The 43,580-nt window shown below is 59.0% G+C and carries 27 protein-coding genes and 10 pseudogenes; 30 read left to right on the top strand and 7 right to left on the bottom strand.

The genetic code is table 11. From position 1 onward, the window contains the following. Positions 1 to 79: 79 nt before the first annotated feature. A pseudogene (gene tnpC, locus ACWGS8_RS33530) lies at positions 80 to 822 on the top strand (IS66 family transposase); the annotation flags it as partial. A 27-nt stretch (positions 823 to 849) separates the two neighbouring features. Here tnpC and ACWGS8_RS33535 read toward each other — a convergent pair. Beyond that, positions 850 to 2,918 (bottom strand): annotated as a pseudogene (locus ACWGS8_RS33535) (recombinase family protein). Beyond that, positions 2,905 to 3,084 (bottom strand): hypothetical protein, encoded by a 180-nt coding sequence (locus ACWGS8_RS33540; RefSeq protein ID WP_454584945.1) that lies wholly within the window; start codon positions 3,082 to 3,084, stop codon positions 2,905 to 2,907. The pseudogene ACWGS8_RS33535 and the gene ACWGS8_RS33540 overlap by 14 nt, the downstream one beginning before the upstream one ends. A gap of 306 nt (positions 3,085 to 3,390) precedes the next feature. Between ACWGS8_RS33540 and ACWGS8_RS33545 the strand changes: the two are divergent. Further along, positions 3,391 to 3,624, top strand: a pseudogene (locus ACWGS8_RS33545) (transposase domain-containing protein); the annotation flags it as partial. Between the two features lie 490 nt (positions 3,625 to 4,114). Here ACWGS8_RS33545 and ACWGS8_RS33550 read toward each other — a convergent pair. After that, a pseudogene (locus tag ACWGS8_RS33550) lies at positions 4,115 to 5,026 on the bottom strand (IS110 family transposase); the annotation flags it as partial. A gap of 463 nt (positions 5,027 to 5,489) precedes the next feature. On the opposite strand from ACWGS8_RS33550, the gene ACWGS8_RS33555 reads away from it, so the two are divergent. The 8 genes and pseudogenes from ACWGS8_RS33555 (at position 5,490) to ACWGS8_RS33590 (ending at position 15,032) form a co-directional block, all read left to right on the top strand. Then, on the top strand, positions 5,490 to 6,944 hold the full coding sequence (locus ACWGS8_RS33555; protein WP_454584946.1) for an amidase: 1,455 nt from the start codon (positions 5,490 to 5,492) through the stop codon (positions 6,942 to 6,944). Positions 6,945 to 7,201: 257 nt separating this feature from the next. Beyond that, positions 7,202 to 8,806, top strand: coding sequence for an ABC transporter substrate-binding protein (locus ACWGS8_RS33560; protein WP_454584947.1), 1,605 nt, complete (start codon positions 7,202 to 7,204; stop codon positions 8,804 to 8,806). Positions 8,807 to 8,813: 7 nt separating this feature from the next. Next, positions 8,814 to 9,011: pseudogene (locus ACWGS8_RS33565) on the top strand (ABC transporter permease); the annotation flags it as partial. Between the two features lie 422 nt (positions 9,012 to 9,433). Then, positions 9,434 to 10,459 carry an IS110 family transposase gene (locus ACWGS8_RS33570; RefSeq protein ID WP_454584948.1) on the top strand — a complete coding sequence of 342 codons (1,026 nt, stop codon included), beginning with the start codon at positions 9,434 to 9,436 and terminating at the stop codon, positions 10,457 to 10,459. A 473-nt stretch (positions 10,460 to 10,932) separates the two neighbouring features. Beyond that, complete coding sequence (locus ACWGS8_RS33575; RefSeq protein WP_454584949.1) at positions 10,933 to 11,928, top strand: succinylglutamate desuccinylase/aspartoacylase family protein; 996 nt, start codon at positions 10,933 to 10,935, stop codon at positions 11,926 to 11,928. A 486-nt stretch (positions 11,929 to 12,414) separates the two neighbouring features. After that, the gene (locus ACWGS8_RS33580) at positions 12,415 to 12,666 is read left to right on the top strand and encodes a hypothetical protein (protein ID WP_454584950.1); all 252 of its coding nucleotides are present in this window, start codon (positions 12,415 to 12,417) and stop codon (positions 12,664 to 12,666) included. Between the two features lie 54 nt (positions 12,667 to 12,720). Then, positions 12,721 to 13,146, top strand: coding sequence for a recombinase family protein (locus ACWGS8_RS33585; protein WP_454584951.1), 426 nt, complete (start codon positions 12,721 to 12,723; stop codon positions 13,144 to 13,146). A gap of 632 nt (positions 13,147 to 13,778) precedes the next feature. Further along, positions 13,779 to 15,032 carry an ATP-grasp domain-containing protein gene (locus ACWGS8_RS33590; RefSeq protein ID WP_454584952.1) on the top strand — a complete coding sequence of 418 codons (1,254 nt, stop codon included), beginning with the start codon at positions 13,779 to 13,781 and terminating at the stop codon, positions 15,030 to 15,032. A gap of 402 nt (positions 15,033 to 15,434) precedes the next feature. Here the strand turns inward: ACWGS8_RS33590 and istB are convergent, their stop codons facing one another. Both istB and istA read right to left on the bottom strand, forming a co-directional pair. After that, positions 15,435 to 16,190, bottom strand: a complete 756-nt coding sequence (gene istB / locus ACWGS8_RS33595) for an IS21-like element helper ATPase IstB (RefSeq protein WP_454584953.1) — start codon at positions 16,188 to 16,190, stop codon at positions 15,435 to 15,437. Positions 16,191 to 16,204: 14 nt separating this feature from the next. After that, the gene (gene istA / locus ACWGS8_RS33600) at positions 16,205 to 17,650 is read right to left on the bottom strand and encodes an IS21 family transposase (RefSeq protein WP_454584954.1); all 1,446 of its coding nucleotides are present in this window, start codon (positions 17,648 to 17,650) and stop codon (positions 16,205 to 16,207) included. Between the two features lie 194 nt (positions 17,651 to 17,844). On the opposite strand from istA, the pseudogene ACWGS8_RS33605 reads away from it, so the two are divergent. The 19 genes and pseudogenes from ACWGS8_RS33605 to ACWGS8_RS33695 form a co-directional block, all read left to right on the top strand. After that, positions 17,845 to 18,206 (top strand): annotated as a pseudogene (locus ACWGS8_RS33605) (IS110 family transposase); the annotation flags it as partial. Between the two features lie 649 nt (positions 18,207 to 18,855). Continuing rightward, positions 18,856 to 20,085, top strand: a complete 1,230-nt coding sequence (locus tag ACWGS8_RS33610; protein WP_454584955.1) for an ATP-grasp domain-containing protein — start codon at positions 18,856 to 18,858, stop codon at positions 20,083 to 20,085. A 640-nt stretch (positions 20,086 to 20,725) separates the two neighbouring features. After that, complete coding sequence (locus ACWGS8_RS33615; RefSeq protein WP_454584970.1) at positions 20,726 to 20,899, top strand: M20/M25/M40 family metallo-hydrolase; 174 nt, start codon at positions 20,726 to 20,728, stop codon at positions 20,897 to 20,899. Between the two features lie 700 nt (positions 20,900 to 21,599). Next, positions 21,600 to 23,198: an ABC transporter substrate-binding protein gene (locus ACWGS8_RS33620; RefSeq protein WP_454584956.1), complete on the top strand. Its 1,599-nt coding sequence runs from the start codon at positions 21,600 to 21,602 to the stop codon at positions 23,196 to 23,198. Positions 23,199 to 23,204: 6 nt separating this feature from the next. Beyond that, positions 23,205 to 24,146 carry an ABC transporter permease gene (locus ACWGS8_RS33625; protein ID WP_454584957.1) on the top strand — a complete coding sequence of 314 codons (942 nt, stop codon included), beginning with the start codon at positions 23,205 to 23,207 and terminating at the stop codon, positions 24,144 to 24,146. A gap of 1 nt (position 24,147) precedes the next feature. Further along, positions 24,148 to 25,029, top strand: coding sequence for an ABC transporter permease (locus ACWGS8_RS33630; protein WP_454584958.1), 882 nt, complete (start codon positions 24,148 to 24,150; stop codon positions 25,027 to 25,029). A gap of 7 nt (positions 25,030 to 25,036) precedes the next feature. Continuing rightward, positions 25,037 to 26,038 (top strand): ABC transporter ATP-binding protein, encoded by a 1,002-nt coding sequence (locus ACWGS8_RS33635; RefSeq protein WP_454584971.1) that lies wholly within the window; start codon positions 25,037 to 25,039, stop codon positions 26,036 to 26,038. Continuing rightward, positions 26,035 to 27,054 (top strand): ABC transporter ATP-binding protein, encoded by a 1,020-nt coding sequence (locus ACWGS8_RS33640; protein WP_454584959.1) that lies wholly within the window; start codon positions 26,035 to 26,037, stop codon positions 27,052 to 27,054. The genes ACWGS8_RS33635 and ACWGS8_RS33640 overlap by 4 nt, the downstream gene beginning before the upstream one ends. Before the next feature lie 106 nt (positions 27,055 to 27,160). After that, positions 27,161 to 28,564, top strand: coding sequence for a CapA family protein (locus ACWGS8_RS33645; RefSeq protein ID WP_454584960.1), 1,404 nt, complete (start codon positions 27,161 to 27,163; stop codon positions 28,562 to 28,564). Positions 28,565 to 29,084: 520 nt separating this feature from the next. After that, a pseudogene (locus tag ACWGS8_RS33650) lies at positions 29,085 to 29,293 on the top strand (IS110 family transposase); the annotation flags it as partial. Positions 29,294 to 29,296: 3 nt separating this feature from the next. Then, positions 29,297 to 29,488: pseudogene (locus tag ACWGS8_RS33655) on the top strand (IS110 family transposase); the annotation flags it as partial. 719 nt (positions 29,489 to 30,207) lie between these two features. Further along, positions 30,208 to 31,461, top strand: coding sequence for a methylaspartate ammonia-lyase (locus ACWGS8_RS33660; protein WP_454584961.1), 1,254 nt, complete (start codon positions 30,208 to 30,210; stop codon positions 31,459 to 31,461). 18 nt (positions 31,462 to 31,479) lie between these two features. After that, on the top strand, positions 31,480 to 32,631 hold the full coding sequence (locus tag ACWGS8_RS33665) for a CaiB/BaiF CoA transferase family protein (RefSeq protein WP_454584962.1): 1,152 nt from the start codon (positions 31,480 to 31,482) through the stop codon (positions 32,629 to 32,631). A gap of 151 nt (positions 32,632 to 32,782) precedes the next feature. Continuing rightward, complete coding sequence (locus ACWGS8_RS33670) at positions 32,783 to 33,685, top strand: HpcH/HpaI aldolase/citrate lyase family protein (protein ID WP_454584963.1); 903 nt, start codon at positions 32,783 to 32,785, stop codon at positions 33,683 to 33,685. A gap of 166 nt (positions 33,686 to 33,851) precedes the next feature. Further along, a complete protein-coding gene (locus ACWGS8_RS33675) occupies positions 33,852 to 34,778 on the top strand; it encodes a LysR family transcriptional regulator (protein ID WP_454584964.1) in 927 nt (308 codons plus the stop codon). A gap of 189 nt (positions 34,779 to 34,967) precedes the next feature. After that, positions 34,968 to 36,401, top strand: a complete 1,434-nt coding sequence (locus ACWGS8_RS33680; protein ID WP_454584965.1) for an NAD-dependent succinate-semialdehyde dehydrogenase — start codon at positions 34,968 to 34,970, stop codon at positions 36,399 to 36,401. Positions 36,402 to 36,407: 6 nt separating this feature from the next. Then, positions 36,408 to 37,952 (top strand): fumarate hydratase, encoded by a 1,545-nt coding sequence (locus ACWGS8_RS33685; protein ID WP_454584966.1) that lies wholly within the window; start codon positions 36,408 to 36,410, stop codon positions 37,950 to 37,952. Positions 37,953 to 38,019: 67 nt separating this feature from the next. Further along, a complete protein-coding gene (locus ACWGS8_RS33690) occupies positions 38,020 to 38,517 on the top strand; it encodes an Lrp/AsnC family transcriptional regulator (RefSeq protein WP_454584967.1) in 498 nt (165 codons plus the stop codon). A gap of 156 nt (positions 38,518 to 38,673) precedes the next feature. Next, the gene (locus ACWGS8_RS33695) at positions 38,674 to 40,080 is read left to right on the top strand and encodes an aminotransferase (protein WP_454584968.1); all 1,407 of its coding nucleotides are present in this window, start codon (positions 38,674 to 38,676) and stop codon (positions 40,078 to 40,080) included. Positions 40,081 to 40,827: 747 nt separating this feature from the next. On the opposite strand, the pseudogene ACWGS8_RS33700 reads toward ACWGS8_RS33695, so the two are convergent. Further along, positions 40,828 to 41,198: pseudogene (locus ACWGS8_RS33700) on the bottom strand (transposase); the annotation flags it as partial. Between the two features lie 382 nt (positions 41,199 to 41,580). On the opposite strand from ACWGS8_RS33700, the gene ACWGS8_RS33705 reads away from it, so the two are divergent. Next, positions 41,581 to 42,741, top strand: a complete 1,161-nt coding sequence (locus tag ACWGS8_RS33705; protein WP_454584969.1) for a TlpA disulfide reductase family protein — start codon at positions 41,581 to 41,583, stop codon at positions 42,739 to 42,741. A 566-nt stretch (positions 42,742 to 43,307) separates the two neighbouring features. Here ACWGS8_RS33705 and ACWGS8_RS33710 read toward each other — a convergent pair. Then, positions 43,308 to 43,580: pseudogene (locus tag ACWGS8_RS33710) on the bottom strand (hypothetical protein); the annotation flags it as partial.

The following is a 43,580-nucleotide window of genomic DNA, read 5'->3' on the forward strand; positions in this document are numbered from 1 at the left end:
TGTTGCGGAGATTACCCAAGATCGCCTGAAACCTGGGACGAAATGGAGCCTCCGCAGCATAATCCTATGCGCAACATCTTATCGCCAGGCGCAGATCTACGCCCGGCAGGGCATCAATCTTGATCGCTCGACACTCGCCGACTGGGTTGGCCGCGCCGCCTGGCACCTACGTCCGATTCATGAACGGCTGCTGGCGAAGCTGAAGTCCTCGCCGAAGCTGTTCGCCGACGAGACCACCGCGCCGGTACTCGATCCCGGTCGCGGCAAGACCAAGACAGGCCAGCTCTGGGCCTATGCGCGTGATGATCGGCCATGGAACGGAAGCGACCCACCGGGCGTCGCCTATGTCTATGCGCCGGACCGAAAGGCGGAGCGACCGATTGCTCACCTCGCAGGCTTTGCCGGAATCCTGCAGGTCGACGGATATGGTGGCTATCGGGTGCTCGCCGACAAGAGCGACGCAACGCTCGCCTTCTGCTGGGCACACGTGCGCCGGCGCTTCTACGAGCTCGCCGCAGCCGGCCCTGCGCCGATCGCGAGCGAGGCGCTCAGGCGCATCGCAGAACTCTATCACGTCGAGGACGACATCCGCGGCCAGCCGGCAGACGCACGTCTGCCGTGCGCCAGGAAAGCAGTCGACCGATCCTGGCTGAGCTCGAGCCGTGGTTGCGCGAAAAGCTCGGCCTGATCAGCCAGAAGACCAAGCTCGCCGAGGCGATCCGCTACACGCTCTCCCGATGGGAAGGACTCTCGCGCTTCCTCGACGATGGCCGCATCGAGATCGATAGCAACACTGTTGAACGCTCGATCCGTCCTATCGCGAAGCATGTTTCATTATGCACTCCATATTCAAGTATCTGTAAACATTGGAAGGGTATCCGCGTCAGCGGCGCGACACGGGCGACCTTTTCGGGCCACCGCAGATTTGACGGCTTCGGTGGTCAGGTCATCCGCGCGGATTTGATACGGTGCACCCCGAACAACCTGCTCGGCGGGAAGCACGCCGGTTTTGACGAGGCGGCGTATCGCGTGGTTTGTAACGCCTAACGCTGCTGCAGCCTCGGTCATGGTCAGCCATTCGCCGCCTTTCTCTGCCGATCTGTAGGCGTGGATTCCGCGCAAGCGCCGAACAGATGAGACGCGGTGCGCCGTCCAGGTTTTGCCTTGGCCTGTGGGCAAGCCCATCCGATTGAGCGACGCCGCGATATGCTCGTCAGACCAGCGGCCGGCCATACTGCGCATCACTGCCAGAGCATCCTCTGCTGTCGCGCACCCGTGCTCGCCGGCTCGCGGCTTGCGAACACGCAATTCCGAATGCTGCCCGCCGCGCCAATGGATGGTGAGCACGACGTCACGCGCTACATCGTCGACGCCGACAACGATATCGGCGATCAACGTTCGAAGCAGTTGCTGACGGGCGCGCATCGTCACATCAGGAGCGTTCCAGGCCGCCGACAGGTTTTCCGCCATATTGGCGAAGGCACTTGGATCGACTTCAATGGTGGATGGGTTTTCTGCAGGCTGGCGCGCCTCCAGATCCCGCACACGGCGTAATGCGATTTCCCAGTTTTTCTCCAGCTGCGCCGCGATCAGACGATTGTCGGGATCACAGGCTGCATAGCGGCGCTCGGCAAGACTGGGCTCGTAGCGGGCCTGTTGAAGTTCCAGATCAAGGATCTGGCGTTGATCATCTTGTCGTTCTCGGTGCATCCGCTCCGCCTCGAACGCAGCTTCGATCACCAAGGGTTCTACTGCGCGCAATAGTTCACGCGCAGCAGCCGCATCAACCCGCGGACCGCCAAAGGTCATGCACCTGGGCAAGCCCATCATCAGGTTCGGCTTGTCACAGCGATACACCGGTCGGCTTTGCGGATTTCCGGTATAGGTGACCGTCAGCCGCCGTCCGCACCGGCGGCACGTCATGATGCCCGAGAGCAGCGCTCGGCCTCCTCGGCCGGATTTTGCACCGTCGGCGCGACCATAGTTGTTGAGCGCCAACTGCTTCTGGTTTCGCTCGTGCTCCTCCCAGCTGATGTACCCTTCGTGGTGATCCTTGATGAACACGTCCCAAGTCCCGATCGGGTTTCCGTGGCCGTAACTGCGCCGCGCACGCCCCTCGACGATAGAGGTCCGCTTCTCGCTTTTCCCGTAAACGTGAACACCTGCGTAGAAGGGGTTTTTGAGCACCGCTATCACGTTGCGATAGCGGATCGGCAGCCAGGCGAAGCTGGTCGCCCCTCATCCGAAGGTCGAGGGAAGTGGATCTGATCAGCCGTCATCGACAACAGCACCTGGCGCGCGCTGCCAAGTTCCCTGAAGCGGGCGAAGATGAGCCGGATTACCTCCTGTAAGCGCAAATCAGGATCAAGCCCCAGACCTGCCTCGCGATGCCAGATATAGCCGAACGGGACTGACAAGCGCAGCTCGCCCCGGCGCGCCTTCGATCTGGCGGCCTCGAGCATCCGCGTCCTGAGTACGCCGAGTTCGAATTCGCTGATACTGCCTTTCATCCCCAGGAGCAGGCGGTCGTTGGGCTGGCACGGATTGTAAACGCCATCGTGGTCGATGACGCGGGCTTCGACGAGCCCGCATAACTCCAGAAGATGGTGCCAGTCACGGCCATTTCGCGCGAGCCTCGAGGCATCGAGGCACAAAACGGCACCTACCTTACCCGCGCACAGCCATGCTACCAGGCGATCGAAGCCGGGGCGGGCCACCGTTCCGCTCGCGGATCGTCCGAGATCATCGTCTATGACCTCGATGTCGGCGAAGCCGCGCTGACGTGCAATGTCGACGAGATCGTATTGCCGCCGCTGGCTTTCCAGGTTGGTCATGACCTGGGACTGTGTCGATTGACGCACATAGACGACGGCCTTGCGCTTCAGGAGCTGCGCCGGGATCAGTTCAGCGCCGGTCATCGCCGAGCTCCTCGACGACGAGACCGGTGGCCTGCATCAGGATTTGGGCAAGCGTGATTATCGCATTCGTTCGTTCCGCCTCGCTCATCCCGTCCATCCTGCGGGGCTCGAATATCAGGCTTATCTGTCTGCCCGAGGTCAGCGCGGGCACGTCGTGCTTTTCCATCGACTTTCTCCCAAGCGATTCCATCATCGCGTTGGGAGTTTGGAGAAGCCGTGACCGGGGTGACCAGCCTCTTCAAATCTGACAGCGCCCCGATATCAACCTGCGGCCGGCCAAGGCTCATCTCGGCGCAGACGACGGGATCAACCATCCAGCCCGGCATCGAAACGACAATGCCAAAGGGGCCTTCCACTTTGAGGAACTGGCCGGTCGCCCGCTGCTCTACACGTCGCACACTGACTTTTCGGCCGAAATAGGGATGCCAGGGATAGTGAACCTCTCGCTCTTCCCCGACATGGGCAGAATGAACGGGCGATGGCCCTAAACCGCAAGAATGCACTCTTTGCCGGATCGGACGGCGGCGCCGAGCACTGGGCCTTCGTCGCTTCGCTGATCGAAACCTGCAAACTCAATGGTGTCGAGCCGCTCGGCTATCTCACCGACATCCTCACCAGGATCGTCAACGGCCAGCCAAACAGCCAGATCGACGATCTGCTGCCGTGGGCCTACATCGGCGCTCCTGAACTCAGCGCAGTGGCCTGAGAACATCGCTTACGATTGACTCGATGAAGCCCCGGGCTGTCGGCTTGCCCGGTCGAGAGAACTCGAGCACGGGCCGTCATATATGGTCACAGGCCAATTCCCTGGAAACGAACTCAGGCCCCTAGTCGACCCGGCATGCCCTCGGACGACCGATCTGGCAGCCGCGATCCAGCGAGATGACAAGGTCCCCACACGGTGCTGAAGCGAGGACAGTCCGCCGGGACGTGTGGACCCGGCTCTTTCGGCCGGTCGCTAGCTCTCATGTTCCCTGTCAAGGTTGAAGGCAAGAAGGCTCGCCCGCTTGGCAGGTTTGCCATGCAGTCGGATCGGCTGAAGCTGCACAGGGCTGGGGGTGGGAGCTCAGAGACGACGGTTGATCAGACTCTCATCCGCGGTTTGGGTACCGGCCTTCCGTGTCTTCGTCTCGGGCTGTCCTCGGTCTAGAGGGCGGGCGTCGGGCGCATCGGCCCGGCCACATAACTAGCGACGGGAGTTTGGCGGAGTAGCGGTAAGTCCATGCGGCTTCGACCAATTCGTGACGGACGCGTCGATTGCCGGCGAGCGTGAGGCTCGACCGGCGAACCGTGTCACCGGTCGAGCGCTCCCCGGGGACGAGGCCGAGAAAGGCCATCAACTGCGGCGGCGTTTCGAAGCGACGCACATCCCCAATTTCGGCCGCGAAGATTACTGCGACCAGGAACGAGGCGCCGCGCATCGCCTGATAGGCCTCGACGACCCGCGCCATGGACCAGGTTGGCACGACGGCGCGCAACTGCTCGTCCAGGCGGTGTAGTCGCTGAGCCGCGTCCTCGATCGCGTCGATCTTCTCCTGGAACACGATCTGCTAAGCGGTATGCTCGAAGCTCTGGTGGGCAAGCCAGCGCCGGTGCGCCAACGTCCAATGACCGCCGCTCTCGTAGATCCGCCCGTGGCGCAGGAGGAAGGAAAGCAGCTGCTGGCGTTTGCGGCGCAGGTCGTCGGCTGCGGCTTCCCGGGCTCGCACCAGATCGCGGACAGCCTCGTGGACCACGTCCGGCACCCACACCCCGGTCAGCTCGCCCGCCCGATGCTGTCGCGCCAGCGTGACCGCGTTCCGCCGGTTGGTCTTGACGCGCTCGCCCGGCCGCTTCGGGATTAGGGCCGGCGCAACCACCATGCAGTCGTGTCCAAGATCGCGGACCTGCCGGCACAACCCATAACCGGTCGGCCCAGCCTCGAAGCAGACGTGCAGTCGATCGTACTTTTTTCCCAGCTTCTTGATCGTCCGCTCTATCGCCGCCGGACTGTTCTCGACCTCGCCGACGAACCGGACCTCGCCAGTGCGACCGCCCTCCGCGATCGCAACCGCGTGCTTCTTCTTGGCTACATCAAACGCAACAAATGCTTCGCTATACTCTCCCATGGCTCGCCCTCCGTGCGTGAGGATCGGCTCGGCCCATCCGAGCAACCCTCGTCTTTTAATCGCACGAAAGGGCGGGCCACCGATCTCCGCCTCGGAACATGACGTCTAGATGATCGTGGACAACGTAGCTGCACGTGGATGCGCCGGTAGTCGTGGCGCACCCTAGTGTGAGCAGTTTCCTTGATCCTTGCCTTTGGGTTCGGCCTGCTGGCCGAGGTTCGACTTATAGTCGTAGAGCGAGCGTATTGATCAGCAGAGTCGCGCACGGCCGGCGGATCGAACCTTACGGTCCATCTCGTTGCTAGATGACGGAAATATACAAACAGAATTTGACGCAAGCCCCCCGGCAATTGATCCTCGGCGAAGCTGCGAACTGTTGGCGGTTTCGAATTCTGGCCCGGCACATACTCTTGGCTGAATCAAACCGTCCATAATCTCGGCCGAAAAATGATCAGGAGCAAGCATGAAACTGCATGAATATGCCAATTGTGACGCCACGGAGCTCGCGGGACTGGTGCGCAGACGCGAGGTTAGCGCCGTGGAACTGGTCCGGTTGGCGCGCGAAGCGCACGATCATCTGAACCCGGCAATCAATGCGGTGGTTGAATTTTACGATGACGCTGAGTCCGTGTACGCATCGGACGCGGGTCCTTTCGCCGGCGTGCCTTTTCTACGCAAGGATTCTGGATCAAGCGAGGCCGGTCGGCTGCAGGAAAGGGGTAGCCGGCTCTTCCAAGGCCATAGGCCTACTGTCGATAGCTTTTTCACTCAAAATGCACGAAGCGCGGGGCTAAGGATTGTGGGTCGCACCACTGTGCCCGAGATGTGCCTATCGGGGTTGAGCAGTGAATCTGCCGCTTGCGGAATAACGCGCAACCCATGGAATCTGGAACGGTCCACGGGCGGTTCGTCCTCAGGCTCAGCGGCGGCTGTAGCGGCCGGTATCGTTCCGATCGCTCACGCCAATGACGGCGGTGGCTCAACCCGCATTCCAGCAGCCTGGTGCGGCCTCGTCGGCATGAATCCCTCACGGGGCCGTATTTCCACTGGACCTGACAAGCCTGATGCCGGCGATGGGCGCACCCGTGACTTCGTAGTCTGCCGTTCCGTTCGCGATATGGCCGCGGCCCTCGATGTCTTCCAAGGTGGGTTTCCGGGGGATCCCTTCATTATCGCCCCGCCAGAGCGACCTTACGTAGAAGAGCTGGGGCTTCCGACAGGCCGCCTCAGGGTCGGCGTCGCAAGCTCGTTCCGAGAGACGGGCCAAGCAACGGTTGAGGCTGATGTACGCGCGGCGGTTGCTCAAACCGCTAGGCTTTTGGAGTCAATGGGCCATTTCATTGAAGAAGACATGCCGCTGCCATACGACTCGGCTAGCCTCCAACGGGCTGACCTCGCTAGCCATTTCATGAGTCTTGCGTCCCTAGATGTTGACGCCCGTGCTGTCGGTCGTACGCTTGATGAGCAGACCGTACAGCCCGTTACTCTCGATTTCTACCGGACAGGCGCGCGGCTGCCGCTCGGTTACGCCCGCCAGTTAACTGAGGGCGTTCGCAAGATCCGCGCGGAGGTGGGGGAAGCGATGAAGGGCTTCGACATCCTCCTGACGCCCACCACGCCGTTCACCGCGCTTCCCCACGGTACATTGACTTGCAATCCTAACGCCGAGCCCAAGCCCCTTACGGCCCAACGCTTCATGGCGGCTCATTTCGAGTTTGATCAGTATCTGACGATCTTCAATTTCACCGGCCACCCCTCCGTTTCCTTACCGCTCTTCCAAGGCGCGGATGGCATGCCGATCGGTATTCAGATCGTCGGCCAATTTGGTGCTGAGTCGACACTCGTTCGCGTCGCGCGTGATTTGGAAGGGGCGTTGCCTTGGGCAACGCGGCGACCGTCTCTCTTTGCGGGAGCGTAGAGTGAGACCCTGCTCTTAGCCGGAGGTAATCAGTCTTAGCCGGAGGTAATCAGTCAACGACCGCCTATAGCAAGGTGGAAGGCGTCGGCCACGATAGGTTCGCTGGCGACCATGCTTCATCGCGGCGTGCTCGACCGATCTGGTTCGAGTGGCCTGGATCCGTCGAACCTTGAACCTCAATGAATAAACTAGCACTCGCAGCTCTCACCAGCTTTGGCGCGGCAGGTCTAATATCAACTAGAAACGGGGAACTGAAAATGTTTATTTCTCGACGTGGCCTTATCAAAGCAGGCATGGCAGCCGGAGCGGCAGCATCTCTCCCTTCGGTTCTACGGGCTCAGACAGCGCCAACCGACGCCCGGACGGTGCGCATGGTGATGAACGGTGACCTCAGCGTCTTCGATCCGATCCTTACGCCGGCAGGCATAACCGCCAACCATGCGCTGGCGATTTACGACACGCTGTTCGCACAGAATTCCAAATTGGCGCCCCAGCCGCAAATGGTGAGGAAGTGGGACCTCTCCGAGGATAAGAAGACGTATACATTCGAGCTTAGGGACGGCCTGGGTTGGCACGACGGCACCCCCGTAACTGCGGCGGACTGCGTCGCCTCAATCCGGCGTTGGGCTCAGGTCGATGGCGGCGGACAACTTCTCTTGGAGCGGGCTAGCGATATCTCGAGGAAGGACGACAAGACCTTCACTATCGTGCTCAAGGAGCCACTGGGACTCCTGATCGACGTTTTAGCGAAAATGTCAGCGCCAATCCCTTTCATGATGCGCGAAAAGGACGCTAACCGCGCCGCGACGGAACAGGTGACCACGAATATCGGATCTGGACCGTTCAAGTTCAACGAGGCCCTTGCCAAGCCGGGCGCGAGCTTCGCTTATGATCGCAACGAACATTACGTACCCCGCAAGGAGCCATCCGACGGACGCGCCGGAGGGAAGGTCGTCAACGTTGATCGAGTCATCTGGGATAACATCGCAGATCAGCAGACTGCTTTGGCGGCTTTGCAGGCGGGTGAAATTGACTTCGTTGAAACTCCTCCTGCCGATTTTTATTCAACGATCGAGAGTGATCCGAACCTTGCTCTCCAGATTCTGGCCAAGTCTGGCGACGACATTATCCTACGCATGAACCATCTGCAAAAGCCGTTCGACAATGTCAAGGCGCGCAAAGCGATGCTCCACCTGGTCGACCAAGAGGCGTTCCTGCGCGTGATGGTCCCCTATCCAAAATTTGGTCACACCCTTACTTCAATATTTGGAAACACGACACTTTATTCGAATGACGAAAATACAGGCTGGTACAAGAAGGGGGGTGACCCGGAGAAGGCCAAACAGCTCTTCAAGGAGGCAGGATACGCAGGCGAGAAGGTCGTCATTCTACAGCCTACCAACTGGGCGCAGGTCAGCGACGCCGCGCAGCTTCTGGCAGCCTCGCTGCGGAAGATCGGCGTTAATGTCGAGCTTGCGCCAAGCGACTGGGGCGGCGTTGTCGCGCGCCGGGCGAACAAGGGCCCCGTAGAGAACGGCGGATGGAGCATCTTTATCACAACCGATACCGACTACGGCCAAGGCGATCCAATCACCGCGATCTTCCAGAGGGCGAGTGGTGACAAGGCTTCTTACGGCTGGCCTCAGAACGACGGATATGAGGCTCTTCGGGCCAGTTGGAAGGATGTTGACACGCTCGAAGAGCGCAAGGCACTGGCCCGCAAGATGCAACGGATCTGGTGGGACTTCGTCGGCGACATTAGGCCGGGGCAGCTTCTCTCGCCAATCGCGCGGCGCAAGACACTCACCGGCCTTATCGAGACCCCAGCGCACATCCTTATGTGGAACATGCAGAAGGTTTGATGGCGCCATGGCTACATACGTCCGTGGCAGGATGATTTCGACCGTCGCCCTCATGGCGATGGTCGGGATCTTCGTCTTCCTGTTTCTCAGACTGGCGCCCGGCGACCCGGCGGCCATGATCGCCGGCAGGTCAGCCACGGAGGAGATGATCGCCGGCATCCGCGAGCAGCTGGGCTTGAACGATCCCCTGCCGGTTCAGTTGCTGGCGTTGTTTATCGTTCTCGCACTCGCTGCCCCGAATTCCGCCGGCGATCCACTGAACATGGATCCATTCAAGCAGTCACCTTCCGCCGAGATCTGGTTTGGAAGCGATAATCTGGGCCGTGACGTGTTGCATGAACCGTATTAGGCACCCGGATCTCCGTAATTGTCGGATTGACTTCGGCGGCGGGCAGCTTGGCGATATCCAGGTAATCTTCTCCATGAACGGGTCTCCCTTTTGTGACTTTCGACAGCCACACTTCGGCACATTGCGATGCCGGCAGCGGAGGCCGCCCACATGGGGTAATCGCGGGAGCGACGCACCCTGGAACCAATCATAGCCTTGGAGGGTGGCTGTTCCCCGATAAGATGAAGGTACGGGCTCACGACTGGACGCCGGGCCCAGGCATCTAACGGAGAACAGCCATGGCAGAATATATCGGTCTCGACATGTCGATGAAAGAGACGGCAGTGTTGATCCGCCGTGAAGGCGAGCGGATCTGGCGCGGGAAGGGCGCATCTGATCCCAACATCATTGCCGAGCTTGTCCGCAAGCGGGCGCCAGCTATAAAGCGAGTGGTGTTCGAAACGGGGCCTCTCTCCGTATGGTTCTATCATGCGCTGCGCGCCGAGGGTTTGCCGGCAATCTGCATCGATGCCCGCCACGCCAAAGCTGCGCTCGATATGGCGGCGAATAAGACGGATGCGAATGACGCCGATGGTTTGGCGCAGCTTGCAGAGGTGGGCTTCTTCCGCGAGGTGCGGGTGAAAGGATACGACAGCATGCTGACCCGAACGCTCGTGGCGGCACGCACCCGGCTGGTCCGGATCACCACCGAGCTTTCCAACCAGATTCGTGGAATCATGAAAACGTTCGGCTTGCTCGTTCCTGCAGGTAAGGGAACCACGTTCGAGAACAACGTTCGGCGCCTCCTTATCGATAACAAGGAGCTTGCTCTTATCGTGCTGCCGATGTTGGAGGCCTGGCACGGCATTCGCATCCGCGCCGCCGAGCTCGGACGCCAGCTCGTCGCGGATGCCCGCCAAAGCCAGGCTTGCCGCATCCTCATGTCGATCCCCGGCATCGGCGCCATCACCGCGACCTCTTTCGCCACTGCCATTGAAGATCCGGGCAACTTCAAGAAGTCCCGATCTGTTGGCGCCTGGATCGGCCTGACGACGCGCCGCTACCAATCCGGAGAAGTCGATTATGACGGCCATATATCCCGACGCGGCGACCGCCATTTGCGAGGGCTTCTCTACGAAGCCGCGGCGGTCATTCTGACGCGTAGCTCAACTGACAGCACCCTGCGCACATGGGGACTTCAACTGCGGGAGAGGATCGGCTTCAAAAGAGCTGCTGTGGCCGTGGCGCGCAAACTGGCGGTGATAATGCATACGATGCTTAAAACCGGTGAGCTCTTTAATCCGAATGCGGGAGCCACAACGTAAAACCGGATAGCGTTCAGACTCTGAACGCCTGAGGCGTCCCTGCCGGGACGTGAGCCGAGCCATTCCGCTGATGGGGTTGCGCCGCTGTCTCAGCAAAGTGCGTCGTCCACATTGAAGGCTCGTCCCGCGAAGCTCCATCATGCGGCGACTAATGTCGACCGCGAAGACAACCATGCACCCGGCAGTGCCGCTTCAACAAACTCCACGCTTGACGCCCCAACTGCGATTAGACAACCCCATCAGTTCACCGCATCGAAGGGCGCGATGGTACAGCGCCAGGCGTGACGTGCCCGTGACAGCGCCGCTTGTGAACATCGAGCAGCGGTTAGTTTCACCAAGCCAAGCGGCGGCCATCTAAGAGCGCGATGGTACCGCTCGGAACATTATATTGGCGTTTTGAAGACAGTTCGACGCATACTCATAAAACGGAGACCGGCGCCTAGTCGCCTGAGTACTCGCAACAGGGATGAACAATGAGCGAACCCCCACATCTTACCGTTAATCTCGACGCCCCTGGCGTAAGCACGGGGCACCTTGTTGTTCCCAAAGGCGCGGACTGCGAAGCTCTTTCGCTCCCGGTCTTCAGCTGCAATAGAGGGGAGGGACCGAGCCTCCTTATCACTGGCGGAAACCATGGCAATGAACTTCAGGGGCCGATTCTTGCTCGGCGACTTGTTGAATGGCTTCCCGAAGCCCAGAGGTGCGGAAGGATCATTATCGTACCAGAGATCAATCCGCTTGCCGTGCAAGCATGGACCCGCAACACGCCAATTGATGGAAAGAATCTCAACCGAGTGTTTCCGGGCCGGTCGGATGGCTCGTTAAGCGAACGGATCGCAGATGCGATTTCTCGTCTATTGTTGCCTATGGTGGACAACGTACTCGATCTGCACAGTTTTGGGCCGACTTGGGATTGTGCTCCGTCGATTATCTCACACCCTATTGCTGATATCGATCAGATGACGAAGACGGTCAGCATTTCAGAGGCATTCAAGTTGCCGGTGATGTTGCTCTGGGAGCACAACGAAACTGATGGAATGTTCGATACTTTGGTGCATAGACAAGGCAAGACATTCATTTGCACTGAATTTGGTGGCGGCGTAGTCAGCGCCGAAGCTCTCACCATCTATGAAGCTGGGGTACGCAATGGCCTCATTGCGCTTGGCCTGGTCGAGGGCAAGGCCGAGTATCCAACGTTCCGTCAGCAGAAGTCCGGCCAAACATTAGAAACCACTTCCTCCGACCAGCTGAAATCGCCTTCAGCGGGCATCTTCGAACCGCGCTGCTCGGTGATGGATGAAGTGGAGCAGGGGGATATGATAGGCGTCCTACATCCGATGGGTTCGCTGTCCGCTGCTACCATCGATATTCGCGCGCAATCGAAATCTGTCGTGTTCGCCATCCGATCAGCAATGTATGTCCAAGACAACGAAGACGTGGCGGTACTTGCACGCCCCTTAGCTCACTGAGGTCGGATGTTCGTCGTCAACCAGCTGGGAGATTAAGAGGAAAACGGTAACATGCCGGGCGATGTCAGGCGCAGCAGACCGGGGTGTCGTTCCACCTCATGACGGGTCTTTGTTTCAAAGAGACTGGTACTAAGATCACCCGATCTTTAATCTTCGCGGAAAGGTACGAGCCACTCATCGAAAGCCCGCCCCGCGAGTTGATCTTTAAGGACTGACAATGCGCGACGTGATACTGCAGGACATCTCCGAAAGCTTTGCTAATACATGCACAAGACCATATGGTTTGCGTGGAATCGCCGTGGCCCCGATGAAGGTTGTGACCTTGACGTTGCCCCCAGTTTTTATCCAAGTTTCCGGCGTGGGTTGTGCCCTGCTGGGCGAGTGAAGCGACGGGCGCTGGCGCGGAGCCTTTGGCGTAGCGCAGCGCGAGCGACCGTCGCGGATTGAACGTGGCGGCAAACTCGGCCGGTGTCCGGGGAGAGGTCCATGCCGCGTAAGCCCACGACTCACCAGTTTGATCTGTTCCCCAGGTTGAACGACATCGACACGATGATGGAGGCGCCGCGATGGCAGGCGCTGGCTGTCGAGACGCGTCGGTCAGTGACCAAGCTGATGGTGCGTCTGATCCTCGACCACGTCGGCGGCGATCGCGCCGGGCGACAGGAGGCGCGGATCATGATGCATGAGAAGATCAGGCCGCACCATCTTGAGCGCAAGGCGATACTGTACGTGCGGTAGTCGTCGGCCCATCAGGTCCTGCACAACCGCGAGAGCAGCACGCTTCAATATGCGATGCGCGATCGCCTGACGGCGCTTGGGTGGTCTCGCGTCGAGACGGTCGATGACGATCTCGCCCGGTCCGCCGCCGGCGGCGTCGCACGCGCCGGTTTCGACCGAATGGTCGCGGAAGTCTGTCTCGGCAAGGTCGGTGCGGTCGCGGTGCGGGAAGTGTCGCGGTTTGCCCGCAACAGCCGCGACTGGCAGCAGCTCATCGAGATGTGTCGTGTCGTCGATACCGTGCTGATCGACCAGGAGACGGTCTATGCGCCGCGTCAGGGCAATGATCGACTGCTGCTGGGATTGAAGGGCAGTCTTAACGAGTATGAACTCGAACTTCTGCGCCAGCGTTCGCTGTCGGCCCGCTACGAGAAGGGCGCGCCGCGGCGAACTCGTCGTCGCAGCCCCTGTCGGCTTCGTGAAGGTCGGCGATCGGCTTGAGAAGGAACCTGATCGGCGTGTGCAAGAGGCGATCATCCTTGGCCGGCCGCGCCGGCGTGACTTCAGATCGCCATAAAGCCTCAAGTGATCACGCCTCAGGAAAAGCACTGACCACTGTCCCTGTCGGGACGATGGCGTCGGTGGGGGAGACAGCCCTATTTAAGGTACTGCGTCGATTAAGGCACCCACGTCCCGAACGCTAACATGCGGTGACCCAGTGTTAACCGCGAAGAGAACCACAGAGCCGGCAGGAACATGGATACACCGAAAAGGAGCATGCAATCAGCTCCGCGATCAGAGAACCCATCTCTTCCGCAATCCGCTTTCTCTTCATCAGTCCGTCCTTCAATCGAGGCCGGACTCTAATCTCAGATGGAAGGAATTACCCGTCGCAGGTGACCTCAGCACGACACTTGGGCACGTTCTGCAGTGCGGCATCACCACCTACAAAACCACGGCAGATCGAGGTGTCACACTGGCCCGCCAGGCATTCAAATTAGTTTATAGAACCTTAACGAATGCAAATCGCAGACTATGTTATGTTCACTGCAAAGTCTCAGGTCATCGACTGAAAAAGCTAATGTCGTTTATCTCGACCGTTCCATAGCACGCAACGTCGGAGTCAATAGCCAATGGCAAGAAGAGCGCTCATCCTAGTTGAAGGCAGATGGAGTAACGGTCCGTTATATGTCCAAGCGGCTCAGCGTCTTGGTCTTCATCCAATTATCCTATTGGCTGACCCAGCTAAGTACGACTCTCTTCCGGGGGAAAGCATTGAGGCAATCCGCGTTGATACAGACAATCTCGATGAGCTGATCCGCGAATGTTCTCAGCTGCGTGCGATCCATGACATTGCTGGCATTACCAGCGCCGAGGAGTCGTTCTATGCGACAGTTGGCAAACTCTGCCGGTATTTCGATCTACCGGGACCGAATCCGGTATCCATTGAACGATGCTGCGACAAATTCGTTCAACGTCAGCTCCTCGCGGAAGCCGGGGTTCCAACACCTGCTTATCGCTTGGCAGCGAATGCGATGGACGTAGAAAGCTCTACCGCCGAAATAGGCCTACCGGTGATTCTTAAGCCAGCCGTAGGCACCGGCAGTAGCGGTGTCCGATTGTGCCGCAACGTCGAAGAGGTAGCCGAACATACGACCAATCTGTTGGGCGGGAAGGACACATGGCTGTCTTCGCCAAAACAACGTAAATGGCAGTCGTCGCCGAGGATACTGGTCGAAGAATTCGCACAAGGCCCTCATTATTACGTTCATGTAATGGGGCATGAGGTGATTGGGGTCGACGCCGCTGACTTCGGGAGCCCGCCGTATTTCGTCTCTCGTGATATCACCTTCCCGGCCTCGCTGACCGATGTCGAATATAAGCGTATCGCCGATGTTTCGCTGAGCTGTTTGCAAGCCCTCGGCCTTGGCTGGGGGCCAACGAACATTGAACTCCGGTGGACGAAGCTTGGCCCAGTCGTCATTGAAGTCAATCCGCGTCTTGCAGGTTCGCCCGATCCTCAACTGGTTCAGCTGGCTTACGGTGTTGATCTCGTCACCGAGCACATCAAGCTTGTCATCGGCGACGAATGGAATTTGCGCAAAAGGCATTCGCACACTGCGGCCGCGAGGTACCTAATTCCCGATTGCGATGGCACTCTCGATTGGATCGATGGCGTCAGTCGGGCGGCTGCTATGTCAGGTGTTGCCGAGGTCAAATTGTATTTTGAACCCGAGACGGCGATCGTCAGGAAAGGCGATAACCGAGACCACATAGCACGTGTCATCGCCGCTTCACCCAGCCGTGCTCGGACCGAGGCGATAATTCAGCGTGCCGTAGACTCAATCGACTGGTCGATCACACCATTTCCGACCCTTGGCGAATAGCAACAATCTGGGAGCGTGCCGGCTTGCAGGGAGCTGATCTGTGAAGCATCGGAGGATTTGTGCGCTGCTGATCAGGCAGCGATCCCCGGAGAACTGCTAGGCTGGAAGGGATCGAATTGAAGGCGTACCTTGCCTTTCGCTTGCGCCGTGGATTATCTCGCTCTGGCCCCCGGCGCTCGTACCTGCTAGGCTCAACGCCTAGCAGGCTTCTCTGATTGGGGTCGTTGGGGGCAAGCTCCTCCTGATATTTTTCCGGATCATGTCGCCCCGCGGGTCACTTCGCTTCTCTTCGCGGTCGACGTGAGGCCGCCGCATGGTGTTGGACGCGATTCCGAGGCGAAGCCGGACGGCTTAGAGCGCCTCTGGGTCTTTTTCGATATTTGTCGACGAAGTCGTTTCCGGTCAAGCAGGAGTTGCGTCTGGGACTGGCAGGACCTTGTGTTTGCGCATGCTTTCACCGGAAAGTTCGATGCGGTAGGCGTTATGAACAAGGCGGTCGAGAACGGCGTCGGCGATGGTCGGATTGCCGATCATGTCGTACCAGTGATCCACGGGAATTTGACTTGTGACGATGGTGGAACGCTTCTCGTAGCGATCCTCGACGATTTCCAGGAGATCGCGGCGTTGTTCGTCGTTGAGCTTCTCAGGCCCCCAATCGTCTAAAATAGGCAAATCGATTTTGGCCAGGCTCTTGAGCAGCTTCGCGTAACGGCCGTCTCCGCGGGCAAGGGCGAGTGTAGCGAAGAGGCGCGGCACACGGTGGTATGCGACCGAAAGGTCCTCGCGGCATGCCTTGTGGCCGAGCGCGCAGGCCAGCCAGCTCTTTCCGAGGCCGGCCGGTCCGATCAGGAGCAGGCTATGGCGCTGTCTGATCCAGTCGCATGTCCCCAGCTTCATGAAGAGATTGCGATCGAGACCGCGAGTTGCACGGAAATCGGCGTTCTCGAGCTGGGCGTCATGACGTAGTCTGGCGGCTCGCGCTCTGGCCTCGAAGCGCTTCTGACGGCGCGTTGTCGCCTCCCGTTCGAGCAGGAGGGCAAGCCATTCGCCGTGCTCGAGGGCTCTTGCCTCCGGTTGCATCTCCAGTTCCCGGAACGCGCTGGCCATGTCGGAAAGACCGAGGTCGCGCAGCATGTCGATGGTAGGGTTGGTCAGCATCGTTGATTGTTTCCTTAGTGAAAGTAGCCGGGGCCACGAAGATTGGCGTGCGCGCCGACGGCGGCAGGTTCGGCGGTATGCCTGGACGCTTTGTAGGTTTTGATGAGGGCGCTGATGCTTTTGCTGTTCAGGCCGCCGATCTCGAGCGCACCCGCCGAAACGGCTTCGGCCTGCGCCGTGTCGATCACCTGGTAGAGCTTGAGAACGCCGAGGCATGAGCGCCGGAAGTGCTTCGGCGACCATTCCGCGTAGCGGCGGTGCGAACTGGGCATGTGGTCCGGATCGGTTCCGAAACGGTCCCCACCATAGCGGCGCTGATGGGCAGCGACGCGTTTGTCCTTGAAGAAGATCTCGATCGTTCGGCTCGTCGCTCGGACATCCACCTGCTCTCGAATGAGGCTGTGCGGCACGGAGTAGAAATAGCGCTCGAACTCGACATGATAGTCTGTCGATACACGCGCCAGCCGCCACTCGGCGAACTCGTATTCCTCGGCTGGCAGCACGGCGAGCGCTGGACGTTCCATCGTCTCGAACAGGTCGCGACGGCACTGGCCCAGTCGGCGCATGACGTGGGTGTTGATCCGCTCGACAGCCTCCCGGATTGCGGCATTAGCTTCGTCCAGGGAAAAGAAAGTATGGTTTCGCAGCCGGCCGAGAATGCAGCTTTGAGCGAAACGGACGCCGCTTTCGACCTTGGCTTTATCCTTCGGTCGCCTCGGCCGCGCCGGCAGAACCCGGACACCGTAGTGGGAAGCCATCATGCCGAAGCTGCGATTGATATCTGGATCGTAGAAGCTCGACCGGTTCACGCCAGACTTCAGGTTGTCGGGAACAATCAGGCGGGGCACGCCGCCAAAGAAGCGGAACATGCGTACATGCGAGCCAATCCAATCCGGCAAGGTCTGGCTCCAGGTCGCCTCGGCAAAGGCGTAGCTCGATGCGCCGAGCACCCCGAGAAAGATCTCGGCCTCGCGGATCTCGCCGGTCTTGCGGTCCACGATCGGCAGCTTCTTACCGGAATAGTCGACGAATACCTTGTCACCGGCGACATGCTTCTGGCGCATCGTTGGCGTCAGGCGCCGCTCGAAGCCTCTAAACAGGTCACAGAACCTGCTGTAAGCGTAACCTTCAGGATGAACGGCCCGATACTCCTCCCACAGGATCGACAGCGTCACGCCCGGCTTCTTCAGTTCGACCGTCAGCGCGCCCCAGTCGGGCTCGGCGCGTCGGCGTATCCCTTGTTTGACGCCCTGACGGGAGAAGAGCCGATGTTCGAGAACAGTCAGCTTCGCAGGCAATGGCCAGGAAAGCCCGGCGGCACTCGCTCGCTCTATGTTGTCCTGCACCGTACTGCGGGCGATTCCAAGCATGGTGGCAATGTCGCGAACGCTTATGCCGTCCGCGCTTAGTCGAAGCAGTTGTCTCAATTGTCTCATTGTCAGCCTTCTTCTCTTCGGCATGCATCGCTCCTCTACGGGCGAGGAGATGCATGCCCAGGTTGCTGACCCAAAGGCACTATCCAGGCTTCAAAACTGTCCGGTTTTTAATCGGAATGCCGTCCGGTAAATCGTCGGAATCTGCAGTGGACGGCCCCCGCACTGCATCGATGTGCCAGAATGAGGTCGTTGCAGATCTCAAGCAAAGGAGACCGTCCGTGGAACGAATTATTCGAATTGGCATCGACACGTCACAGCACGTCTTCCAACTCGATGGCGTAAACGCGGCTGAGGAGCCGGTGCTTCGCAAGAAGCTGCGGCGCGAGGAGGTGGCAGCGTTGTTCGAGAAGCTGTCGCTGACGGTGGTAGCGATCGAAGCGTGCGGCGGAGCGCACCACTGGGCGCGTCTCCTGCAGTCGTTCGGGCACGAAGTGAAGTTGATCCCTCCGCAATATGTCAAACGTACGTCAAGCGCGGCAAGAACGATGCGGCCGATGCCGAAGCGCTGTGCGAGGCGATGAGCCGGCCGACGATGCGCTTCGTACCGGTCAAGATAGCCGACACCCAGGCGGCATTGATGGCGACGCGACGATTCCGGAGCATGTGGGGACTCGAAGGACAATGAAGCGGCCCTCCCGAGCCGAGCAGCTCGGTTCGACATTCGAGAGAACTGATCCGGCGCTCCGCCGAAAAGACGAGCAGTGGACGATGGCGCTAGCCGGATTACTCATCGATGCGAGTGGCCTTGGGTGGATTGCCGAACTTGCACAGTCGTACGTTGCAGCACTGCGGCGGGGAGATGATCAGTGTTCATCGTCGTCACGCTACCCTTTACTAGAAGCTTCTCGGCTTTGATCGCAGGCCAAAATAGAGGGGGGTCATTCAGAACGTTGATGACACGATAGTCGCACGACAACGACTCAAGCTATCAAGGGCATCGGTCGACCAAGGGAAGACATGTTTGCAAATATCCTTGTTTGCAAACTAGCGCCCCAATCCATCCTCGCGTGATCAACAGGCGGTTGCTGTGCGGCAACGCCGCTTACAGAACGGCGGCAGATCCAGGTGTTCAACTCGCCAGCGAGGCATTCAACACAATTTACAGAAGTTTAACGACCGAAAATTGCTGACGATGCTATGTTCACTTCGAAGTCTCAGGTCATCGGCCGAGAAACTAATGCCGTTTACCCCCACCGCCCCACAGGGCGCAACGTCGGAGTCAATAGGCAGTGGCAAGAAGAGCGCTCATCCTGATCGAGGGCACAAGCAATATGCTGCTATACGTCCAAGCCGCCCAGCGTCTTGGTTTTGATCCAATTATGCTGTCGGCTGATCCAGCTCAGTACAACTCTCTTTGGGCGGAAAGCATTGAGGCGATCCGTGTCGATACAGACAATCTCGATGCGCTGATCCGCGAATGTTCTCGGCTGCGTGCTACCAATGACATTGCTGGCATTACGTCTTCCGCAGAGTCGTTCTATGCCACAGCTGGCAAGATCTGCCGATATTTCGATTTGCCGGGACCGAACCCCGCATCGATTGAACGATGCTGCGACAAATTCGTTCAACGTCAGCTCCTCGCGGGAGCCGGCGTCCCAATACCTGCTTATCGCTTGGCAGCGAATGCGACGGAGGTTGAACGCTCTGCCGCGGAGATCGGCCTGCCGGTGATCCTTAAACCAGCCGTCGGCATCGGCAGCAGCGGTGTCCGATTGTGCCGCAACGTCGAAGAGGCAGCCGAACATACGACCTATCTGTTGGGCGGGGAGCATAGATGGCGGTCCCCACCGCGGGTACTGGTCGAAGAATTCTCACAAGGCCCCCAGTATAACCTCGAAATAATGGGAAATGAGGTGATTGGCATCGCCGCCGCTGATTACGGCCCACCTAATTTCGTCTGTCGTGGGCACGTCTATCCGGCCCGGTTGACTGATAACGAGTATAAACGTATCGCCGATGTTTCGCTGAGCTGCTTGCCAGCTCTCGGCCTTGGCTGGGGGCCAACGAACATTGAACTCCGGTGGACGAAGCTTGGCCCAGTCGTGATTGAAGTCAATCCGCGTCTTGCGGGTTCGCCCGTTGCTGACATGGTTCAGCTGGCTTACGGTGTTGATCTCGTCACCGAGCACATCAAGCTTGTCATCGGCGACGAATGGAATTTGCGCAAAAGGCATTCGCACACTGCGGCCGCGAGGTACCTAATTCCCGATTGCGATGGCACTCTCGATTGGATCGATGGCGTCAGTCGGGCGGCTGCTATCTCAGGTGTCGCGGAGGTCAAATTCTATGTTGAACCCGAGACGGCGATCCGTAGGCACGGCGATTACCGAGATAAGATCGGACATGTCATAGCCGCTTCACCCAGCCTTGCTCGGACCGAGGCGATACTTCAGCGTGCCATCGACTCAATCGACTGGTCGATCACACCATTTTCGACCCTTGGGGAACGGGAACAGTAAGAAGCTCCTTGCCTCACGGACTGATAAAAGGAATATAGGAGAGTAGTTCATCGCGAGATCGCGTGAGCATGAGCCGGGTAAGTGCGGGTGATCTGGCTCGCAGGCGTTGGATCTCCGACTTGGCGAAGAGCGCCTCGCGCGGGCCGAGCTCCGCGATCCGCCCCCAAAGACATGACCGCAACCCGAACACGCCGATATACTCTATGACCCAAGGTCATGCGAGATGAACACGAAGGCGATGCCCATCTGTATGGAGATCCATGAGGGGATTCAGAATCCGCGCCTACACGGACCGGCCCCCGCCGAGCGTGCGAACCGTGCCGGCTTCTTGTGCAAAGCGCTCCGTCGGAGGCCACGCGGGTCGTGCCGTGCACACGCTGATCGGCGACCTCGGGCGTCCTGATGCGCCTCGAACGAATCAATTGTGAAGGGACGGGTCCATCCCTGCTGAAAACCGATACTGTCGCAGTGATCCAAGGGAAAGGTGGAGACGGGCAGACGATCGGATTTACGGGCGGGACATTGACGCCCTGCCGATTGTTGTACCGTCCAACAGAACTTGGTCATCGCAGGTGCCGGGGGCGGCATCCCCTTCACGGTGCCGCCCTCCAAGATGCATGCATGCCGCCATGACGGTCACATGGCATGCTGCACAGCGCCGCGAAGTACCTTGCCGCGGGAGTTCGAGGGTTCCGTGGCATTGATCTTTCAGCCCTCCGAAGAAAACGGACGTGGCGGCCAAAGGATGGTACAGGGAGGAATCATGGACCGTTTCGGTATTTCCCAGTTTTTGGCACGCACTCGCCAGACATGAAGGTCGGGAGTTTCACATTTGGACGGTCCTATCGCGACCGATGCCAAGTTCGCACGATTCTGATCGTCCTCATCGGGGTGCCGGGGGGCTACGCTGCCGATGGAAATACGAGAGGCCTGGCGTCACATTCACCGCTACATTCTCCTGGGATACTCCGATGGAATTACGCCTCCGCCGGTCTGAGTCCATCTCGGAACTAGATGGCCGCGATACACAGACTGAATTTGACGTAAGCTCTGCGGCACTTGAAAATCGACTAAACGATCAAATGGCAAAAAACAGAACGGGAGGATACATGAGCTTTTTTGGTAACTGTTGGCGCTTCATGCAGGGCGAATTCCGTTCGCTGTCACGGTCGGGTGCCATTTCGTCGCCGGCCGGGCTTCGTCGCGACTCTCGGACGAGGTGCGGCGCCCGAAAAGGTGCCCATTGAAGCTTATGATAACCATCCTACGCCGAGACTAGCGTAAAGGTAACGGCCGTCATCAATGAGATCACATAGATAGCACATAGATAGGTAGTGCTAGTCAGTGGACTCCAGGTCCGTCTACAGGGCCGAACCTGCCGCAAGACCGCAGGAACTGGTCCAAAGTCAGCGCGGCAGCAAGATCCTAGTCGCCGCGGACTGTCCGGTGCTCATCCATCATTGTAGGTACGTGGATCAACAGCGCCACTAAACCTAAGGAAGGGGAATTGGAACATGACAATCTCACGACGCGAAACGATCAAGGCAGGTTTGGCCGCCGCAGCGGCTATATCGATCCCGTCAGTCCTGCGAGCACAGGCAGCGCCATCCGCAGCGCGGACGGTCCGGATGGTGATGGGTGACCTCAGTGTGTTCGACCCGGTCGTCACGACGGCAACCATCACTGCCAACCATGGCCTGGTGGTTTACGATACGCTCTTTGCACTTGATTCCAAGTTGACCCCACAGCCGCAAATGATCGGGAGATGGGGGGGGTCCGACGACAAGAAGACCTATACGTTCGAGCTCCGCGATGGTCTAGGCTGGCACGACGGCACTCCCGTCACTGCGGCGGATTGCGTGGCCTCGATCCGTCGCTGGGCCCAAGTGGACCCCGGCGGAAAACTGATTATGGAGCGAGCCAGGGATGTCTCGAAGAAGGATGACAAGAACTTCACCATCGCGCTAAAGGAGCCGTTGGGGATTCTGATCGATATTCTGGCGAAAGTTGCTCCGCCGTGCCTATACATTATGCGCCAGAAAGACGCGAGCCGGCCTGCGACAGAGCAGGTAACCGCGAATATCGGATCTGGGCCCTTCAAATTCAACGAGGCTCTTGCCAAGCCGGGCTCGAACTTCACCTACGACCGCAATGAAAAATACGTTCCGCGCAACGAACCGGCCGACGGGCTGGCCGGCGGGAAGGTCGTCAACGTCGATCGTGTCATCTGGGACAATATTTCCGATCAGCAGACTGCTTTTGCGGCCTTGCAGTCGGGCGAGGTCGATTTCCTCTCAGCGCCGCCTGCCGATCTTTACTCAGCGATTGAGAGCGACGCCAACCTTGCACTGCAGGTTCTGAACAAGTCGGGCAGTGTTTACTTCATGCGCATGAACTGTCTGCAGAAGCCGTTCGACAACGTCAAGGCGCGCCAAGCGATGCTCCACCTGATCGATCAGGAGGCATTCATGCGTACCAGTTTTCCTCCGGAATACATTAGCGCCGTCACTTCGATATTTGGAAACCATACACCTTATTCCAACGACGAAAATACGGGGTGGTACAAGAAGGGTGGTGACCCGGAAAAAGCCAAGCAGCTCTTCAAGGAGGCCGGCTACGCCGGGGAGAAGGTCGTCATCCTCCAATCCACGGATTGGCCGGAGGCCAGCAATTGCTCGCAGCTTCTGGCGGCAACACTGCGAAAGATTGGGGTCAATGCCGAGCTTGCCCCTAGCGACTGGGGCGGCCTTGTCGCGCGCCGGGCAAACAACGGTCCCGTTGAGAACGGCGGCTGGAGCATATTCATCACGAACGAGTCCGATTATGAACGTAGCGATCCAGTCGGTAACCCTACTCTAAGCGCGAATGGCGAGAAGGGTTGGTTCGGCTGGCCGAAGAGCGATGAATATGAGGCTCTTCGCGCCAAATGGTCGAACGTCGATACGCTTGAAGAGCGCAAGGCACTGGCGCGCAAGATGCAACAAGAATATTGGAATTTCGCAGGCACCGTTCTGCTGGGTGAAGTTGTCTCGCCGATCGCGCGCCGCAAGGCACTCACCGGCCTGATCGGCATGCCGGCGATCCTCCCGATGTGGAACATGCAGAAGGCTTGAGGCGAAATGGCCGGCTACATCCTTCGCAGATCGATCTCGGCCATTGCCGTCATGGCGATGGTTGGGGTTTTCGTGTTCCTGCTTCTCAGACTGGCACCGGGCGATCCGGCGGCCATGATCGCCGGCAGGCAGGCCACGGCGGAGATGATCGCCGGCATCCGCGAGCAGCTGGGACTGAACGATCCTATGCCGGTTCAGTTCTTGCATTGGGTGCGCGACATGCTGGGCGGTGATTTCGGCACCTCGATCTTTGCTGGACGGCCGGTTCTTGAGCTCATCTCGCAGCGGCTTGAGCCGACCCTTTCGCTGTCGATCCTGACGATGATACTGTCGGTGTCGGTTGGGGTGTCTTTCGGGATTCTTGCCGCGTGGCGAACTGGCGGGCTCGTCGATCGCCTCCTCGCGGCCTTTTCGGCATTTGGCTATTCCGTCCCGGTCTTTGTCGTCGGCTATTTTCTCATATACTTCTTCGCCATCAGGACACACTGGCTTCCGGTCCAGGGATATGTGTCGATCGATGGTGGCCCCGGGCCTTGGTTTGTGCACCTGATCCTTCCCACCGTGGCTTTAAGTCTTGGCTTCATTGCATTCATCGCCCGGGTCACGCGAGCGAGCATGCTCGAGGTCCTGTCGGAAGACTATATGCGAACAGCCGCCGCCAAGGGCGCTTCATCCTATGCCATGCTTTTCCACCATGCCTTGAAGAATGCCGGCGTGCCGATCTTGACCGTCATCGGCATAAGCTTCGCCTATCTGATCGGTGGAGTCGTGCTCACGGAAACCGTGTTCAACATACCCGGTATCGGTCGTCTGGTCGTTGATGCGATCAACAATCGCGACTATCCCATAATCCAGAGCGCGCTCATCCTGACTTCGGGTCTGTACGTCCTTATCAATCTCGCAGTCGATCTGGCTTACACGCTGATCGATCCCCGCATCCAGTACTGATATGACCCTCCTCTCCGCACCAGTTGAAGCCGTGCCGATGGGTCAGCTGCATTTATCCGATCTTCCCCGACTCGCAAGACGGCACCCGCTGGTCTTGATCGGTGGTGGCCTCCTGGGGCTCCTAATCGTTCTGGCCTTGGCCGCCCCGCTTTACGCCGGCGATCCGGTGACCATGGATCCATTCAAGCGCCTTCAGCCGCTTTCCGCCGAGATGTGGTTCGGGAGCGACAATCTGGGGCGGGACGTGTTTGCGCGAACGATCTTTGGGGCCCGGATATCCCTGATGGTCGGATTGCTGTCGGCGGCATGTGCAGCTTTAGGCGGGCTCCTGATTGGCATCATCGCCGGCTACAACCGCGGCTTCGACAACGTCGTTATGCGGGTCATGGACGGCCTGATGTCTATCCCGACGATTCTGCTGGCCATTGCGCTTATTTCCTTGACCGGCCCTGGCATCGGCATTCTCATCGTTGCCATCGCGATTCCGGAAACGCCAGCCGTCGCGCGACTGGTTCGTTCAGTGGTTCTAAGTGTGCGTGGGCTTCCCTATGTGGAAGCCGCACTCTGCGGCGGCGCGCGGGTGCCAAAGGTGCTGTGGCGACATATCCTGCCGAGCACCATTCCGGCAGTCATGGTCCAGGGCGCCACTGTCTGCGCTAGCGCGATCCTGACGGAGGCAGGACTGAGTTTCCTCGGCGTGGGCGTGCCGCCCGAGATTCCGAGCTGGGGCAACATGATTGCCAGTTCGCGCCTGTATCTCGCCATCGCCCCATTGACGATCTTCGCCCCCGGTATCTGCCTTGCCGTCACAGTCCTTGCCGTCAACCTGCTTGGCGATGGCCTGCGCGACATGTTCGATCCCTGCTCAAAGCAGAGACGCTGACATGCTGATGCGAGAATCTGCGGAGGATGATGTGCTTCTCGATGTTCGCGACCTTGAGACGCACTTTTACGGCGAGGAAAGCGTCACCCGCGCCTTGGGCGGCATCAGCTTCCAGGTGAAGAAAGGCGAGACGCTCGGCGTCGTCGGCGAATCTGGGTGCGGAAAGAGCGTTACCGCTCTCTCCATCCTTCGCCTCCTCCCGAAGCTGTCCGCCAGGACGGTCGGCGGCGAGGTGCGCTTTCACGGGCGCGACCTGCTTGAGCTGTCCGATAGGGAGATGCGAAAGATCCGCGGTGACCAGATCGCCATGATCTTCCAAGAGCCGATGAACAGCCTGAATCCGGTCTATACGGTCGGCAGCCAGATCGCCGAAGCGGTGCAGATCCACACGAAAGCGTCCCGTTCCGTTGCCAGGGTGAAGGCCGAAGAGATGCTTCGCCTCGTGCGAATCGCGGACCCCGAGCGCCGCGTCAACAACTACCCCCACGAACTGTCGGGCGGCATGCGCCAGCGCGCTATGATTGCCATGGCTCTTGCCTGCTCACCGGAGCTGTTGATCGCTGACGAGCCGACGACGGCCCTCGACGTCACTATCCAGGCACAGATCTTGCGGCTCATCGTCGATCTGAAAGAGCGCACGGGAACAGCCGTCATGTTCATCACGCACGATCTGGGTGTTGTAGCCGAGACATGCCAACGCGTGATTGTCATGTATGCTGGCCGGATCGTAGAACAAGCGAACGTGTTAGATCTGTTTGCGCGTCCGGCGCACCCCTACACTCAGGGCCTCATGCGCTCAGTCCCTGACCGGCGGCGCGGCCGACAGCGCCGCCTTCCGGAAATCCCCGGGATCGTGCCAAGTCTGCGCGAGCCCATTGTGGGCTGCAGCTTCGCGCCTCGCTGCCCGTTCGCGATCGATATTTGCCGCGAGAACACGCCCGTCCTGCGGGATGTCGGGTCGAGCCACGCCGCGGCTTGCTGGCGCTCCGAAGAGGTGATGGGCGCATGAGTGGTCCTTTGCTGAAAGTCGAAAATCTGACCAAGCATTATCCTCTCGGCGCGGGAATCTTCAAGAAAAGCATTCCGGTGATCCGGGCGGTGGAGGATGTATCCTTTTCCATCGAGGTAGGCGAGACGCTCTGCATCGTTGGGGAATCCGGTTGTGGCAAGTCCACCGTCGCGCGGCTCTTGATGCGGCTCGTAGAGCCGACGGGCGGGCGGGTGCTGATAGATGGGACCGATATTGCGGGCCTCAAGAAGGACGCGCTTCGCGCCTGGCGCCGTCGGATGCAGATGGTCTTTCAGGATCCTTACTCGTCGCTAAATCCGCGCCTCACGGCTGGACAGATCATTACTGAGCCTGTCGAGAACTTTGAGCGACTCAGCCGGAGGCAGCGCCAGGCACTCGCCGCGGACCTTCTCCGAAAAGTCGGAATGGCGCCTGAGATGATGAACAGGCTCCCTTCCGAATTGTCGGGCGGTCAGCGCCAGCGGCTCGGCATTGCACGCGCGCTCTCGCTCAAGCCCTCACTCATCATCGCCGACGAGGCGGTGTCTGCCCTCGACGTCTCCGTGCAGGCGCAGATCTTAAATCTGCTTCTGGATCTACAGCAGCAGATGGGCATCGCCTTCGTTTTCATCTCGCATGACCTCGGCGTCGTGGAGCATATCGCGCATCGCGTTGCCGTCATGTACCTGGGGCGAATCGTGGAACTAGCCCCGAGCGAAGCGCTCTTCGCCAAGCCGATCCACCCCTATACCGAGGCGCTGATCGCGGCCGCTCCGGTGCCAGATCCCACGCGAGTTCGGCTAGAGGCGCCCGTCGAGGGTGAGGTACCAAGTCCCATCAATCCGCCGACTGGATGCGCGTTCCATCCGCGCTGCCCGCTCGCGGTCGAGCGCTGCCGCATCGAAGTGCCACCTTTGGTCCCGATGACAGACGGGCGCGTCGTGGCATGCCATGTGCGCGCTCCCGCCACAGACATCTCGGCCCACCCGGCTGTAGCGCGCGATTATCGGCTCTAACCTGAGTCTATGTCAGAAACTCTTTCCGCTCGAGCATCTCGAGTACACCGCTGACACTATTCCACAGAGCATATTCCAAATGCATCGAAAAGAAGAGAGAAGAACTATGGAAGAATATACACGCCAGATCGGTTCTCACCTGGGGCAGCAGGGAACCAACTATGATACGGTCGGTTCGATTGCCACGAACGTCGCGGACGGCTTCACGATGGTAGCAGTCGGCGATCTCATCGTATCGCGACCGGTAACAAGATACGAACATCCCGGCTTCGGCGACATTGTCAAGATTCTTTGTGATGCCGATGTCACGTTCGGTAACATGGAAACCCTCATCTTCGATATCCGATCGTTTAAAGGAAGTCCGGCGGCTGAGCACGGTGGTGCGTATCACATCAGCGTGCCGGAACTGGGACCTGATTTGAAGGCGATGGGGTTCAACCTCGTCGGGCGCGCGAACAACCACACGCTCGACTGGGGTCTTGAAGGCATGCGCGAGACGAGCCGGGTGCTGGATGAGAGTGGTATCGTCCATGCAGGTGCGGGCGAGAATCTCGGACAAGCTGGCGCCGCACGCTTTTTGGAAACCACACGCGGTCGCGCAGCATTGGTTTCATTGGCTACAACGTTTGCGCCTATGTCTCGAGCGTGCGAACCCGCTGGCGAGGCTCCAGGCAGACCAGGGCTCAATGCCCTTCGTTTGGCCCAAAGCATCGTCGTGCCGCCGGAGATGCTTGAGAGTTTGAGGCGGGTACGTGATGCGTTGCCAGGCTACAAGGCCTGTGAAACGGATCCGAGGCGGGTCATCGTCGGTGGGGCGACATATAAGACAGGCAACAAGGCCGGCTACAGTTACACAGCAGACTCGCGTGACGTCGCCGGCATTTTACGAAACGTTCGCCGCGGCAAGCAGTTTTCCGACTTCTGCATTGTGGCGAACCACGCTCACGAGCCCGGGGGCTGGAGCCAGCAGCCCGCTGACTACGAGCAGTCGTTTGCGCATCGAATGATTGATGCCGGTGCGGATGCATACGTCGGACACGGACCGCATCTGTTGCGAGGCATCGAGATCTACCAGGGCCGGCCCATATTTTACAGCTTGGGGAATTTCTTCTACGACGACCTCCGGACGCCCGCCGGCGCCGACATGTTCGAGGCTTACGGAAAGGACCCACGGGTCGACACGGATGCCGAGGTCACAGTTGACGAGGAGGCGAAAGGTTACCCGATCGGAGAAGGGCTGTTCTGTGGAGCGCTCTCCGCCCCGGTATACTATGAGAGCATCGTCACCGTCAGCCGCTTCGAACAGAACCAGCTTGCCGAATTGCGGCTATATCCGATCGAGCTCGGTTTCTCAAAAAGGTTTGCCAACCGGGGCATCCCGCAGCTCGCCCCAGCAGCTCAAGCCAAAGCTATTCTGGAGCGCCTACAGGAGCTCTCGGAGCCGTTTGGGACCGAGATCGCAATCGAGAACGATGTTGGACTGATCAGGTTGAGTCCAACGTCGTCGTGATCATTCGGCTGGGCTGCGGTATTCTAAACGCATCTTCGCTCGGCCGATGTCGTGGAAGGGGCGTGCCAGATGCCGGGCAGGTCTTCCCCCAGCCTTTGAAACGCTTGGCGGTCGGACTCCCTCAAGCCAGGGCTCGTCGGACCGTCATCGTTCGTAATCCCGTTCGATCGCCCCGGCAGCGCCCAGCTTCTCTTCCCAGCCGCGCTCCAGCGACCGTGCCACCAGACGATTCTCCGGCACCACCGGATGGTGGGATTGATCAGCATTGGTGTTGAGGCAAGATCTGCCGAAGATGCCGCGCTCGGGCTTCCTACGATTGGAGAAGTGCTCCTGGAAGCACTTCTGACAATCGCCTGCGCATTTCGATGTCCGTCGTTCGTGCGCCAGTCCTGAGACATGGGGTAATCGCGGAGCGAGTCGCCGAAGCGGTCACATATTGAAGAGCGGGTGGTTGTTCCCCGATAGGATGGAAGTACGGGCTCACGACTGGCCGGGCCCAAGCATCGAACGGAGAACAACCATGAGCGAATATATCGGTCTCGACGTGCCGTCGAAAGAGACGGCGATTTCTGCGCGGCGTGGCGGCAAAAGGATCTGGCGCGGCAAATGTCCTCTGATCCGAGTTTGGTCGCGGACGTTCTCCGCAAGCGGGTGCCGGCGGCCAAGCGGGTGGTGTTCGAGACCGGACCCTCGTCGGTGTGGTTCTATCATGCCTTGAGCGCCGAAGGACGGGATCCTCATCTGAGAGGGCTTCTCTATGAGGCCGCAGTCGTGATCCTGACGCGCAGCCGGGCTGACGGCAGTCTGCGCACATGGGGGCTGAAGCTGCGTGAGAACATCGGCTTCAAGCGGGCAGCTGTCGCTGTCGCCCGCAGGCTCGCTGTCATCATGAATGCGATGCTAAAATCCGGTGAGAACCCGCGGTTTCACAAGATCGGCGCTGGCGACACGGCCGCTCTCCTGTCCCACCTGTCATCATTGCAAACCGTGTCTTGGACCGGACAGGCGCTACGCCGGCGTGAGAGTTTCTGGCTCCATTGGTTCCTGCCCACGCACGGCATCGCCATTCATGTATCGAGCCAACCAGCATTCTCGTCAATCGGCGTGCCAGCCGGGGGCCTGCGCGCGGCAAGGGAGCAGCCATGGCGATGCCGTTTGCCGACTGCAGCTTCATCTTGACGAGGTCAGCCGCCATGTGGCGCGCGGGCGTGCACGCCGCGCTGCTGCTCGGCCGGGCAGGCTGGCACACGACCGCCAAGCTGAAGGTGCCGAAAAATATCACGCCAGTGTGCTCCTGCCATCGCGAGCCCCGTAACTCACGTGTCGAAAACGTATGGCAAGATCCTGGCGCCAACTGGCTCTCCAATCGCGTCTTCGATCGCACGACGCCATCATCGACACCGCCTGCGAGGCTTGGCAGAAGCTCATCGCCCAACCCGAAGCCATCACATCGATCATAATGAGAGAGTGGGCTCACGTCGGTCGAGCTTCATGATCCGTGGTTTCCGTCATCTCAAAACGCGATAGCACTGTCCGGAACATTATATTGGCGGACCTAATGCCAAGTGGCACATACTTGGCGGGTAGCGGATCGAACTGCATCCGCCCGTCAACGCCGTCCGACAGAAATCGAGCGAACTGAAGTGCAGATCAAAGACGTGCTCCTCGCGCCAGGAAACGGCGCGTTTTTCTACGATGATCAGTCAGCCATAAGAGGCGGTGCCTCGCAGGACGGTTTTGTCTATGTTGGCGAACCCGTCACGCCCAACTTCGAATCCATTCGCGTTCCGGCATCTTCGCTGAGTGTCGGGCTTGTCCTTGCCGACGACACTGTCGTTTGGGGCGACATGATGAACGTGCAGTACTCTGGTGCTGGCGGGCGCGATCCTGTGTTTGAGACCGCTCAAATCTCGGATTTTACGTCGCGGGTGGTGGTGCCGCGGCTTCTCGATGTCAATGCCTCTCGCTATCTTGACGCCTGCGCGAAGGTCTTCGAGCCCTTCGAGCACAGGCGATTACCTCTCGCGATTGAGTATGGCGTGAGCCAGGCGCTCCTTCGCGCCGCGGCTCATCTTCAACGTATGACGATGGCGGAGATCATATGCAGTGAATTTGATCTACCGCTGCCAACGCGCAGGGTCGCGATTTACTGCCAGAGCGGCGATGCCCGCGAAATCAATGTCGACAAGATGATCCTGAAGGCGGTGGATGTGCTTCCCCATGGCCTGATCAATTCACGGCAGAAATTCGGCCAAGGCGGCCAGACTTTCCTTGACTTCGTCAAGTGGGTTGCAACGCGCACGCGCCAACTCGGCCGCCCGGGGTATCATCCGGTTCTTCATTTCGATGTGTACGGCTGGATCGGCCAGGAAATCGGCCTGGAGCCGCAAAGCATTGCCGATTTTATCTGCAAGGTTGCAGATACCGTTCCGGGTTTTACGATCAACATCGAGTCCCCGGCGGACTTTGGTTCTACGCGAGCTCAAATTGAGAACTACGCCAAGATCGTGTCGATTTTGGACAACCGGGGTTCCAGCGCACGCATTGTCGTGGATGAGAGATGCAATACGCTTGAGGACATTCGGCTCTTTGTCGAAGCCAAAGCGACGCATTTGGTCCAGATCAAGACACCCGATGTCGGCTCAATTGCCGATACGGCGCGCGCCGTTCTCATCTGCAAGCAGAATGGGGTAGGGGCCTATGTCGGGGGAAGCTGTACCGAGACAGATCTCTCCGCCCAGGCTTCTGTCCACGTATCGGTGGCAACCCAGGCCGACATGATGCTTGCGAAGCCCGGAATGGGTGTCGACGAGGCATATTCCATCGTCGGGAACGAGCAGAACCGGTTGCTGGCGATGCTGAACCGTCGTCGGGCTCAAAACGAAAATGTTGAATGAATAGGGCGGTGTATTGCCATGCAGAACTGCCTTGAGGGAATCACCGTCGTTGCCGTGGAGCAGGCCGTTGCTGCACCGTATGCATCGTCTCGCCTTGCCGATGCAGGCGCCCGGGTGATCAAGATCGAACGGCCCGAAGGGGACTTTGCCCGAGGCTATGACAAGTTGGTCCGAGGGCAGAGTGCTTACTTCGTCTGGCTTAATCGGGGTAAGGAATCGGTGTGTCTGGACCTGAGGTTGGAGGCGGACCGCGAGGTCCTCGACACGCTCATTGCCGCTGCTGACGTCTTTATCCAGAATCTGAAGCCGGGCAGCATCGAAAAACTAGGCTTCGGGTCTGCTGACCTGCGTCGCCGATTTCCGCGCCTGATAACCTGTGACATCTCGGGTTTCGGCGACAAAGGGCCTTATTCACACTTGAAGGCCTATGATCTCATCGTCCAGGCCGAAACAGGTCTATGTGCGATCACCGGCAACCAACTAGGGCCCGCGCGTGTCGGGGTCTCGGTCTGTGACATCTCAGCGGGCATGACAGCGCACAGCGCCATTCTTCAGGCGATGTATCACCGCGAGGTCACCGGCGAAGGGACCAGCATTCAGGTATCACTGTTCGATGCTGTCGCTGACTGGATGAATGTTCCGGTTCTGCAAAACGACTATAGCGACTACCACACGGAACGCGCCGGTGTGAAACACCCGTCTCTGGCGCCATATGGCGCCTATCGTTGTGCCGATGGGAAGGACGTCATCTTTTCGGTTCAGAATGACCGCGAATGGGTGAGTTTTTGCGAGAAGTTCCTCAAGCAGCCGGAACTTACACGCGCACTTGGTTTTGCCGATAATATGGAGCGCCTGAGTCACCGTGCGCAACTTGATAAGATCATTGAACGGCGGTTCTCTGAACTATCCTGCCAGGTAGCAATGCAGGAGCTTGAGGCGGCCGGACTGGCATATGGCCGACTGAGCGAAGTGGCGGATGTTTCAAAACATCCACATGTCCGTAGAGTCGAGATTGGCACGCCTGAAGGAAGCGTCGAGACGATCGCGCCGGCGGCAATTTTCAATTATGAGCAGCCCTCGCTCCGCCCAGTTCCGGCTCTTGGCGCTCATACTGAGGCTGTCCGCGAGGAGGTTCTGGGGCTTTTGCGCGACAGAGCCGCGTCAGCGTGAGCGCGCGTCTGAGTATGGCGAGTGCGCTTGCGTTTGCGAAAAGCCTGTGTACCTCGGATCATCTCAGCGCGTCGGCCATCCAACCAGCCCACCGCCGTCCAACAAGCCCACCGCCGTCAGGCTCGCTAAGATTGATTGCAGAGGTGACTCCATGATCGCGGACCCCCTTCCGTCAGTTGAAACCGCGATGTCTGTACCACGTTGGAGATCCCTGCTCTTCGTACCCACTCACGTACCGCGCTTTGTGGAGACGGCCCATGAGCGGGGTGCGGATGGCGTCATACTCGACCTCGAGGATTCCGTTCCCCAGGATCAGAAGGGAGAAGCACGGCGGCAGCTTCCTGAATGCGTGGCCAAGGTGAGCCGGAAAGGCGCATCTGTTTTGGTCCGCGTTAATCATGGTTTGCGCGCTTTGGCGGCCGATCTTGATGCAGCAGTGATAGCGGGTGTTGACGCGCTTGTTCTTCCGAAGACGGATTCGGCAGAGTGGGTACTAGAGATCGCCAATGCAGTTTCAGAACTTGAACGGGAAAGAAGTCTTCCGCTGGGACGCATCCGGTTCCTTGCCCAGATCGAGACCCCGGGCGCCTTGCAAAGGCTCCCGGCGATTGCGTTGGCACATCCCAGGATGGTCGCAATGGCGCTTGGTCCCGAAGACTTCAGTGCCGCGGTTGGCGGGGTCCCGGAGTTCGACCTTCTCCTGGCGCCGAACCTTTCCGTTCTGTTTGCGGCCCGCGCGGCCGGTTTGCTCCCGCTGGGCTTCATAGGAAGTATGGGCGAGTTCTCGGACGCCCGTAAGCTTCATGAAGCCGCGGTGCATGCGCGGCGGCTTGGCTTTGCCGGAGCCTTGGCGATCCATCCTACACAGGTTTCCATATTCAATGAGGCCTTTTCGCCAAGCGCACAGGAACTAGAGTGGGCCCATCGTGTCGTCGCGGCAGAAAACGATGCCGCCGCGCAGGGCACAGGTGCTTTCGCCTTGGACGGCAAGATGATCGATGCACCGGTCGTTCGAAGGGCCCTTGAAATCATCGCCATAGGCCAGAAAGCCTAGCTGGGCGTGTGTGTCCTTAGCAACTCAGGAGCCCGGACGGGATGACACGAGACCACGCGGTCCAATTGCCCGCCCGAGGGTCTCTGCAGTGGCACAATTATTGCTGTCGCGCCATCGCATTTCGAGATAGATTACATAGTTGGAGTCCACCCTCGGATGAGTACCCGTGGAAATCAGGCAGTTGAGATACTTCGTCGGCGTGGTTGAAGCAGGCAGTTTTACGAAGGCCGCCGGCTTCCTCAATGTCGCCCAGAGTGCGCTGAGCCTGCATGTGCGCCAACTGGAGGAAGGTTTCGGCACCCAGTTGCTGATACGCGATAGGACCGGCGTGAGTGTCACGGCGTCGGGAGCCAAACTCCTCGATCGGGCGCGGGCGATTCTCAGGGAAATTCGACTTACCGAAGTGGAATTGACAAACTCAGTTGCTTCCCCGGCGGGGGAGGTGACTATTGGCATTCCGTCTGGAGCTGCTCGAGTCCTAAGCGGCCCCCTGCTTGAGTCGGTAAGAAACGAACTGCCCAAAGTTTCCCTTAAGATGGTCGAGGGCATGACTGGACCGCTAGAGGAGTGGATGGCTGCTGGACGCTTCAATCTGGCAGTTCTCTACCGCACCGCGGACAGTGTGGGGCGAATGACAGTCTTGGCGCGCGAAGACCTCTGTCTGGTGGTGCCGTCAGGTGAGCCGCCTTTCAAGGAGTCGATATGTCTGGCGGACCTGCATGCGTTCCCGTTGGCGGTTCCCATGCGCAATAACAACGTCAGGCGCTCGGTGGCTGACGTCGTCGCACAACACGGCTGCGCCTTGGATGTCAAGTTTGAAGTGGACTCGCTCTCAACGATCATCAACATGGTCGTAGAGGGAAAAGCCCATTCTATTCTCGCCCCGTCTGCCGTTCAGAAAGAAGCCTCTCAAGGGCTGGTGCGGACTGTCAAGATCGTCGATCCGGTGATTACCCGGTCGGTTGTGCTTGCTGTAAATCCTAAAGATGAGCGTTCCGCGGCCGTCTCCGCCGTCCGCAAGCTCATCCCCAAGGTCGCCAGAGAATTAATTGAGAGCCGGGGCTGGGCAGCCGTGGCTCCTGACGCGGCCTGACAGCCGTCGATCTATAAAACACGCCCTTTTTTGCCATCGGATTAGATCGATCTGGATTCCAGATGGATTTCGGCACTAATCGATATTTGACCCACCGCGACCGTCGCGATGACACTGGCTCGAGCGAGTTGCCGGTTTCAACGTCGAACGGCACTCGCATGGCTGGAATTCACACAAGTGGAGCACGCGATGTTCGACGCCAGGAGCCACGAGCTCTTCATCAACGGCAAATGGCGGGCCGGTGGTAGCAGAGCCACATTGCCGGTGATTAATCCGGCAACGGAGAAGGTATTTGCCTCGGTGGCCTCGGCGACGGTGTCGGATCTGGATGAGGCCCTGGCTTCGGCAGAACGCGCCAGCAAGGCGTGGTCTTCACGGCCTGCAAAAGAACGTGGCGAGATCCTGGTAGCAGCCGCAAGAACCTTGGCAACGAAGATTGAATCAGCAGCCAGGGACCTGACGGCCGAACAAGGAAAGACGATTGCCGAAGCGAGAGGTGAGTACACGCGTGCCGTCGAAACGCTGGAATGGAACGGCAGGCATGCCGAAGAGCTGCAGGCCCCTATTCCGATGGGGCCGAACCGGATGATCGTCCCGGAGCCGCTCGGCGTCGTCGCTGCCTTTACGCCCTGGAACTATCCGGCCGTTCTCATCGCCCGCAAGCTCGCCCCCGCGCTGGCGGCAGGCTGCCCGGTGATCCTCAAAGGGGCTGAAGAGACACCGAGCGTGGCTGTCTATATCGTTGAAGCATTGTGCCAAGCGGGCATCCCCCACGGCGTGGTGAGTCTTGTCTTCGGTGTTCCGGTGCACATATCGCGGCATCTGCTCGGTTCGCCAATCGTGAAGCTGTTGACTTTCACGGGCTCCACGGCGGTTGGAAAACAGCTGGCCGCACTAGCGGCGAATAACTTGCAGCGCTGCATCCTTGAACTAGGTGGACACTCTCCGGTTATTGTGTGCGAGGACGCCGATCTGGAAAAGGCCGTGCCGGCAATTTCGGAATACAAGTTCGAGTGCGCGGGCCAGAGCTGCAATGCGCCGAGCAGGATTCTAGTCGCCCGATCCCGCTATGAGGAATTCTTGTCGCGCATGACAGAAACGGCTCGCAACATCAGGATCGGTCTACCAGACGATCCTGCAACGGACATGGGTCCGATGGCGAACGCGAGGCGAATCGAGGCCATGCAGCGCCTGACCAAGGATGCGGTCGAACGCGGCGCCAGCATCGAGACCGGTGGCGCCCGCCTCGACCGACCGGGCTTTTTCTGGCCGCCAACCATCCTGACGGGTGTACCGAAGGAAGCGAGCGTGCTGCACGAAGAGCCGTTCGGGCCAATTCTCACCGTCGCGCCGTTCGACACACTCGAGGAGGCGATCCAGGAAGCCAACGCCACTGAGTATGGCTTGGCAGCTTACTTCTTCACGAACACTGCTGATGCCCAACGCAAGCTGACCAACAGTCTTTCGGCAGGGGCTGTCAGCGTGAATTACCTGAAAGGGGTTTCCGCGGACGCGCCTTACGGGGGTATCAAGCAAAGCGGCTATGGATATGAAGGCGGCGAGCAGGGGGTGCGAAGCTTTCAAATCCTGAAAATGGTCAACGGCCTCGGCGCATTTGGATGAGATCCTGTGGGAAATAGAACACGGACCATCGCCGGCAAGGACATCGCAAGGAGCGTGGCAGACGCCCTTCAGTACATCTCGTACTACCATCCTCCAGATTATATCCGGTCTCTTTCGCAGGCGTATGCGCGCGAACAGAGCCCGGCGGCGAAGAATGCCATCGGGCAGATTCTGCTGAACTCCCGCATGGCGGCCTTCGGGCGGCGGCCGATCTGCCAGGACACCGGACTTGTAGTGGTCTTCGCAAAAGTCGGCATGGACGCCCGCATCAGGTCAACAGTCGGTTTCGCAGACCTCGTGAATGAGGGCGTCCGTCAGGCCTATCTCGACCCGGACAATCCCCTTCGGGCATCGATCGTTGCCGATCCGCTGGCCGGACGGGTCAACACCCGTGACAACACGCCGGCGGTCGTCCACGTCGACCTTGTACAAGGGAACAAGATTGAGATCACCATCGCCGCAAAAGGCGGCGGATCGGAGAATAAGGCACGCTTTACCACCTTGAACCCCAGCGGGTCTGTTTCCGACTGGGTGGTCAATACCGTTTCGACGCTTGGCAGTGGGTGGTGTCCGCCCGGCCTGATCTCCGTTGGCATCGGTGGTAGCGCTGAAAAGGCGATGCTGCTTGCCAAGGAAGCAATGAACGAGCCCGTCGATATAGCGGAACTGATCGCCAGGGGGGCGTCGAGCGCGGAGGAGGCACTGCGGATTGAACTTTATGAACGGATTAACGCGCTGGGCATCGGCGCTCAGGGCCTTGGTGGCTTGACGACAGTCGTCGATGTCAAGGTTGCGACCTATCCTACCCATGCGGCGTCCAAGCCCGTGGCGCTCATTCCGCAATGCGCTGCCAACCGGCACCTGAAGTTTACCTTGGATGGCTCTGGACCAGTCAGGCTGGAGCCGCCCGACTTGCGCGAATGGCCCGACATTGGAATCGACGAATTGATTCCAGGCGGCGTTCGTCGTGTTGATCTCGATGCGCTGACGAAGGAAGAGACCGCATCGTGGCGCTGTGGTGAAACGCTCCTTCTGTCCGGAAAGATGCTGACAGGCCGTGACGCCGCCCACATGCGAATGGTCGAGTTGATCGACGCCGGCAAGCCGCTTCCGTTCGATCTGCAGGGACGCGTTATCTACTACGTTGGACCCGTCCGCGCGGTGAGAGATGAGGTCGTCGGGCCGGCTGGCCCAACAACCTCCAGCCGCTTGGACGATTTTACGGACAAGGTGCTCACGAAAACCGGGCTTTTCGCAATGGTGGGCAAAGCGGAGAGGGGGCGGACGGCGATCGAGTCGATTGTGAGACACAAAACCCCCTATCTCATAGCAGTAGGGGGGGCTGCCTACCTGATATCAAAATCGATCAAGTCAGCGCGGCTAATTGGCTTTGAAGACCTGGGCATGGAAGCAGTCTATGAATTCGAGGTGCAGGATATGCCTGTCATCATGGCTGTCGATGTTGAGGGAAACTCCATTCACAATTCCGGGCCTTCTGAGTGGCGCAAGCGCATGGCGGCGGACAGCATCGCACGCAACATTGGCGTTTGAGCCCTCCGACCAAGCTCGGTTGGTTGGCGTCAATTCCATTGTCGACAACGGCTAAGAGCAGAAGGTCATGAAGTCGAAACCCAATCCTGCGCGCCTGGACGCTTGGGACTTCCGCATTCTCTCAGAGATTCAGTCAGACGGCCGAATTTCAAAAAGCGAGCTTGCAAAACGCGTTCATCTTTCGGCGTCGGCCTGCTCGGAGCGGCTCCGTGCACTTGAGGTCGCAGGGATTATTGAGGGATTTCACGCGCGACTGAGTCCGGCCCTCATCGGCGGCATGGTCTTCGTCATGGTTGAGGTCGTATTGGAAAGGCATCGCCTCGAGGACCAAAGACACTTCGAGACTGCGATCCAAGAATATCCGGAAATCCTGGACTGCTGGGCTATCGGCGGGCGGATAGATTATCTAATGCGCATCGCATCTCTTTCCATGGCTGCGTATCAAGGTTTCATGGAGGGATTGCTGCAGGCAGGCTTGGGAATCGATCAATATTATAGTCTTGTCGTGACCAAACCGGTGAAATCCAATTCGCCGATCCCCTTGTCCGCACTGAGGCCGCGGTGAACGCCGCAGCCTTTCCACGGCGTTTTACCTCAATTCCGCGAAATCGTCGGCTACAGACGTGCCTTCCCGCGAAACTCGAGCGACGTTTGCGGTATGCTATTTCTAGAGAGGCGGCTGGCCGAGTGCCGTCCGCCAACTTTGGCGAGGAGAGGGACCATGCGCTTAAGCAATCTGGGAACCGAGCAACTCAGAGAGAAGGATCGAAGCTTCGTCTTTCATCCGTCTACGCATCTGGCCAAGCACAGCCGCGGCGAGACCCCAAATCGGATCATGGCCGGTGCGGAAGGCGTCTACATCTGGGATACCGAAGGCCGAAAGAGCCTCGACGGTTTCGGTGGGCTCTACTGCGTCAATATGGGATATGGCTGCACGGAAATTGCCGAGGCCATTGCCAGGCAAGCACACGAATTGCCGTTCGCCCATGTCTATGCAAGTCAAGGAACAGAGCCAGTCGCCCTCTTGGCAGAGGCCGTGGTCGAGTATTTTGGTCAGAACATGCGCAGGGTCTTTTTCGGCCTTTCGGGCTCCGACGCCAACGAAACCAACATCAAGCTGGTCTGGTACTACAACAACATTCTAGGCCGCCCTGAAAAGAAGAAGATCATCTCGCGACACCGCGGTTATCACGGGTCTGGGCTGGTCACTGGGAGCCTGACAGGCCTTGCCTTCTTTCATAATTTCTTCGACCTGCCGCTGGACTTGGTACGCCATACCACGACGCCGCACCACTATCGCCAGGCGCATGACGGCGAAAGTGAGCAAGCGTTCTCGAAACGCTGCGCGGATGAACTTGAAACCCTTATCCTCGCTGAAGGCCCGGAGACCGTTGCAGCTTTTATCGGAGAGCCGGTGCTTGGGACAGGCGGCATCGTTCCGCCCCCAAAAGGATATTGGACTGCTATCCAAGGCGTGCTCAACAAGTATGATATCCTTCTGATCGCCGACGAAGTGGTCTGCGGGTTTGGACGAACCGGTGAGAAATTCGGTTCCCACCTCTATGGCATGCGGCCGGACTTCGTGACCATCGCCAAGGGTTTGAGTTCCGCCTACCTGCCCATCTCCGGGTCAATTATTGGTGACCGCGTCTGGTCGGTCTTGGAACAAGGAACAGAGAAGCACGGCGCCCTCGGCCATGGCTGGACATATTCGGGTCACACCCTTTGCGCTGCGGCCGCGCTCGCGAATATTCGGCTCCTAAAGGAAAAAAATATCTTGGAGCATGTCCGCGATGTCGGACCGTATTGGCATGCCCGGATGAATGCCGAACTGGCGGGACACCCCATCGTCGGCGAGGTTCGTGGTGTCGGAGTCCTCTCCGCGGTAGAGCTGATGCGAGATCCAAAGCAGAGGATACCGTTTGAATCCGATCTTCAAGTCGGCGTTCGCGCCGCCGCTGCTCTGTTCGAGAACGGCGTCATCGGCCGCGCCATGCCGCAGGGCGATATCCTCGGCTTTGCCCCGCCTTTGATCATCACCAAAAAGGAGATCGACATAATCGTTGACGCAACCGCGAAATCGATCGAGACGACCTATCACGCGCTGAAGGCCGAGAATGCGATATGAACAGAGCGCCAACGGAAGAGAGCCCCGGATTCGACGCCGTCCCGGGTAATCAACGTGATAGGCCCTGGGATGAACTTTCCCCACGGAGCAAACATTCGAAGTCAGCCTGGCATTGGGACTGGTCGCCCATTGATGTCCCATTGGTGAACACGAGTTGACAGCGCATTTCGCGCCGAGCCGACCGAAAACTGCTAAACTTGAAGCCGTCAAATTCTAAGCATGCTTTAGACTTCGATCGCAAGCGGTAACCAAATCAGTTCTGCCGCCGCTGTCCTGTTGCCCAACGACCGGGGCGTTTGTGCGGCGCGGCCCTGCCGGTGTACCTCCTCGCCGGCAGGGCAGCTTTTTTGACCCGCTGGATCGGGTTGATTGTAGCGCGTCCGCAATCGAGGGTGAAGGAGGTCATCTGCATAAGGGATGGCACATCGAGCATTTCTGTTATGCCATTGCAACCACCCAAAATCGCATATGTGGAACGGCCCGCTTGGCAAGATCTTCCTCGTGCATTTACCAAATAAGGACGGTGCAGTCATATGTCCGGCCCGTTTTCTGGCCTTTCAGCCATGGCCACGATGAGTTCCGCGGAGCAAATCGCCTAATCAGCTTCTCGCGCTGTAACGCGCTTGCGATTTTGCGGTCTGATTTGCTTCGGGATGTCGTCCCGTCGGGTCATCCCAATTGGCACCTTCCCTGCCTCGCCGACTGGTCGGCCGGAAAGCTCGTATGCCTGGTCGATCATCTTCGCCCCCGATAGGTATCGCCTCGAACGAGAAGAGCCCAGATGATGTGCACGATCTTGTTTGCGAGCGCGACTGCGATAACTTTGAACGGGCGGCGTAACATCATGCTATCCATGGTGATGGCTCGAGGCCACGACGAGCGAGCTTGAGGATCGACGTCGCTCCAGCGACAAGCAGCGGTTGCTGGTTTCCGCGCTTTGAGATCGAACCTATCCGTTCCTTTCCTCCGCTGGAATGCGCGCGTGGAGTCAACCCAATCCAGGCAGCGAAATCTCGACCGGTTCGGAAGCCAGCGGGATCCGGTACAACTGCTCGAACGGTCGAAGCAATGAATGGCCCAACGCCGGGAATCGCCGTCAAACGTCGAGCGCTCACGTCTTACAAATCGGCCGTTCCTGCGCGGGGCAGACAGGGCGTGGAGATCGCGCGCGTGCTTCCGACCAGCGCCGAAGTGCTGCGGCTCGACGAGCCGACCATCGATCTTGACCGCCGGCGAGTGGCTATACACGTGTCCGTCCAAAATCCGACAGCGACAGACGCCATGTCGGTTTTGCCACAAAGGGTGATCTTGGCCGATGAGACGGCCTTAGCAAAGTCGTAGGCTTACTGGCGCTGAGCGAGGTGGCACGGCCTTTGCTTGACTTAAATAGCGGCAATACTGAGGGAGGGCTGCCCACGCGCTTCGTTTGCGTGTTCCGTTTCCCGGGAAAAACAAGCTCGCACAAAAAGTTGCGCATGTGGCAATAGTTTGGAGAGTGACATGGTGCTACGTATGGAGTCCCCGGCCCCTGCCATCAAGGTGCAGAGCTGGCTGCGTGGCGAGCCGCTGACCGCCTTCCAGCCTGGAAAACTGTACATCGTCGAATTTTGGGCGACGTGGTGTGGCCCATGCGTGGCGGCAATGCCCCATCTGGCGGAGCTGCAGGAGAAATACAAGGATCGCGGGCTTGAGGTTGTCGGAGTCGCAACTTCTGAAGACGCTCCGACCGCGGACGAAGCGCGTACCAAGCTGGACGCGTGGTTGACCGGAAACTGCTCGTATCTGAACTATCGGATAGCGTTCGACTTCTCAGGGGAAATGGACAAGCTTTGGATGGAACCCAGCTTCTCCCTCGAAATTCCGACCTCTTTCGTTGTCGATCGTGACGGCGCCATCGCTTTTATCGGTCATCCGATAAAACTCGCTGAGGTCTTGCCCAAAGTGATCGACGGCACCTGGCGCACCAGCAAGCAAGCGAAAGCCGGTGATGCCAAGCGGATTACCGGAGAGGGAGCCAGAATGCGCGAACGAGCGGTGAAAATGCCGATTTTGGAGAAATATTATGCGGCGTTCAAGAAACAGGAGTGGCACACCGCGCTCTCGGCCATCGAAGAGGGTATCGCCTTGTTCCCGGACGATCCCAACATCCGCACTTGTCATGCGAATCTACTGCTTCACGAAATGCGCGACATGCGGGCGGGCTTGCCGGTCATGCAGCTCTTCGTTCGCGACGCGATCAACACAAACTCCGTGAATTGGTTGTCTCAGGCGCTGGAACAACTCTTCCATCCGGAGGAGGATTATTCAAACATTCCGTCTGCCGAGCGCTTCGCGATGGGCAAGCAGCTATCCGAACACATCCTGGCTCTGGATCCCCCGGCAGGCGGCGGCGCCTTCAAGTTCCTATATTATCCGGCAGCCGGTCAGTACTTTTACGAAAGCGGCGACAAGGATCGCGCGATCGAGTTGATCGAAGTGGCACTGAAGTCGCTTGCCGATTGGCAGAATGGCTCGCCAAAAACGAAGCGGCGGATTGGACAGCGATTGCTGCAGGCCCTGGCCAACTACAAGGGTGAGCAGGTTTGCTCAGAAGATTGGCTCCACAACAAGTTTTTCGCGAAGCCAAACCGCACCCGGAAGACGAAATATGAACTGGGATGATACGTCAGCTTGACTGGGCGAATTCTGGCGACTGCACGCGCCTCGCAAGGACGGCGTAAACGCGAATGAAGTCTGGGTCTATGCGCCGTAGCCATCCTGGGTTGGATGGGATGCTATCCCGCCCGCCTTGTAGGCAGCAGCAAAGGCATGCCTTCGCGGAGCTCAGGCGGGACGTCCTTAATGATGGCCGGTCGCCCGACAACCGGTGAGTAAAAGTCGCGGCATCGGTTCTCGAAAACGGAGCGTCGTCGGCGCGAATCTTGTTGGGAGCGGTATTCCTCGCGCTGTCCCGCTGGCTGCGTACCCAAGATGCAGGACTTCGCCTGCATCCGAAAACCAGCTCTCCAGCCGCCGCTCGGTTCAGCGTCTCCATGAATGATCCTGAGACATGGTTCCCATAGTCTGGACGCCACAAAATCTTCGGCCGTCAAGCCGGCCGCAAGCAGATCCGGCCAGATGTAGCTGCGCCCATGTTGTCTCCGTTCATGGCCACGGATCCAGCGGCCGCTTGGGTCCGCCGCGACATCAAAGACAGCGCATTTCGCGCGCGGAACCATGATGGAGCATCAGAGCTCGGAATGATGCTTGCGTAGAAACGCGAGCAAGTTGGGATCTTTGCCCAAGGAGGCAACAACAGCACTGAGAAGCCCGCAATGGCAAGGCAGTCTGTCCGATCCGATCGACAGCGGCTGGCTATCGCCGTGGCCCGCTGATTCAAGCCCCTGAAGCGTGTCGTCCAGATCTTTCAGAATGCGTCGTATTTTGGTCAGGAAACAGTCGCCGGCGGCCGTCACCCTGACCCCGCCCGGATAGCGGTGGAACAAAGTCACGCCCAGTCT

It is taken from the genome of Mesorhizobium sp. 43Arga (genome assembly GCF_053714255.1).

What these genes read in the sequence shown, in the direction of transcription:
- ACWGS8_RS33540 (WP_454584945.1), bottom strand. Translation starts at nt 3,084, where the DNA reads ATGGAAAAGCACGACGTGCCCGCGCTGACCTCGGGCAGACAGATAAGC.
- ACWGS8_RS33555 (WP_454584946.1), top strand. Translation starts at nt 5,490, where the DNA reads ATGAAACTGCATGAATATGCCAATTGTGACGCCACGGAGCTCGCGGGA.
- ACWGS8_RS33560 (WP_454584947.1), top strand. Translation starts at nt 7,202, where the DNA reads ATGTTTATTTCTCGACGTGGCCTTATCAAAGCAGGCATGGCAGCCGGA.
- ACWGS8_RS33570 (WP_454584948.1), top strand. Translation starts at nt 9,434, where the DNA reads ATGGCAGAATATATCGGTCTCGACATGTCGATGAAAGAGACGGCAGTG.
- ACWGS8_RS33575 (WP_454584949.1), top strand. Translation starts at nt 10,933, where the DNA reads ATGAGCGAACCCCCACATCTTACCGTTAATCTCGACGCCCCTGGCGTA.
- ACWGS8_RS33580 (WP_454584950.1), top strand. Translation starts at nt 12,415, where the DNA reads ATGCCGCGTAAGCCCACGACTCACCAGTTTGATCTGTTCCCCAGGTTG.
- ACWGS8_RS33585 (WP_454584951.1), top strand. Translation starts at nt 12,721, where the DNA reads ATGCGCGATCGCCTGACGGCGCTTGGGTGGTCTCGCGTCGAGACGGTC.
- ACWGS8_RS33590 (WP_454584952.1), top strand. Translation starts at nt 13,779, where the DNA reads ATGGCAAGAAGAGCGCTCATCCTAGTTGAAGGCAGATGGAGTAACGGT.
- istB (WP_454584953.1), bottom strand. Translation starts at nt 16,190, where the DNA reads ATGCTGACCAACCCTACCATCGACATGCTGCGCGACCTCGGTCTTTCC.
- istA (WP_454584954.1), bottom strand. Translation starts at nt 17,650, where the DNA reads ATGCCGAAGAGAAGAAGGCTGACAATGAGACAATTGAGACAACTGCTT.
- ACWGS8_RS33615 (WP_454584970.1), top strand. Translation starts at nt 20,726, where the DNA reads ATGGCATGCTGCACAGCGCCGCGAAGTACCTTGCCGCGGGAGTTCGAG.
- ACWGS8_RS33620 (WP_454584956.1), top strand. Translation starts at nt 21,600, where the DNA reads ATGACAATCTCACGACGCGAAACGATCAAGGCAGGTTTGGCCGCCGCA.
- ACWGS8_RS33625 (WP_454584957.1), top strand. Translation starts at nt 23,205, where the DNA reads ATGGCCGGCTACATCCTTCGCAGATCGATCTCGGCCATTGCCGTCATG.
- ACWGS8_RS33630 (WP_454584958.1), top strand. Translation starts at nt 24,148, where the DNA reads ATGACCCTCCTCTCCGCACCAGTTGAAGCCGTGCCGATGGGTCAGCTG.
- ACWGS8_RS33635 (WP_454584971.1), top strand. Translation starts at nt 25,037, where the DNA reads ATGCGAGAATCTGCGGAGGATGATGTGCTTCTCGATGTTCGCGACCTT.
- ACWGS8_RS33640 (WP_454584959.1), top strand. Translation starts at nt 26,035, where the DNA reads ATGAGTGGTCCTTTGCTGAAAGTCGAAAATCTGACCAAGCATTATCCT.
- ACWGS8_RS33645 (WP_454584960.1), top strand. Translation starts at nt 27,161, where the DNA reads ATGGAAGAATATACACGCCAGATCGGTTCTCACCTGGGGCAGCAGGGA.
- ACWGS8_RS33665 (WP_454584962.1), top strand. Translation starts at nt 31,480, where the DNA reads ATGCAGAACTGCCTTGAGGGAATCACCGTCGTTGCCGTGGAGCAGGCC.
- ACWGS8_RS33670 (WP_454584963.1), top strand. Translation starts at nt 32,783, where the DNA reads ATGATCGCGGACCCCCTTCCGTCAGTTGAAACCGCGATGTCTGTACCA.
- ACWGS8_RS33680 (WP_454584965.1), top strand. Translation starts at nt 34,968, where the DNA reads ATGTTCGACGCCAGGAGCCACGAGCTCTTCATCAACGGCAAATGGCGG.
- ACWGS8_RS33690 (WP_454584967.1), top strand. Translation starts at nt 38,020, where the DNA reads ATGAAGTCGAAACCCAATCCTGCGCGCCTGGACGCTTGGGACTTCCGC.
- ACWGS8_RS33695 (WP_454584968.1), top strand. Translation starts at nt 38,674, where the DNA reads ATGCGCTTAAGCAATCTGGGAACCGAGCAACTCAGAGAGAAGGATCGA.
- ACWGS8_RS33705 (WP_454584969.1), top strand. Translation starts at nt 41,581, where the DNA reads ATGGTGCTACGTATGGAGTCCCCGGCCCCTGCCATCAAGGTGCAGAGC.